The sequence below is a fragment of the Streptomyces sichuanensis genome (assembly GCF_020328095.1).
GTDB classification, from domain to species: Bacteria; Actinomycetota; Actinomycetes; order Streptomycetales; family Streptomycetaceae; genus Streptomyces; species Streptomyces cinnamoneus.
Genome location: NZ_JAIXMK010000009.1, coordinates 56,067 through 103,358, shown reverse-complemented (window position 1 = coordinate 103,358; position 47,292 = coordinate 56,067). Strand labels below are relative to the sequence as shown.

The window sequence follows — 47,292 nt, the reverse complement described above, 5'->3', positions numbered from 1 at the left end:
CGGCCATGCACTGATAGGGGAAGACGGACGGCGGCGGGAAAGGTACCTCGGTACCTTTCCCGCCGCCGTCCGTGGTTCACCTGGGGTTCAGATGTGGGCCGCCCCCGCTCCGGCCTGGGCGTTCGCCCCGCGTTTTGTGAAGACGGCCACACCCGCCGCCACCAGTGCGACGCAGCCGGCGACGGTGAATCCGGTGGTGACCGCGGACACGAACGTGTCGTGCGCCACGCCGGAGATCTTCGCCGCGAGCTCCGGCGGGGTGTTCGGCGCGACGGGCGCGACGCCGACCTCGACGGCGTCGGCGACCTGGTCCGCCTGGTCGGGTGCGAGGAGGGGCAGCCCCGCCGCCGCCCACTTGTCCGGCAGCAGGTCGCTCACGCGGGCGGCGACGACCGCGCCGAGCACGGCGGTGCCGAGCGAGCCGCCGACCTGCATGGCCGCCTGCTGGAGGCCGCCGGCGACGCCGGCGTGCTCCAGCGGGGCGTTGCCGACGATGACCTCGGTGGCGCCGACCATGACGGGCGCGAATCCCAGGCCGAGCAGCGCGAACCACAGCGACAGCGGGCCCGTGCCGGTGCCGGGTTCGAGGAAGGCGAGTCCGAAGCAGCCCGCCGCGGCGAAGAGCATCCCGGCGACGAGGGGGATGCGTGGCCCGATCCGGCTGATGAGGGCACCGGCCAGGGGCGAGGAGACGATCATCATGCCGGTGAGCGGCAGCAGGTGCAGGCCGCTGTTCACCGGGGACATCCCGTGCACGTTCTGCAGGTAGAAGGTGACGAAGAACAGGCCGCCCATGAAGGCGAAGGCCATCAGCACCATCAGCACCGTGCCCGCCGTCAGCGGCAGGGACCGGAAGAGGCGCAGGGGCAGCAGCGGCTCGCGGCAGCGGTTCTGCCAGAGGGCGAAGAGGACGAAGCAGAGCAGCGAGGCGCCGAGGAAGAGCAGGGTCCGGGTGTCGCCCCAGCTCCAGTCGGTGGCCTTGATCAGGGCCCAGATGAGGCAGAACATCGCGGCGGACAGCAGCGCGATGCCCAGGACGTCGAAGGACTTGGGGGCCTCGGCGGGACGGTGGTCCTTGAGGATGAGCACGCCGAGGACGACCGCCGCCGCGCCCACGGGCACGTTGATGAAGAAGACCGACTGCCAGTTGACGTGCTCGACGAGCAGACCGCCGACGATGGGGCCGCCGGCCGTGGACGCGCCGATGACCATGCCCCACATGCCGATCGCCATGTTGAGCTTCTCCGCCGGGAAGGTGGCGCGCAGCAGGCCGAGCGCGGCCGGCATGAGCAGGGCGCCGCACAGGCCCTGCAGCACCCGGAATCCGACGACCGTCGACACGCTGCCCGACAGCGCGATGAGTCCGGAGGAGAGGGCGAAGCCGGTGGTACCGATGAGGAAGATCAGGCGGTGGCCGAAGCGGTCGCCGAGCTTGCCCGCCGTGATCAGCGCGACGGCGAGGGCGAGGAGGTAGGCATTGGTGATCCATTGCACGTCGGCGAGCGAGGCGCCGAGGTCCTTCTGGATGGCGGGGTTGGCTATGGCGACGATCGTGCCGTCGAGCGCGACCATCATCACGCCTATGGCGACGGTGATCAGCGTCGGCCAGGGACGGCCCCGCAGTCCTTTCCCGGGTCCGAGGTCCGGCGTCGCGTCGGCGACGGTGGTCTGAGTCATGGGACCGAGATTATGGCAGCCTCTGCCAATTGACAATGCGATTCAACCGTCGTTGGCTGACACTTTGGCCATGACTATTCTGAGCAGCGCAAAACAGTGAAAGAGGCGGGGCGATGCAGGCGAGCGAAGGTGCCACGGGGCTGCGGGAGCGCAAGAAGCGCCGGACCCGGGACGCCCTGATCAGGTCCGCCCTGGAGCTGTTCGCCCATCAGGGGTACGAGGGCACGACGGTCGACGAGATCGCCGCCGCGGCGGACGTGTCGCAGCGCACGTTCTTCCGCTACTTCGCCAACAAGGAGGAGGTCGCACTCTCCGTCCAGGAGATGGTGGAGTCGCACTTCTTCGCCGCCGTGTGCGAGCGTCCGGCCGCCGAGTCGCCGCTCACCGCCCTGCGCGCCGCGGTGCTGTCCTCGTGGGACACCATCGAGGAGGCCATCGAGTCGGTGGTCCCGCTGGAGCTGCACGTGCGCACCTTCCAGATGATCCAGTCGACACCGCAGCTGCTGGCCGCCCACCTGCGCCGCGGCATGGAGCTGGAGGACCGGCTGACCCGGGAGATCACCCGCCGGGAGGGCCTGACCGAGCAGGATCCGCGGCCGCGGATCCTGGTGGCGGCGTTCAGCGGGGTGATGCGGGCGAACGGCAAGCTGTGGGCCGGCGTCGCGGACGGCGACATGAGCGAGCTCAAGCGGGCAACGGCCGGCTATCTGGACCAGATCGGACCGGCGCTGGCGGAAAACTGGCGATCTTGAACGGAAGTCACGCAAGTGCGCCCCATTACCGCTGATCCAAACGTGAGTTAGCTCACCGACTTCCCGGATGCAAGCGAGTTTCTCCTAGGGTGGTCGGCGGTGACTTCCTTCCCGGAGCTCGGCTCCCCCTCCATCCCCTGGACGAACGCGGCCACGGTCTGGCGCGCACTGCTCGCGCTGGCCGTGGTGTTCGTCATGCTGGCCACGACCGGATGGACGGCCGTGAGAGGCCAGCAGACGGCAGCCGACCCCCGGGCCGCCGCACTGAAGGCGTGGCTGCACGGGTCGATAGGCGGCGTGCCGCTGCCCTCCCCGCGCGAGGACGCCTCCACTGTCGCGCGCTTCTTCGCCTCGCTGCCCGGCGCCCAGCGCGACCGGCTGGCCGACCGCTACCCGCTCGTCGTCGGCAACCTCGGCGGCGCCCCCGCCGAGCTGCGCTACCGCGCCAACCGCGCCGCCCTCGCCCAGGCCCGTACGGCCGAGGAGCGCCGCACCCACGACGGCGGGCTCACCCCCGCGGGCCGCTACGAGGCGACCCGGCGCATGCACCGCTTCGAATCGCTGCTCGGCGAGGGCCGGCAGATCCTCGCCTTCGACCCCACCGGGCCCGGCCGGGTGGCCGAGGTCTTCGGCGACCTCGACCGGGCCGAGCGGGTCTCCGTCGTCGTTCCGGGCGTCGACACCAACGTGCTGACGTTCGAGAAGACCCAGCGCGCCTACAGCGCCCCCGTGGGCATGGCCCGTTCCCTCTACGCCGCCGAGCGGAAGGCGAGCCCCGCCACCGGGACGGCCGTCATCGCCTGGGCCGACTACACCTCGCCCGTCGGGGTCGGCATGGACGCCGCCACCGGCAAGCTCGCCGCCGAGGGGGCCCTGCGGCTGCGCAAGACGGTGCGGGAGCTGCCCGGTGTGTCCAAGGTCTCGCTGTTCTGCCACAGCTACGGCTCGGTGGTCTGCGGCGTCGCCGCCCGCGACCTCTCCCCGCGCGTGACGGACGTGGCCGTGGCCGGCAGCCCGGGCATGCGCGCCGATCACGCCTCCGACCTGCACACCAGCGCCCGGATATGGGCCATGCGCGATGCGGACGACTGGATCCAGGGCGTGCCGCACATGGAGGTCGGCGGCCTCGGGCACGGCGCCGACCCGGTCTCGCCGGGCTTCGGGGCGCGGCTGCTGTCCGCGGCCGACGCCCGCGGTCACGCCGGTTACTTCGCCCCCGGCACCACCAGCCTCGCCAACTTCGCGGGGATCGGAGTCGGCGCCCCCGCCTCCGTTCGTTGCGCCAGGGACGGCAGTGACTGCACGGAGGATCTGGGTCCGGCGGACGGGGCCGCCGCGGCTTGACGCGCGTAGCGTCACGAGGGGGGACGGGCGGACGGCCGCCGCATACGATGAGCGGCATGGGTGATGTGCTGGCCGGTTTCCACGCCGTCTGGGAGTTCGACACCGACTCCGTGCTCATCCGCTTCGAACGGGGGATCCGCACACCGAAGCTGCTCCAGGTGCTCGGCGAGCGGCGCATCCCCTACGAGGCGCTCGCGGCAGTCGAACAGGCTCCGGGGAAGCACGGGACGGTGGTGCTGCGCGCCGTGCCCAGACCCGGCGCCGATCCGCTGACCGATGCCGCCGACGGCCAGCTCAAGGAGGGCTGCGACCCGTACCGGCTGGTGCTGCCGGCCGAGCGCGAGCTGCTCGCCGAGTACTACGCCGAGCGGATACGCGCCGAGCTCGGCCCCGCCGCCGGCGAGCCGGCCGAGCGACACCTGGTGGCGGCGCCGACGCCGCCGCTGTCCTTCAAGGCGTACGACGGCAAGGCGTCCTTCGACGGCCGGGCCGTCTCCTTCCGCTGGTTCTGGACCGGCGCCTCCTCCGCCAAGTGGAAGGCCGGCGACCAGCGCTTCGGCATCGACGAGCTGACGGGCGTGGACTGGCGCTCCCCCGACGCCCTCGGCGGCCACCTGCGGCTCGTGCGCCGCGGCGCGCCGGCCCGGCCGGGCGCCGCCGACCAGGACCCGGCGGCCGTCGTCTTCGGCATGGGCTACGGCCTCGTCCACGAGTCGCTGCCCTTCGCCGCGGCGGTGCTGGCGGCCGTGCGGGCGAAGGCTCCCGCCCTGGCCTGCGACCCGGCCCGCGCCCACGCCGTGCCCGCCGCCCGTCCCGACCCCGGCGCCGTCGCCGACCGCATCCGCCACCTGGGGGAGCTGCACGATGCGGGGCTGCTGACGGACGAGGAGTTCACCGCGAAGAAGGCCCAGCTGCTGGCCGAGCTGTGAGAGACCGCCGGGGGTGATACCGGGGTATGACCTCCGGACCGGCACCCCGGGGTGACGTTTTCGCTGGTCGGTCCCCCTACGCTGACCACGTCATGCCTTCCTCACCGCTCCGCCGGGTCCGCGCGGCGCTCGCCCCCGCCGGGCGGCCCGAGCCGCTCCTCGGCCACTCCCGCCGCCGCTTCGTGCGCCGCCTGCCGTACGTCGTCGCGGCGCTGTTCATCGCCATCCTCCTCCCGTCCGGCACCATGGTGCTCGGCGACGAGTACGGGCTGAACTCCGATCTCGCGCTCCTGCTCTGCCTCGTGCAGACCGCGCCACTGCTGCTCGCCGTGCGCCGCCCCCTGGCCGCCTGGGCGGTGGCCTTCACCGGCCACGTCGCCGGCGCGGCGGCCCTGCTCACCGTGCCGGCGGCCAAGGGCTGGGCCTGGCCGTGGACGCCCGGGGGCATCATCGGCATGCTGCTGCTCCTGCTGGCCCTCGGCCTGCGCGAGCGGCCCCGGGTCCTGGCCGCGGCCTGGGCGCTGACCGGAGCGGCCGGCCTCCTCTTCGACAGCCTCGACCCCGGCCGCAGCAACGGCTCCTGGCCACTGCCCGTCATTCTCGGCGGCATCCTGCTCGTGGTGACCTACCTGCTGCGCGAACGCGGCCTGGCCCGGCGGGCGCTGGCCGAGCAGGAGACCATCAGCGAGGCCGAACGGGCCCACCGCACGCTGCTGGAGGAACGCGCCCGCATCGCCCGCGAGCTCCACGACGTCGTCGCCCACCACATGTCCGTCATCACCGTGCAGGCCGACAGCGCCCCCTACCGCATCGAGGGGCTGCCGGACGCGGCGCGCGAGGAGTTCGGTGCGATCGCCGCGACGGCCCGGGAGTCCCTCACCGAGATGCGGCGGCTGCTGGGGGTGCTGCGCAGCGCGGAGACCGGCGGCGAACGCGCCCCCCAGCCGGAGCTCGGGCGCCTGCCGCAGCTGGTGGAGGCGACCGTGCGGGCCGGGGTGCCGGTCGAGCTGACGATGCCCCCCACGGACGCGGCGCTGCCGCCGGCGGTGGACCTCTCGGCCTACCGCATCGTGCAGGAGGCGCTGGCCAACGTGGTGCGGCACGCGCCGGGCGCGGCCACCCGGGTCTCGGTGTCCGCCGGTCCGGACGGTACCGGCCTGATGGTGCTGGTCGTCAACGCCGCTCCCCCGCAGGCGGACGTCCCGCCGCTGGAGACCGGCGGCACGGGCCACGGCCTGGTCGGCATGCGGGAGCGGGTCCGCCTGCTGGGCGGCACACTCGACACCGGCCCGCTGCCCGACGGCGGCTTCCGCGTCGCGGCCCGGCTCCCGTTCACCACAGAAGAGGAATCCTCCAGCGCATGACCATCCGTGTGATCATCGTCGACGACCAGGCCATGGTGCGGGCCGGTTTCGCCGCGCTCCTGGCCGCCCAGCCCGACATCGACGTCGTCGGCGACGCCGCGGACGGGCGGCAGGGCGTGGAGCTGGCCCGCACCGTGCACCCCGACGTGGTGCTGATGGACGTCCGGATGCCGGAGATGGACGGACTGGAGGCCGCGCGGCGGCTCCTGGACCCTCCGCCGGGGGTGGTGCACCGCCCGAAGGTGCTGATGCTGACGACGTTCGACGTCGACGACTACGTCTACGAGGCGCTGCGCGCGGGCGCGTCCGGCTTCCTGCTGAAGGACGCCCCGCCCGCCGACCTGATCGCGGCCGTGCGGGTCGTGGCCGCCGGAGAGGCCCTGCTCGCCCCGTCGGTGACGCGTCGTCTGATCGCCGACTTCGCCGCCCGGCCGGCCCCGCGCCGACGGCGTTCGGTGCGGCTGAACGGGCTGACGCCGCGTGAGACGGAGGTGCTGGAGCTGATCGCGCGGGGCCTGTCCAACCAGGAGATCGCGGCGCGGCTCGTCCTGGCCGAGCAGACGGTGAAGACGCACATCGGCCGCGTCCTGGCCAAGCTGAGCCTGCGCGACCGCGCACAGGCGGTCATCTTCGCCTACGAGTCGGGGCTGGTGAGCCCGGGCGACTGACCACCGGTGCGTTCCCCGCGCCCCGTAGGGGACGCGGGGAACTGCGCGACCGGCCCCCGCCGGCCCGCGGACGCACTACCCCGCGGAGCGCTCGGCGGAGCGCTCAGTCGCGGTCCGCCGACGTGAAGGACATGTCGGGGTAGCGGGGCCCGGCCACCTTGGAGGCGACCGGCTCCAGGGCCGCCAGCTCGTCCGCCGTCAGCTCGATGCGGGTGGCGCCCACGTTCTCCTCCAGGCGGCTGCGCTTGCGGGTGCCCGGGATCGGAACGACCGTCAGGCCGTGCACCTGGGCGCGCTGCTGGACCCAGGCCAGCGCAATCTGGGCGAGCGTGGCGCCGCGGGCGGCGGCGATGGCCCGTACCGGCTCCAGCAGGGCCGCGTTGGCCTCGGCGTTCTCGCCGGTCATGCGGGGCAGGGTGCGGCGCCAGTCGTTGCCGGAGAGCTCCTTGCCGGCGTCGGTGAAGGCGCCCGTGAGGAAGCCGCGTCCGAGGGGCGAGTAGGGCACGAGGGCGACGCCGAGCTCCCGGACCGTGGGCACGACGTTGTCCTCGATGTCCCGGCTGAAGAGCGACCACTCCGACTGCACGGCGGCGATCGGGTGGACGGCGTGCGCCTGGCGCAGCTCGCTGCCGGTGACCTCGCTCAGCCCCAGGTGCTTGACCTTGCCCTGGGCCACCAGCTCGGCCATCGCACCGACGGACTCCTCCAGCGGGACGTCGGGGTTGCGGCGGTGCATGTAGTAGAGGTCGATCTCGTCGACGCCCAGCCGCCGCAGGCTGGCGTCGACGGCCTTGCGGATGTAGGGCGGGTCGTTGCGGATGACCCGGTCGGCGGGGTTCTCGGGGTTGGCGTCGATCGCGAACTTGGTGGCCAGGACGACCTCGTCGCGGTGGGCCCGGAGAAACGGCGCGAGGAACTTCTCGTTCTCGCCGTTGCCGTACATGTCTGCGGTGTCGAAGAGCGTGACGCCCAGCTCCAGCGCCCGCTCCAGCGTCGCCCGGGCCTCGGTCTCGTCCGTGGGCCCGTAGGCGAAGCTCATCCCCATGCAGCCGAGTCCCTGGACTCCGGCCTCGGGGCCGCCGTCGCCGAGGGTGACGCGTGCGATCGTCTCGTTGCTCATGTCCCCAATGCCCTTTCGGACGCCCGGCGGGCGTCGGAGTAGATGCCGATCTTGTAGTCCAGTACGTCCAGGGTGCTGCGCAGCTCGGTGATGCGCCTGTGGACGTCGTCGCGGTGTGCGCTCAGCAGCCGTTCGCGTTCGGCGACGGTCTCGTCGCCCCGGCGGACCAGCTCGGCGTAGCGCACCATGTCGGCCACCGGCATGCCGGTCAGCCGGAGCCGGCCCACGAAGTCCAGCCAGTCCAGGTCGCGGGAGGTGTAACGGCGCTGGCCGGTGTGCGAGCGGTCGACGTGCGGCATCAGGCCGATGCGCTCGTACCAGCGCAGGGTGTGCGCGGAGAGCCCGGTGTACGCCGCGACCTCGCTGATGGTGAAGCGGTCCCTGCCCTCGGGCCGCCGGCCGCGCTGCCGGTCGGGCTCCAGGCACACCCCCGGAAGCTCCGTCGGCCGGCTGTCGATCACTGTCATGTGCCGTTTCCCCCTCGCGAACTGCTGCGGTGACCCCCACGCTAGAGAGTTGGAGTGCACTCGAAGCAAGCGGAATCCGGCCCGGGCGGGAACCGCGTTAGGCTCCTGGCCATGGAGAGCCTGCGGATGATCGAGAACTGGCCCGTGGAGACCGCTGCGGCGGCCGTGGTGCGGGCGGACGGCACGCGTGCGGGATCGTACGGGCCGGCCGGGCACCGCTTCCCCCTCGCCTCCGTGACCAAGCCGCTGGCCGCCTACGCCGCGCTCATCGCCGTCGAGGAGGGCGCGATCGAGCTGGACGAGCCCGCCGGGCCCGCGGGCTCCACCGTCCGGCACCTGCTCGCCCACACCTCCGGCCTGGCCTTCGACGAGCACCGCACGATGGCCGGGCCCGGCACGCGGCGGCTCTACTCCAACGCCGGCTTCGAGGTCCTCGGGGACCACATCGCCAAGGCGACGGACATCCCCTTCGCCGAGTACCTGCGGCAGGCGGTGCTGGAGCCGCTGGGCATGGCCTCGACGGACCTTCCCGGCTCGCCGGCCAAGGACGGCGTCTCGACGGTGGACGACCTGGCCCGCTTCGCCGCGGAGCTGCAGGCGCCGCGCCTGCTGTCCGCGCAGACCCTGGCCGAGGCCACCACGGTGGCCTACCCCGGCGTGACCGGCGTGCTGCCCGGCTACGGGCACCAGCGCCCCAACGACTGGGGGCTCGGCTTCGAGATCCGCGACGCGAAGTCCCCGCACTGGACGGGCGCGTCGTCCTCGCCGCGGACGTACGGCCACTTCGGGCAGGCGGGAACGTTCCTGTGGGTGGACCCGGACGCGGGCGCGGCCTGCGTGGCCCTCGCGGACCGTCCGTTCGGGCCCTGGGCGGTGGAGGCGTGGCCGCCCCTGACCGACGCCGTCCTCGCCGAGCTGCGCGCCCAGGGCACGTCCTAGCTAGCCGAAGTGCGGCTCGGCGTGCATCTCCCACGCCAGCAGCTCGGCGGAGCCGATCGCCTCGGCCTCCAGCCCGGCCGCGTCCAGCACCCGCGCCGCGTCACCCTCGCGCAGCACCTCGCCGCCCAGGCGCACCGTCCCGCGCACGACGTGCACGTACAGCCACGGCGCGTCCGGCAGGGCCGTGCGCTCGGTGCCGCGCAGCCGGCGCACGTGGAGCACGGCCTCCGCCCGCCCCAGTGCGTAGGGGGTGCCGTCCGCGATGCCCCGCACCACCTCGTACGACGGCTCGCCGCCGAATTCCGACGGCGTCAGCCACATCTGCACGAAGCGCAAGGGCGCGGTCCCCGCGTTGCGCTCGGCGTGGCGGACGCCGGAGCCGGCGCTCAGGCGCTGGACGTCGCCGGGGCGGACGGTGGCGACGTGGCCGGTGGAGTCCTCGTGGGTGAGCTCGCCCTCCACCACCCAGGTAACGATTTCGACGTCCCGGTGCGGATGCTCGGCGAAGCCCCCGCCGCCCGCCAGCCGCTCTTCGTTGCAGGCCGCGAGCGGACCGAACCGCACGTTGTCGGGGTCGTAGAAGCCGGAGAAGGAGAAGGCGTGCCAGGTCTCGACCCCGGCCGTCGCGTCGCCGCCCCGGTAGCGTTCGGCGGCCCGTTGCACGTGCATCATCGGCCCACCGTAGCCCCGCGGAGCGCCCCACAGGGGCCCGGCGGCCCCGGAGCCCACCCGAATAAGGCAGGCTTGTCCCGTGCCTGAACCAGCCGCAACACCCTCCCACCCGCACAGCGCCACCCTGCGCAACCTGGAACAGTCCTCCGGGACGCTGGCCGCCGCGGCCATCGCCCGGATGGACGCCCAGCTGCCGTGGTACCGGGCGATGCCCCCGGAGAACCGGTCCTGGATCGGCCTGGTCGCCCAGGCCGGCATCGCCGCCTTCACCGAGTGGTTCCGGCATCCGGAGACCCCGCAGGCCATCAGCACGGACGTCTTCGGCACGGCTCCCCGGGAGCTGACGCGGGCGATCACGCTGCGCCAGACCGTGGAGATGGTGCGGACGACCATCGAGGTGATGGAGTCGGCCATCGACGAGGTGGCCGCGCCGGGCGACGCGTCGGCGCTGCGCGAGGCGCTGCTGGTGTACGCCCGGGAGATCGCCTTCGCCACGGCGCAGGTGTACGCGCAGGCCGCCGAGGCGCGCGGCGCGTGGGACGCCCGGCTGGAGTCGCTGGTGGTCAACGCGGTGCTGTCGGGCGAGGCCGACGAGGGCGCGCTGTCCCGGGCGGCGGCGCTGGGCTGGAACTCGCCGGCGCACGTCGCCGTGGTGCTGGGCACGGCGCCGAACGGGGACAGCGAGCTGACGGTGGAGGCGATCCGGCGGGCCGCCCGCCATGCGAAGCTGCAGGTCCTGACGGGGGTGCTGGGCGAGCGGCTGGTGGTGATCGCGGGCGGGTCGGACGATCCGCTGCAGGCGGCCAAGGCGCTGATCGGCCCGTTCGCGGCCGGCCCGGTGGTGGCCGGTCCGGTGGTGGGCGACCTGCTGGCGGCGACCCGCTCCGCGCAGGCCGCGGCGGCGGGCCTGAAGGCGTGTGCGGCCTGGCCCGACGCCCCCCGGCCCGTACTGGCCGACGACCTGCTGCCCGAGCGGGCCATGGCGGGCGACCCGGCGGCGCGGGAACAGCTGGTGGAGGAGATCTACAGACCGCTCGAAGAGGCGGGCTCGGCACTGCTGGAGACGCTGAGCGTCTACCTGGAACAGGCCAGCAGCCTGGAGGGGGCGGCGCGGATGCTGTTCGTCCACCCCAACACCGTGCGATACCGCCTCCGACGTGTGACGGACGTCACCGGCTGGTCACCTTCCGATGTCCGCTCCGCGTTCACCCTGCGCATTGCCCTGATTCTCGGGCGTCTCGCCGACAACGAGTGACACACTTAGTCTTTTGTCGAACGTCCACAATTCCCCTGACGGTTCTTCGTCCCTGTCCTCACGGGTGGGCGACGCCGTCCACGAGAGAGAGTGTGAGGGTGCTCGTACTCGTCGCTCCCGGCCAGGGCGCTCAGACGCCCGGCTTCCTGACCCCCTGGCTCGACCTCCCCGGTGTTTCCGGCCGTCTGGCCGAGTGGTCCGCCGCCATCGACCTGGACCTCGTTCACTACGGCACCGAAGCCGACGCCGACGAGATCCGTGACACCGCCGTGGCCCAGCCGCTGCTGGTGGCGTCCGCGCTGATCTCGGCGGGACAGCTGTTCCCCACCGGCGAGGACTTCGCACGGCAGGTCGGCGCCGCCGCCGGCCACAGCGTGGGCGAGCTCGCCGCCGCCGCGCTGACCGGTGTGGTCCCCGAGCGCACCGCGCTGGAGCTCGTCCGCAAGCGCGGCCTGGCCATGGCCGAGGCCGCGGCCGTCACCGAGACCGGCATGGCCGCGCTGCTCGGCGGCGAGCCGGACGTCGTCCTGCCGCACCTGGAGAAGCTCGGCCTGACCCCGGCGAACGTCAACGGCTCCGGCCAGATCGTGGCCGCCGGCACCGCCGAGCAGCTCGCGGCGCTGGAGGCGGACAAGCCCGAGGGAACCCGCCGCGTCGTCGCCCTGAAGGTGGCCGGCGCCTTCCACACCCACCACATGGCCCCGGCCGTCTCGGCCCTGGAGGCCGCGGTGGCTCAGGTGGAAGCCCGGACGCCGCACACGCGTTATGTCTCCAACAAGGACGGCCAGGTCGTCACGGACGGCCGCGAGGTCGTGCAGCGCCTGGTGGGCCAGGTCGCCAACCCGGTCCGCTGGGACCTGTGCATGGAGACCTTCAAGGAGCTGGGCGTCACGGCGCTGATCGAGGCGGCCCCCGGCGGCACCCTCGTGGGCCTGGCCAAGCGCGCCCTGCCGGGCGTGAAGACGCTCGCGCTCAAGACCCCGGACGACCTCGACGCCGCGCGCGAGCTGATCGCCGAGCACGCTGCCGACGCCGCCGGCCCGGCCGAATAAGGAGTCCGAGAGCATGACCTCGAAGATCAGGCCCGCGAAGGGCGCCCCGTACGCCCGCATCATGGGCGTGGGCGGCTACCGCCCCGTCCGGGTGGTGCCGAACGAGGAGATCCTCAAGCACATCGACTCCTCCGACGAGTGGATCCGCTCCCGGTCGGGCATCGCCACCCGGCACTGGGCCGGCCCGGAGGAGACCGTGGCCGCCATGTCCGTGGAGGCGGCCGGCAAGGCCATCGCCGACGCGGGCATCACGCCCGAGCAGATCGGCGCGGTGCTCGTCGCGACGGTCTCGCACTTCAAGCAGACCCCCGCCATCGCCACCGAGATCGCCCACAAGGTGGGGGCCGGCAAGCCCCCGGCCTTCGACATCTCGGCCGGTTGCGCGGGCTTCGGCTACGGCCTCACCCTCGCCAAGAGCATGGTCACCGACGGCTCGGCCGAGTACGTCCTGGTCGTCGGCGTCGAGCGGCTGTCCGACCTGACCGACCTGGAGGACCGCGCCACGGCCTTCCTCTTCGGCGACGGCGCGGGCGCCGTGGTCATCGGCCCCTCGACGGAGCCGGCCATGGGCCCGACCGTGTGGGGCTCGGAGGGCGACAAGGCCGAGACGATCAAGCAGACCGTCGCGTGGGACGTCTACCGCGAGGAGACGGACGTCCGCTTCCCGGCGATCACCCAGGAGGGTCAGGCGGTCTTCCGCTGGGCCGTCTTCGAAATGGCGAAGATCGCCCAGCAGGCGCTGGACGAGGCCGGGGTGAGCGCGGAGGACCTGGACGTCTTCATTCCGCACCAGGCCAACATGCGGATCATCGATTCGATGGTCAAGACCCTCAAACTGCCGGAGAGCGTCACGGTCGCCCGTGACGTGGAGACCACGGGCAACACCTCCGCGGCCTCCATCCCGCTGGCCATGGAGCGCCTCCTGGCGACCGGAGCGGCGAAGAGCGGCGACACCGCGCTCGTCATCGGTTTCGGGGCGGGTCTCGTGTACGCCGCCACGGTCGTTACCCTCCCCTAGGCGAGACGCGCGGGACCGGACCCCCGTCCGGTTGCGGCAGTCTCACCGCCCCAGCAGTTTCCTTACCGCAGTTCCACAGCACTATCGATAGAAGGAGCGCCACATGGCCGCCACCGAGCAGGAAATCATCGCGGGCCTCGCCGAGATCGTCAACGAGATCGCCGGCATCCCCGTCGAGGACGTCGCCCGCGAGAAGTCCTTCACCGACGACCTGGACGTCGACTCGCTGTCCATGGTCGAGGTCGTCGTCGCCGCCGAGGAGCGCTTCGACGTGAAGATCCCCGACGAGGACGTCAAGAACCTGAAGACCGTCGGTGACGCTGCCGACTACATCCTCAAGCACCAGAGCTGACCCGAAGCGTTCGTCGCCACCCCTGCGGTGGCGGTTCCAGCACCTCTACACGTGGAGACAGAATTCCTGTGAATCCGACCAATCGCACCGTGGTCGTCACCGGTATCGGCGCAACCACACCGCTGGGTGGCGACAGCGCATCGACCTGGGAAGGGGTGCTCGCCGGGCGTTCCGGCGTCAGGCCCCTGGAGGGTGAGCGCTTCGCCGACCTCCCGGTCCGCATCGCCGCCCCGGCCGCCGTGGACCCGGAGGACGTGCTGCCGCGTCCGGTCGCCCGCAAGCTGGACCGGTCGGCGCAGTTCGCGCTGATCGCCGCGCGCGAGGCGTGGGCCGACGCGGGCTTCACCGCCAAGGCCGGCGAGGACTCCTCCATCGTCCCCGAGCGCCTGGGTACGGTCATCGCCTCCGGCATCGGTGGCGTGACGACCCTGCTCGACCAGTACGACGTGCTCAAGGAGAAGGGCGTCCGCCGCGTCTCCCCGCACACCGTGCCCATGCTGATGCCCAACGGCCCGTCCGCCAACGTCGGCCTGGAGGTGAACGCCCAGGCGGGCGTCCACACCCCGGTCAGCGCCTGCGCGTCCGGCGCCGAGGCCATCGGCTACGCCGTCGAGATGATCCGCACCGGCCGCGCCGACGTCGTGGTCGCGGGCGGCACCGAGGCGGCCATCCACCCGCTTCCCATCGCGGCCTTCGCCAACATGATGGCGATGTCCAAGAACAACGACGAGCCGACCACGGCCTCGCGTCCGTACGACAAGGCCCGTGACGGCTTCGTCCTCGGCGAGGGCGCCGGCGTCGTCGTCCTGGAGTCGGCCGAGCACGCCGCCCGGCGCGGCGCCCGGGTCTACTGCGAGGTGCTGGGCCAGGGCCTGTCCGCGGACAGCCACCACATCGCCCAGCCCGAGCCCAGCGGTCGCGGCATCGCCGCGGCCCTGCAGAACCTGCTCGACACCACCGACCTGAAGCCCTCGGAGGTCGTGCACCTCAACGCGCACGCCACCTCCACGCCGCAGGGCGACGCGGCCGAGATCAAGGCGCTGCGCAAGGTCCTCGGCGACGAGCTCGACCACGTCGCGGTGTCCGCGACCAAGTCGATGACGGGTCACCTGCTCGGCGGCGCCGGCGGCATCGAGACGGTCATGACCGTCCTCGCGCTGCACCACCGCACCGCTCCTCCGACGATCAACATCACGGACCTGGACGAGGACATCGAGGCGGACATCGTCCGCGACGAGCCCCGTTCGCTCCCGGAGGGCACCATTGCGGCCATCAACAACTCGTTCGGCTTCGGCGGCCACAACGTGGTCCTCGCCCTGCGGACGGTCTGACGGTCGCACCCCCTGTACGGGTGAAGGGCCCGCTTCTGCCACCGGTGGCAGAAGCGGGCCCTTCGCGTTGCGCGCCGGGACAGGCGCGTGGGCGGACCTACTTGTCGAAGCTGGCGTAGTACGAGGCCGCCATGTCCTCGTCCCCGTGGCCCTGCTCGGCGGCCCGGCGGAAGCGCTCGGCGCCCGCGGCGGCCACGTCCAGGCGGACGCCGGCCGCCCGGCCGGCCTCGACGATCAGCCGGGCGTCCTTCGCGGCCGTGGTGGTCGCGAAGCTCGGCGGGGTGAGGCCGCCGTCCAGCAGGAGGCCGGCCTTGGCCCGCAGGTAGCCCATGTCCAGCGGTCCGCCGGCCACCGCGTCCAGGAAGAGCCGGGCGTCGACGCCGAGGCCCTGGGCCAGCGCCAGGGCCTCGGCGGTGCCGTGGGTGACGGTCAGCACCCAGCTGTTGATCACGAGCTTGAGCCGGGTGGCGGCGGCGTCCGCCGCGTCGTCGGCGACCCAGACCGTCCGGCTGCCGATGGCGTCGAGGACGGGGGCCAGGGCCGGGCGCGTCGCGTCGGGCCCGGCGGCGAGGACCGTGAGCCTGCCCTCCTCGGCGGGCTGCCTGGTGCCGAGGACGGGGCAGTCGACGAGGACGAGGCCCTGTGCGCGGGCGTGGGCGGCGAGGTCGGCGAATCCGTCGAGGCCGGCGGTGGTGCACTGGGCCCAGACGGTGCCGGGGCGCAGCCCGGGTGCGGCGGCCCGCATGGTGTCGAGGGCGGCCGGGCCGTCGTACAGCATGGTGAGGACGACGTCGGCGTCGCGCGCGGCCTCCGCGGGGGTGGCGCAGACGGTGATGCCGTGGGCGGCGAGGGGCTCGGCCTTGGCGCGGGTGCGGTTCCAGGCGCGTACGGACAGGCCGGCGCGGGCCAGGTTGCGGGCCATGGCGGCGCCCATGATGCCGGTGCCGAGGACGCTGACGGTGGGGGCGGAGGCGGTGTCGGTCATGGCCTGGACGCTAGGCGTTGGAGTGCACTCCCACGCAAGGGCGCGGCCGTGGGCGGGGGTTGCGTCACCCGCCCCGTCGCGCGCCGGGCCGGCCCGCGCGGGGGCGTCACACCACCTGGTGCAGCCACCGCACGGGGGCGCCCTCGCCGGCGTACCGGAAGGGCTCCAGTTCGTCGTCCCAGGGCTTGCCGAGCAGCTTGGCGACCTCGGCCTGCAGGTCGCTCTCGCCGCCGGCGGCGCGGGTCAGGGCGGCGCGCAGCCGGTCCTCGGGGACGAGGATGTCGCCGTGGATGCCGGTGACGGCGTGGAAGATGCCCAGGTCGGGGGTGGAGCTGTAGCGCTCGCCCTCGGTGGTGGCGTTGGGTTCGGCGGTCACCTCGAAGCGGAGCAGGTGCCAGCCGCGCAGCGCGGAGGCGAGCTTGGAGGCGGTGCCGGCCTGCCCCTGCCAGGAGAACTCGGAGCGCCAGGTGCCGGGGGAGGCGGGCTGCCGGATCCAGTCGAGGGTGACGCGCACGCCGAGGACGCCCGCCACGGCCCATTCGACGTGCGGGCACAGCGCGCGGGGCGCGGAGTGGACGTACAGAACTCCACGTGTCGTCACCGGGACCTCCAGTGCGGTTCGAGGTTCGCCTTCCCCAGCGGCCTCGCGTCCGTACCGGTCCCGCTGGGGGCGGCACCGGGCATTACGCCCCCATGGCCACACCCGCACCAGCTCGCGAGGTTACCAACAGTAAACACCATTGGGAGCGATTCTCCTGAAAAGGGACAGGAAGTGACGTGTTGTGATTTCGTGGCGCCGTGATTGCAAAGATCCCGGACCGACTTGATCATCAAGGAAAAAGTACCGTGCGGGAAGACCTCCGGCGTGACGTACCGTCGGTCCCGGACAGATATCACCCGGCCGGAGGGGGAACGAGATGGGCACGACCAGGAGGCCACGGCACTCCATAAGGCTGCGGGCGGCCGCGGTGGCGCTCGGCACGATCGTGCTGGCCACCGGCTGCGAGGGCGACGCGGAGAACAAGGCCGCGCCCGCCGCGCCGGCCCCCGCCCGCCCGGCGTGGAAGACCCGCCCCGAGTCGCTCGCCTCCCTCGGCGACTCCATCACCCGCGGCTTCGACGCCTGCTCCGTGCTGGAGGACTGCCCCGAGGTCTCCTGGGCCACCGGCACCGAGGTCGACAGCCTCGCCCGCCGGCTGCTGCTCTCGCCGCAGACCAGCAGCTGGAACTACGCCAGGACCGGCGCCCGGATGGCCGACCTGCCGGGCCAGATGCGCGCGGCCGTCGCCCACAGGCCGCAGCTGGTGACGGTCCTGCTGGGCGCCAACGACGCCTGCCGCGCCGATGTGGCGCAGATGACACCGGTGGACGGGTTCCGCGCGGACTTCGAGACCTCGCTGAAGACGCTGCGCAGCAGCCTGCCCACCTCCCAGGTGTACGTCGCCGGCATCCCGGACCTGAAGCGGCTGTGGTCCGAGGGGCGCAAGAGCGTGCTCGGGAAGCAGATCTGGAAGATGGCGTCGATCTGTCCGTCGATGCTGCGCGACGCCGACACGGTGGACGAGGCCGCGGAGGAGCGGCGCGCGCAGGTCGACAAGCGGGTCGGCGAGTACAACGCGGTGCTGAAGGACGTCTGCAGCAAGGACGCGCTGTGCCGCTACGACCACACCGTCAACGGCTACAACTTCACCGGCCAGGAACTGAGCAAGTGGGACTGGTTCCACCCCAGCAAGAAGGGCCAGGGCGAGCTGGCCGGCCTCGCCTACCGGACGATCACGGCCGAGAAGCCGGCCGCGTAGCGCGGCGGAGGGGCGGGGGCAGGGCCTGTCAGGTGGCCCCGCCCCCGCCCCTGGACGGCCGTCGGTGCGGCCCGTCGCACGGCCTGGTCCGCCGCCGGTGGCGCGGGCGCGGACCGTGACTCCGGCGCCCGTACCCTCGCCCCGGGCAGCCGGCGGCCGCGCACCCGCCACGGCGCAGGCCAGGCCGTGGCCGAGGGCCCGGCGCGGTGACCGCACCCGCCCTCGCCCCGCACGCTATCCGATGAATGCCCCTGCGTCACAAGCGAGTTCACCCGCCGTGGGGAACGGCGCCGGACGCCGGACGGTCACTCGGCGCTCTCGCGGTACGCGCGCAGCCCGACGCCGAGGATGCCGTCCCAGTCCGTCAGCTCCTCGACCAGCGGATGGGCGGAGCCCTTGCCCTCCAGGCCCAGCACGACCCCGGCCTCCTTGGCCTTGCCCTTGGTCCCGTCCCCGGCGCCGGCTTCGGCGTCGACCTGCACGTCCATCACCCGGAAGCCGCTCTTGGTGCACAGCTCCAGCACCCGGCCCAGCAGCCCCCGGCGCGTCCGGTAGGACAGGCTCAGCTCGACCCGCTCCGTGCTGCCCAGACGGCGGGTCAGCAGCGTGAAGCCGCGCACCACCAGGAAGTGCACCGCGGTCGCGGCGGCGGCGAGCAGCGGCAGCCCGCCGCCGCACGCCATGCCGACGGCGCAGGTCAGCCAGATGGTGGCGGCCGTCGTCAGGCCACGGACCGCGTCGCGGCGGACGAAGATGAGGCCGCCGCCGATGAAGCCGATCCCGGAGACGATCTGCGCCGCGACCCGGGACCCGTCCAGGCGGGTGTCGCCCTCCAGGTCGGCCAGCGCCCCGAAGCCGTGGATCGAGATTTCCATGAACAGCGCGCTGCCCACCCCGACCAGGGTGTGGGTGCGCAGGCCCGCGCTCTTCTGCTGCAGCTCGCGCTCCAGCCCGATGAGCGACGACAGCAGGAGGGCGAGGGCCAACTCGGTGAATTCCCGGGTGCCTTGACCGGCACCGAGGTCGAACAGCGGAGCGGCTACGAGATGTCCGGCGGATATGAGCGGATCCAGGAAGAGCTGCGCTGCGGTCATCCAGCAATTGTGGCCTGAAATCATTGGTGCAGGCAGAGAGTTGGCAGCCCTCTATCGCCGTAACCCGTCGCGGTGATTTCCTTCCGCATCATGAGAACCAATGATTCTTCGCCGATGTCCCGCAGGGCCCGCCTCGGCGCCCTCGGCGCCGTCCTGCTCGCCTGCACCCCGCTCGCCCTCTCCGTCCCCGCCGCGGCCGCCGGCCCCTCCCCCGCGCCGCTCACCGTCGAGGAGCAGCGGCTGACCGGCCCCGTACCGCAGGAGATCCTGCGCCGCAGCGGATTCGACGGGCTGGCCGCCGGCTTCGCCCGCGAGCTGGGCCGCACCCGTTCCCGCGCGGAGGCGGGGAAGCTGGTGAGGGACGGGGGGCGGAACCTGTGGCGACGGGCCGTGGACCGGGCCCAGGGACGCGGCCCGGCAGGGGGTGACCTGAGCCGCGACGACGACCGGCCGCTGTACTGGGCGCGGCTGGCCCTGACGCGGGCGCTGCACGAGTGGCGGCCGGCGTTCGCCCTGGACGAGCGGCGGCGTGCGGAGCTGGTGGCGACGGTGGAGCGCACCTCGCGCGGGCAGGACTCGATCGAGCTGCCGCCGGGCGACGGGGTGAAGCGCGTGGTGATCACCGGCTTCGACCCGTTCCAGCTCGACTCCGACGTCCGCCGCTCCAACCCCTCGGGGGCGGCGGCGCTCGCCCTCGACGGCACCACCGTCGAGACGCCCGCGGGCCCGGCGCGCATCGAGGCGGCCGTCTTCCCCGTGCGCTGGGCGGACTTCGCGGACGGCACCGTCGAGCGGACGCTGCTGCCGCACCTGCGGCCCGGGCCGGGCCGGGTGGACCTGTTCACCACCATCAGCCAGGGCCGCGTCGGCCGCTTCGACGTCGAGCGCACCAACGGGGCCTGGCGCGGCGGCTACCCGGACAACCTCAACGTCTCCCGCACCGGGACCGTGCCCGTACCGCCCGGCATCCCGACCGTCACCCCGCAGCCGCAGTGGACGACCACCACCCTGCCGTACGCCGCCATCACGGCGGCGCGGACGGGCCCGTTCCCGGTGTACGACAACACCGCCGTCACCGAGATACCGGCGGGCGGCACCGAGGAGGTGGACCGGGCGGACGGCCCGACGCCGGGCTCGACGGCCCGTGCGGGCGGCGGGGGCGACTACCTCTCCAACGAGATCGCCTACCGCGCCACGCTGCTGCGCGACGCCGTACGGGCACGGGTGCCCGGCGGGCACCTGCACACGCCGGTGCTGCAGTTCGGCCAGGGCAACACCGACCCCGCGCACGGGCAGGTCACCGACCCCGAGTTCGTGAACAACCGGCTCGCGATCACCGCTCAGATCCGGTCGGTGCTGGCGGTGGCCGTGGGGAGCGCCGGGCGGTCATGATGGGGTCATGATCATTGCAGCAGCGCAGTTCACCGCCCGGCCGCTCGACGTCGATGCGAACGTGGCCCGCATGGCGGGCTTCGTCGCCGAGGCCGGCGGCCGCGGCGCCGCGCTCGTCGTCTTCGGGGAACTGGCGGTCACCGGCTACGAGCTCGACGCCGTGGCCGCAGACCCCGGCCGGCTGACCATGGCCCCCGAGGACCCGCGGCTCGCCCCGGTCCGCGACGCCTGCCGGGCGGCGGGCGTCGCGGCGGTGGTCAACTGCGCGGGACGGACGGCACAGGGGCCGACGATCAGCTCGTTCGTGTACGGGCCGGACGGCGCGCTGCTGACCCGCTACGACAAGGTGCACGTGACGGACGGCGAGCGCGCCGCCGGGTTCGTGGCGGGCACGCGGGACGGCCGCTTCACGCTGGACGGCACGGCGTTCGGCCTCGCCATCTGCTTCGACGCCCACTTCCCCGACCTCGCGGCGCGCGCCGCGGCGGACGGCTGCCGGGTGCTGGTGGCGAGTTCGCTGTACGGCCGGGGGCCGGGGCAGGCCGAGCGGCGGGAGATCTTCCCCGCCCTGGCGAAGGACAACGGCCTGCACGTCCTGCTGGCCAACCACGTCGGGGCGGCGGGGCCGTACGACGCGTGCGGCCTGAGCGCGGTGTGGGGGCCGGAGGGCACGCCCGTCGCGGAGGGGGCGGAGCGGGAGGAGTGCCTGGTGCCGGCCGAGGTCACGGGGTGAGGCCGGGGGGCTGAGCCCCCGGCGGGAAGCCCCCGCTCACGGGAAGGGGCGGGGCTGCGGAGCAGCCTCCTCCACGGCCCCGGCTCCGGCCTCGGGCCCGGCCTCGCCGTCCTGCTCGGCCTGCTCCCCCGTCAGGTCCCTCACCAGCAACGTCGCGCCCGCCACGGCGCCCGGCATCACGAACACCGCGACGAGCGGGATCAGGAACAGCAGCGCCAGCGGCACCCCGAAGCCCAGGGTCAGCAGCTTGCGCGAGCGCAGCATCGCCAGCCGCTCCTTCAGCGGCACGCCCCGCCGCTGGAGGGCGACCGCCGTGAGCTCCTCGGCGAGGAAGAAGCCGGAGACGCAGAAGCCGATCGCGGGAATGACGGTCTGTCCGACGACGGGCACGAAGCCCAGCGCGAAGAGCAGCACCCCCCACACGGCCACCCGCACCAGCACGGCGAGGCTCTCGCGGGCCGAGATCCACAACTCCCGCCACAGCGGCAGCCCGGACTCGGGGACGGCACCGCCCTCGGCCCGGTCGACGCGCTCCGAGAGCGCTTCGTAGAAGGGCTGGCCGACGAGCAGCGTCACGGCGGTGAAGGAGATCAGCGCGAGCAGCAGACAGCCGCCGAAGAACAGCGCGGTCATGGCTCCGCGGAAGAGGCCGAGCCAGGGCGAGCCCCAGTCGTCGGCGAAGGGCGTGGCCCAGACGACCGCGTCGTCCGCACCGGCCACGAGCGCGACGATCGCCGCCGCGTAACCGACCAGCGTGATCAGGCCGGGCAGCAGCCCGAACCCCCACTGCCGGCGGTTGCGCCCCACCCAGCGCTGGCCCCTGGCCAGGTACGTCATGCCCGCTACAAGATCTCGCATGGCGGGAAAGCGTAGCCGCTCGGTGGGACGCGCCCGTCGCGCTCGCGTACCGGTACGGTCCCGGGAGAGTCCCGGAGGTGTCCGGTCAGGCGACGTCGAGGGTGACCTCGATGTTGCCGCGCGTGGCGTTGGAGTACGGGCACACCTGGTGCGCCTTCTCCACGAGCTCACGGGCGGTGGCCTCGTCGACGTTCGGGATGCGGGCGGAGAGGGCGACCTTGATGCCGAAGCCGCCGTCGGGGGTCTTGCCTATGCCGACCTCGGCGGTGACGGTCGAGCCGGAGATGTCGGCCTTCGCCTGGCGGGCGACGACGCCCAGCGCACCCTGGAAGCAGGCGCTGTAGCCGGCGGCGAAGAGCTGCTCGGGGTTGGTGCCGGCGCCGCTGCCGCCGAGCTCCTTCGGGGGGTTGACGACGACGTCGAGCTGGCCGTCGTCGCTGGCGACGCGGCCGTCACGGCCGTTCTCGGCGGTGGCGACGGCGGTGTAGAGGACGTCGACGGGCTGGATCGGCATAACGTTTCTCCTTGAGGAGGGGGGAAGGGAAAAGGGGGGTTCTGAGGTCGTCAGTCGTTGCCGAGGGTGACGATCATCTTGCCGGTGTTCTCACCGCGCAGCAGGCCGAGGAAGGCGTCCCCGACGTGCTCGATGCCGTGCACGACCGTCTCGCGGTAGGTGAGCTCGCCGGAGCGGATCCAGCCGCCGACCTCCTGGACGAACCGGGGGCGCAGCGCCTCGTGGTCGGAGACGATCATGCCCTGGACGCGCAGTCGCTTGGCCAGGATGTTGACCATGTTGCGCGGGCCGGGCGTCGGCTCGGTCGCGTTGTACTGGGCGATCATGCCGCAGATGGTGACGCGGCCCTTGAGGTTGAGGGAGCCGAGGGCCGCTTCGAGGTGCTCGCCGCCGACGTTGTCGAAGTAGACGTCGATGCCGTCGGGGGCGGCCTCCTTGAGCTGCTCGGCGACCGGGCCCTTCTTGTAGTTGAAGGCGGCGTCGAAGCCGTACTCGTCGAGGAGGACCTTGACCTTCTCGTCCGAGCCCGCGCTGCCGATGACGCGCGCGGCGCCCTTGAGCTTGGCGATCTGGCCGACGAGGCTGCCGACGGCACCGGCGGCGCCGGAGACGAAGACGACGTCGCCCTCCTTGAAGGAGGCGACCTCCAGCAGGCCCGCGTAGGCGGTCATGCCCGGCATGCCGAGGACGCCGAGGTAGGCGGAGAGCGGGGCGACGTCGGGGTCGACCTTGGCGGCGCGCGCGGCGTCGACCACCGCGTACTCCCGCCAGCCGAGGCCGTGCAGGACGTGGTCACCGGGGGCGAAGCCCTCGGCGCGGGAGGCGACGACCTCGCCGACCGCGCCGCCGTCCATCGGCTGGTCGAGCTGGAAGGGCGGGACGTAGGACTTCACGTCGTTCATCCGGCCCCGCATGTACGGGTCCACGGACAGGTGGATGTTGCGGACCAGGATCTGCCCCTCGGCGGGTTCGGCGACCGGGGCCTCGCGCAGGGCGAAGTCCTCGGGCTTGGGCCAGCCCTGGGGGCGGGCGACGAGGTGCCATTCGCGGCTGGTGGCAGGCGTGGCGGACATGGGGACCAACCCTTCTGAATACTTCAGGAGCTGAAACAATCATGTGCCTCGATATTTCATGTTGTCAAGTAACCGGGTAGCCTGTGTCCCATGACTTCTCCGACACCGCCGGCCGACGCCCTCACCCACGAGGTGTGCGAGCTCATCGGGACCGTCGTCGCGCGCTACCACGAGGAGTACGAGGAGGCGGCGGCCCAGTACTCCCTCACCGGCGCCCAGGCCCGCGTCCTGGCACTGCTCGCCCGCGAGCCCATGCCGATGCGGCGGATCGCCCTGAAGCTGAAGTGCGAGCCGTCGAACGTGACGGGGATCGTGGACCGCCTGGCGACCCGCGGCCTGGTCGAACGCCGCACGGACCCGGAGGACCGCCGCGTGAAGCTGGCCGCCGCGACGGAGGAGGGCACGGCAACGGCCGCCCGCCTGCGCGAGTCCCTGAACTTCGCCCGCGAGCCCCTGGCCGGCCTGTCGACGGAGGAACGCACGGCGCTGCGCGACCTGCTGAAGCGGATGCTGGGCGAAGCCCGCTGATCACCACCGGGGGCGGGCGCGGCGCGGGGCCCGGTGTGAGGCCCCGCCCCGCGTATCCGCTCCGCTAGCCCGCCAGCGTCAGGGCCGTGGACGTGACGACCGTGCCCAGGCGGGGCATGTTCAGTGTCACCGACGCCCGGTGTTCCTCGGCGGTCAGGGCGCTCATCGCGTCCTCGACGAAGACCAGCTCGTAGCCGTGGTCCGCAGCCGCGCGGGCGGTCGACTCCACGCCCAGATTGGTGGCGATGCCGGCGAGGACGAGCGTGCGCACGCCGCGCTCGCGCAGCCGGGCGTCGAGCTCGGTGCCGTGGAACGCCCCCACCGTCCGCTTGACGATCTCGATGTCGCCGGGCTCGGCGATCCCGGCCGGCAGCCCGCTGCCGGGCGGCTGTTCCCCGACGCCGGGCCGCTCCACCCGTACGACCACCACCGGCGCCCCCGCCTTGCGGAAGGCGCCGGCCAGCTCCGCAGCCGTCCCGGCCACTTCGTCACCGGGCCGCGGGGCGAGGGGCAGCGCAACGACGCGCTCCATGAGGTCGACGAGAACGAGTGCGCTGCGCTGGGGGTCGATTTCCGTCATGCCCCAAGACCGTACCGGCCGCGGCCACGGCGTGGGCGGCCTCCGGAACAGCTCCCGGCGGCCGGGGGGTGAAGCTTGCGCGAAAGTCGGGCCTTCCCGACCATGGCCCCCATGACACCGGCACCCGACCCCGGCCCCGATCCCGCACCCGCCACCGGCCCCGGCCTGGGGCCGCTGGACTTCCAGCTCGTCCTGCTGCGCCGGATGGCCGACCACCAGCCCGGCGCGGTCGAGGACGCGCTGCGCGAACTGGGCGTGAGCCGTGCCGACATGCGCGAGGCCAACCGCCGTTGGCAGGCCATGACGCACTCCCGGCGCCGCGGCGCCGGCCCCCGCTACCGGTCCGTGCTGGGCCCGCCCGCCACCACCGGCGAGCGCCGCGTCGGCGACCTGGTCTTCGAGGCCCGGTCCTGGACGGTGCCGCTCTGGCCGGACCTGCACTTCGAGGTGCTGTCCGCGCCCGGCGGGGCGGTCTGGAACGCATGGCTGGTCCGCGCCCCCGGCGCCCGGGGCCCCGCGCTGCGCACGATCGAGGACCTGCGCCCCTGGTCGTGCACGGTGGACGAGGTGGCGCGGGCCTTCGCCCCCGCCCGCCCCATGGAGGGGACGGCCCCCACCCGCTGGCAGCTGGCCTTCACCGCCCCGGACGCCGGGGGGACGCGCAGCGCCTACGTGGCGGAGTTCACCTGGGGCCTGTTCCAGCGGCTGATTCCCTGACGACCGCGCCCGCACCGGCCCCGTCGCCCCGCAGGACGAGGGCGAACTGGCCGATCGGCCGAGGCAGCGGCCCCGGTGCGCCTCATACGGTGTACGCCATGTCCCGTCGTCGAAGCCTCGTCGTCCTCGCCCTGCTGCTGGCCCTGCCCGTGCTGGCGGCGGCCGCCGCCTGCGCACCGGGCGGCGGGACCGACAAGGTCATCGGCGGGCCGGCCCACGCCGAGGAGCCGACGCGCGTCGTCATCCCCGCCATCGGCGTGTCCAGCCCGCTGTTCCGCCTGGGCCGGGACGGGAACGACCCCATTCCGGCCCCGCCGCCCGACAAGGGCATGACCGCCGGCTGGTACACGGACAGCGCCGCGCCCGGCTCGCGGGGCGCCGCCGTGATCATCGGCCACGACGACACCCGCGACGGCAAGGCCGTCTTCCGCGACCTGGACAAGGTCACCGAAGGCACGGCGATCGACGTCGAACGCGGCGACGGCACCGTGCTGCACTTCTCCGTGACCGGCACCGAGAAGACCGCCACCAGCGACTTCCCCGTCCACAGGGTCTTCGGGGAGACGCCGCAGAAGGCGCTGCGCCTGGTGACGTGCACGGGCGGCCACGGCACGCACGACGGCCGCCCGGCGGAGAACCTCATCGTCTACGCGACGCTGCGCGGCTGACCGGCCGGGCGGGGCCCGTCCAACGGTCAGGCGATCTCTGCGGAGAGCGTGATCGTCGTCCCCGCGAGCGCCTGGCTGACCGGGCAGTTCTTCTTGGCGTCCTCGGCCGCCGAGGCGAACGCCTCCTCGTCCAGGCCGGGCACCTCGCCGCGCACGCTCAGGTGGATGCCGGTGATGCCCTCACCCGGCTGGAAGGTCACCTCCGCCTTGGTCTCCAGGCGCGTGGGCGGCGTACCGGCACCGGTCAGGGCGTGCGAGAGGGCCATGGAGAAGCAGCTGGAGTGAGCGGCCGCGATGAGCTCCTCCGGGCTCGTCCTGCCGTCGGGCTGCTCCGCGCGGGAGGCCCAGGTGACGGGGTACGTCCCGATGCCGGACGACTGGAGGGCGACTTCGCCGCTGCCCTTGATCAGCTCGCCGTTCCAGACGGTGGTCGCGATGCGGTTGGTGGCCACGGTGGTGTTCCTCCCGGGAAGAAGCGCTACGGGCGCCGTACGTACGGTCCGATCATCATGCCCCCGCCGGTTCGGCCCCCGCTCCGACACGCCCGTTCCAGGCGACCAGCGCCGGGCGTCCGTGCTCGGTGCCGATCCGGCTGACGGTGCCGGTGTCCAGGCGGAACAGGGCGCCGGCGGACGGCGGCAGGCCGAGCCTACGAGCCGTCAGCACGCGCAGGAAGTGGGCGTGGGCGACGAGGACGACGTCGCCGTCGCCCGCGGCCTCCTCCAGCCGGGGTGCGATGCGGGCCAGGACGCGGTCGGCGCGCACGCCCACCTGTCCGGGAGTCTCCCCCGGATGCCCCTCGGGGCCGGGCACGACGCCGTCGTCGAAGAGGAACCAGCCGGGCCGGGTGCGCCGGATCTCTGCGGTGGTGACGCCCTCGTAGCCGCCGTAGTCCCACTCCCGCAGGTCGGGATCGGTGTGGGCGCCCTTGAGACCGGCCAGCTCGGCGGTGCGCGCGGCCCGCGCCATGGGGCTCACCAGCACCAGCCCGATGCTCCGCCCCTCCAGCAACGGCCGCAGCTGCCCGGCCTCGCGCTCACCGCGCTCGGTCAGCGGCTTGTCCGTCCAGCTCGTGTGCCGTCCGTCGCGGCTCCAGGCGGTCTCCCCGTGCCGGATCAGCAGCAGCTCACTCATCGCCGGCCTGCGGTCCTCCCTGGGCCTTCGCCTGCTGCTCGGCCACGGAGGCCCGCACCTCGTCCATGTCCAGCGACCGCGCCTGCCGGATCACGTCCTCCAGGGCGGGCTCCGGCAGGGCCCCGGGCTGCGCGAACACCGCGATGTTGTCGCGCACGACCATCAGCGTCGGGATCGAGCGGATCTCGAAGGCCGCCGCGAGCTCGGGCTGCGCCTCGGTGTCGACCTTGGCGAAGACCAGGTCGTCGTGGCGCTGGGCCGCCCGCTCGAACACCGGAGCGAAGCTCCGGCAGGGGCCGCACCACTCGGCCCAGAAGTCGATGAGGACGAACCCCGCACCGGACACGATCTCGTCGAAGTTGTCCTTGGTGAGCTCAACGGTGCTGCTGCTCATGCCCGCCTACCCGCTTCCGCTTCCGTGATGACGTCGGTGGGGCCGGTCGGTCCCACGGGCGCCAACCGGCCCGGCCGGCGAGGTATTCCACCACGCCACGGCCAGGGCCGGGACCCGGCCCGGCCTAGCCACGGATCTGCACACAGGCCCGCCCGCGGGGCTTGAGCTTGTCCGGCCCGCGCTCCTTCCCCAGGAGCTGGACCTTGTCGTCCACCACGTGCTCCCACCCCTCGGCACAGAACACGGTGCGGTCGGGCACGGTGCGGCCCAGCGCCACGGTGTAGGGCTGGCCGTAGCGCCAGTGCCGGAGCGCGCTCTCGCCCTTCAACCCCCCTCCGTACATCTTGAAGTGCCCGAAGAACTCGCCGCCGGGCGTCGCCGAGGCCGACACGCGGTACACCAGCCGCCCCTCGCCCGCCACGGAAATGCAGGTCTGCACGGCACACGAGGCCGCCCCGGCCCCCGGCGCCCCGGCAGCCGCCGAGGGAGCGGTGACCGCGACCAGGGCCACCATTCCGACCGCACTCGCACCGTTCCGCAGCCGCCGGTGCAGCTTCGCCACAACACGTCTCATGCCCCCACCCTGGCCCGGCCCCGGCACCACGCCCGGCAGCCGCGCACCGCACTCCCCCGAAGGAGGCACGTTCCGGGGAGGCCGGTCAACGGGGGTTCACGAGAAGAGCGCGGTGGCCGCCTGTCCGAGCCGTGCGACGACGTCGCCGACGACCGCGACGTGGCCCACTCGGGAGGCGATGGTCTGGAGCAGGCTGCCCGAGACCACCGGATCCGGCCGGGGTGCCGCCACCTCCTGCCGCAGCCGCCGGGCCACCTCCTGGACCTGCGCGGCGTCGGGGACCGCGGAGGCGTATGTCCCGAGGACACGGACGAGCTCGTCGATGCGGTCGATGACCTCCCGTGTGCGGGGGTCGTCGCCGGCGTCGTTGCCGTACCTGTGGCCGACGTGGAAACCGCTGCCTCCGCTGATGTCACCGACGTTGATGCTGCTGTCCGATCCCATGGCAGACCCCTCCGTGCGTCCTGTTCCGGTGTGCCGGCTTCGTCGACCGCTACCGCTGCGGCTGCCGGGCGCCCGGGGAGCCGCCGGCCCCTCCCCGCGCACCGTGCCCGACGGAGAATCCGGAGCCGCCGCTGATGTTCCCCACGCGGATCCGGTTGTCGTTGTTGTTGTTGACCGTGCTGTTGTTGATGGTCGTCTGGTGCGACGCGAACTCGGCAAGGTCGACGTCGTGCGCGGCGAGGAAGTCGCCGACGCTCTTGAGGACCCGCTCCTGCACCACCTTGACGACCATGATTTCGTCGAGCTCCAGGAAGTAACGGACCCGGTCCTCGCCGGCCGCCTCTTCGCGGATGCTGGGCAGGGCGCCGTAGTCGAAGAGGTAGTCGTGCCGGATGTAGCGCTCCTGACCGCGGCGGCGCCGGTACGCCCGGTACCTGCGGCGTACGTGCCGGGCCGTCGCCACCGGGGAGGACAGCAGGTCGGGCAGGGCTCTCGCGGACGCCGTGACGACGGCGTCCGCCAGGGCGCCCGCCCCCGACCGCAGCCGCAGGGTGTCCACCGCCTGGTACCGGCCGAGCAGGGGCGGGAGGGTGAAGGCGATCGACTCCAGGAAGAGCGATCCGCGCGTGCGGACGGCGCGCACGAACAGGGTGACGACCAGCTGGCCGCCCCAGGCCGGCACTTCGACGCACACGTAGGCCCGGCTCGGCGCCCCGGGCCCGGTCGGCCGGCTGCGGATCACCTCGGGTCCGATGCTGGTGACCGGCGGCGCGAGCCGGTCGGGCAGCAGTCGTGCGTCGCCCCGGACGTCGTAGCCGCTGACGAAGAGGCGCTCGTCGACGCGCAGATCCGGCATGCCGAGCTCCCGCAGCGCCTGGATGAGGGCGGTGTGGAGGTCGGCCGTCTCGAAGGGCTTCGGCTGCTTGCGGACGCCGTCGCCGCCCATCGCCCCCTGCTGGATGTCGATCGCGAAGGACCACTCGTCCACGAGCAGGCCGCTGCCCGCGAAGGGGTAGTAGGTGGCGAAGACCATGAGGTTGCCGTGCGGGCGGGCGGCCACGGCGGCCAGCCGCCGGCGGACGCGGCGGGTGTGGGGCTCGGGGGCGTCGGCGGCCTTGAAGCGGCCGCGGGTCATGCGGCGTTCCAGGACGAAGTAGTCGGTGATCCAGCGCTCCGTGGCGCAGGCGAGCAGGGCCGCGACGAGTGCCGTGCAGAGCACCGGCCACCGGCCGGCCACCTGCTCCAGGATCCCGCGGGCGTCCCTCGCCTCGGCCAACGACGTCAGGTCCTGCCGACGCAGTCCGATCAGCAGGGCCGCCGTGCTCCACAGCAGCACGACGAGCAGCACCGCATCGCGGGCGGCCCTGCGCCGGAGCATCGCGACGGCCCAGCGCGTGACGGCGGCGAGGTCCACCCCGTAGGCGGGGCTCAGGGCCCGGAAGGGCTGGTCGACGATCCGGTCGACGACCAGCGCGGCGAAGCGCGCATCGAGCTGGGTGGCCGCGGAGAGGTAGCGGGTCGTCTGGCTCCGGGAGTCGCTCTCGCGCACCGGTCCGCCGGTACCCGGGCCGGCCGCGGGGTCGAGGTACGTCAGGCGCACCGAGCCCAGGGCGAGGGTGTCGCCGTGGGCGAGCCGCGTCCGGGCCCCCGGCGTCAGCGACGCGCCGTTCAGCAGCACGCCGTTGGTGGAGTCGAGGTCGCTGATCCACACGCCGTCGGTGTACCGCTCCACCGCGGCGTGACGGCCGCTCACATCGCGGACGGGCAGGGCGATGTCGCCGGCCCGTCCGATGACGAGGGAGCGCCCGCCGAGCTCCCACCGCATCCCGGCGAGCGCGGCCGGCGCGGTGGCGACGAGGAGCGGCGGTGCGGGGGGAGGGGGCGCGCCCGCCGGCATGGGCGGCGCCCCGGGCGGGGGCACGAAGTGATCCACCATCGATGGCCGCCTCTCCCCCGTGCCACCCGCGCCGTCGGTACGGCCTCGGCCGCCTTCGCCGCGGCCCGGAAGGGGGTGTGCGCGGGCGGCCTCGCCATAGTGGGGACCGGCCGCGCCGATGGCAATACGCCACGGGTGGCCGAAAAGAATTTCGTACGCCCGCCTCCCGGCGCCGGCGCACCCCCGCGCCGGACCGGCTCCCGAGAGGTACGTCACAGCACGACGCCCCGCCCGGAAAGGACCGGTCGGGGCGTCGAAAGCCCAGGTGGCATCGTTTCTGCACCTGTGCCGCGCAGTGGGGCGGGTGGGACTCGAACCCACGGCCGACGGATTATGAGTCCGCTGCTCTAACCGGCTGAGCTACCGCCCCGTTCACGGCGCGTCGCGCACATCTGTGCGCGCCGTCTGCCGCAGCATAGCCGTTCATACGATCTGCTGCCCCGGAGGGGCCGTATCGTGTGATCGGTCTGACCATGAGGACTTCGATCACGGCCGGTACGGTTCCCACCGGAATGAAAAAAGGACCCCGGAGGGCCCTCTCTCACTGCTCCCCCGACTGGACTCGAACCAGTAACCTGCCGATTAACAGTCGGCTGCTCTGCCAATTGAGCTACAGGGGACCGCGCTCCCCCGACTGGACTCGAACCAGTAACCTGCCGATTAACAGTCGGCTGCTCTGCCAATTGAGCTACAGGGGATTGTCGCGTTTGCCTCGAATGCACCTCCGAACCGGTCTCCCGGGCGGCGGGCGCTCGCTGCGAGACATAGATTAGCGCAAGCAGGGGGGTGCTCCGCCAATCGGTATCCCCCAGGGCCCCGGGAGTGACCTTCGGTCCGGCCGGGTAGGCGGCTGCACAGCGGATCCAACGGAAGGATGGGGCGCGATGCGCTACCGGCTGACGTTCATCACCGGCGCGGCTGTCGGGTACGTGCTCGGGGCTCGCGCCGGGCGCGAGCGGTACGAGGAGCTGCGCAAAGGAGCACAGCGGGTTGCGCACAACCCGGCGGTGCGCAATACCGCCGAGACCGCCGCGGTGAACGGCCGGGCGATGGCCGGCAGGGCCCTCGGCAAGGTGGGCGAGCGGCTGCCGGGGTCCGTGACGAGCCGGATCCGTTCCCTGCGCGAACAGCGGGCGGGCGACGAGGACGACTGGGGCACCAGCAACACCTGACCGGATGCGGGGCGGACGCCCAGGGTTTGGCATCATCTCGGCATGGGCATAGTCGCCGGGTTGGACAGTTCCTCAGAGAGCACGCGCATCGTGGTGTGCGACGCGGACACGGGTGCCGTGCTCCGGCAGGGGTACGCACCCCATCCACCGTCATCGCCCGAGGGCGATCCGCAGGCATGGCTGATCTCGCTGGGCGAGGCGGCCACCGGGGGCCTGCTGGAGGGCGTCCAGGCCATCGGCGTCTCCGCGCAGCAGCACGGGCTCCTCACGCTCGACGCGGGCGGCGTACTCGTCCGTCCGGCCCTGCTGGGCAACGACAAACGGATGCAGGTCGCGGCGGCCGATCTCACCGACGCGCTGGGCGGCCGGGCCGCCTGGGCCGAGGCCGTCGGGGCGGTGCCACAGGCGGCGCAGCCGCTGGCGAAGCTGCGCTGGATGGCCCGTAACGAGCCCGAGTCCGCCGCCCGGGTGGCCGCGGTGCTGCAGCCGCACGACTGGCTGGTCTGGCAGCTGCTGGGCCGCCCGGCGCGCTGCACGACCGACCGTGGCGACGCCTCCGGCACGGGATTCTGGTCCGCGGCCACCGGCGGCTGGCGGCCGGACCTGATGGAGCTGGCGCTGGGCCGCCAGGCGGCGCTGCCCGAGGTGCTCGGCCCCGCCGACCCGGCCGGGCACACCCCGGAGGGCCTGCTGATCTCCGCCGGCACGGGCGAGACCATGGCCGCGGCCTTCGGGCTGGGCGTGGGCCCCGGTGACGCGGTGATCTCGCTGGGCGCCTCCGGCTCCGTCTTCGCCGTGCACCACTCGGCACTCGCCGACTCCACCGGCACCATCACCTCCTTCGCCGACGCGACGGGCATGCACCTGCCGGTCGTGCACACCCTCAACGCCGTGCGCGTCCTGCGCGGCACCGCCGAAATGCTCGGCACGGACCTAGCGGGTCTCTCCGAGCTGGCCCTGCAGTCCTCGCCGGGCTCCTACGGCCTGGTCCTGCTGCCGTACCTGGAGGGCGAGCGCACCCCGCACCTGCCCCACACGGCGGGCACGCTGGCCGGTCTGCGGCGCGAGAGCATGAAGCCGGAGCACCTGGCCCGGGCGGCCTTCGAGGGCATGCTGTGCGGCCTCACGGACGCCCTGGACGTGCTGCGCGGGCGTGGCGTCGAGGTGCACCGGGTTTTCCTGCTGGGCGCGGCGGCGGAGCTGCCGGCCGTGCAGGCCATCGCCCCGTCGCTGTTCGGCGCCCAGGTCGTCGTGCCGCAGCCCGCGGACTACGCGGCCATCGGAGCGGCCCGGCAGGCCGCGTGGGCGCTGGGCGTGCAGCAGGGCGTGCTGTCCCCGCAGCAGCCCCCGCTGTGGCCCGCAGCGGCCAGCCAGACGTTCGAGCCGGGCCCCGAGGACCTGGGGGTCGGGCAGGCGGTGCGCCAGCAGTACGCGACCGTGCGGGAGCAGACCCACCCCGGAGCGTTCGCCCCCACCAGCGCCTGAGCCGTCGGCCACCGCCCGGGCCGTACGCCCGGTCAGTCCAGGTAGCCGCGCAGCTGGTCGGCGAAGGCGTGGTCGCGCAGTTTGTTGAGGGTCTTGGACTCGATCTGGCGGATGCGCTCCCGCGTGACGCCGAAGATCCGGCCGATCTCCTCCAGCGTGCGCGGCCGGCCGTCGACCAGCCCGTACCGCAGTTGCACGACCTTGCGCTCGCGCTCGCCCAGCGTGGAGAGCACGGCCTCCAGGTGCTCGCGCAGCAGCAGGAACGCGGCCGACTCCACGGGGGAGGTGGCGTCGCCGTCCTCGATGAGGTCGCCGAGCGCGACGTCGTCCTCCTCGCCCACGGGCGCGTGCAGGGACACCGGCTCCTGGGCGAGGCGCAGCACCTCGCTGACGCGCTCCTCGGACAGTTCGAGGTGGGTGGCGACCTCCTCGGCCGTGGGTTCGTAGCCGCGCTCCTGCAGCATGCGGCGCTGCACCCGCACCACACGGTTGATCAACTCCACGACGTGGACCGGGACTCGTATCGTCCGGGCCTGGTCGGCGAGCGCCCGCGACATGGCCTGCCGGATCCACCAGGTCGCGTACGTCGAGAACTTGTAGCCGCGGGCGTAGTCGAACTTCTCGACCGCCCTGATCAGGCCGAGGTTCCCCTCCTGGACGAGGTCGAGCATCGTCAGGCCGCGGCCGATGTAGCGCTTGGCGACGGAGACGACCAGGCGCAGGTTGGCCTCGATGAGGCGGCGCTTGGCCATGCGGCCGAGGACGACCAGACGGTCGAGGTCGAGGGCGAGCTGGGTGTCGAGGTCGGGGGTGTTGCCCAGCTTCTCCTCGGCGAACAGGCCCGCTTCGACCCGGCGGGCCAGCTCCACCTCCTCCGCGGCCGACAGCAGCGGGATGCGGCCGATCTCCCGCAAGTACTGGCGGAAGAGGTCGGAGGAGGGGCCGCTGGTGTCGGCCCGTACGGCCGGTTCGGGAGCCGCCTCCTCGGGGAGGGTCAGGGTCTCGGACGCGGGCGGCTCGGCCTGCTGCGGCACGGTCGGTGCCGGATCGGTCAGGGCCTGAGGCAGGGTCGGGGTCCGGGTCTGCACGGGGGCGACCTCCAGGGTGATCGCTGCTGAGGCGGCAGAGCATGCGGCAGAGCATTCGTGGCGCGGCGGCGGCCGGGCCGCCGCCCGTGCCGGGGAGCTGGAGCGGCTTCGCGGGGGGATCCGGGTCCGGCAGGCCGGGCCTGCCGCGCTCCGAGGACCTCAGGCACCGCCCACCAGTGTGGGGCACGACGCGGGCCCGCCACGAGGGGCGTGCGCTCACTTTCTGAGCCCGGACCGTGACCGGGCGCTTACGGCGCTCTTCGCGCAGGGTACGGGCGGGAAGCGGCCTGCGGGCGGGCAGGCCGCCGTGGCGGGTTCCGGGTCCGGAGCGCTGCCGGGCCCCCGGGAGGGCCGTTACAGGGCGGCGGCGCCGCGGTCCTTCAGGGAGCGGCCGTACTGCTCCAGGACCCACAGTTCGTTCTGCACGGCGGTCAGGTGGGCCGGGTCGGCCTGGCTGCCCAGGCGGACCAGGCCGGCCTGGACGTCCTGGATGCGGCGCTCGACGGCCCGCAGGCGGACCTGGACGAGTTGCATGCCGGCGTAGGTCTCGTCGACGTTCTTGCTGCGGATGGCCTCGACGGCGAGCTCGGTGACCAGGGCGCGCACGGTGTCGTCCGGGGCGGCGTCCCGGACGGCGGCGAGGTAGTCGCCGGGGGCGTCGGTGACACCGCCGGCCTGCTCGATGGCGCGGCGGACGGCGACGTAGGGCTGTGCGGTGAACTCGTCCTCGCCGTAGGCGTCGAAGGCGGGGGCGACCAGCTCGGGCCGCTGGAGGGCGAGCTTGAGCAGCTCGCGCTCGGTGAGGGCCGCGGGACTGCGGAGGTTGAGCGCGGGACCGCGGGGGGCCGTCGCCTGCGGCTGCGGGGCGGCGGCCGGCGGGGCGGCGCGGTGCGGTGTGCGGGCGTCGGGGCGCTGGCCGCGCTCGCGGGCCCAGCGGGCCAGCTGGCCCACGCGGCGGACGACGAACTGGGTGTCCAGGATGCCGAGCATGCCGGCGAGCTGGACGGCGTACTCGTGCTGGATGGCGCCGTTCTTGATGTTCGCGACGATCGGGGCTGCGGCCTCCAGGGCGGCGGCGCGGCCCTCGGCGGTGTCCAGGTTGTGCCGGGCGACGACCTGGCGGATGGCGAAGGCGAACAGCGGGGTGCGGGAGTCCACGAGGGCCGCCACCGCCGCGTCGCCCTGGGCCAGGCGCAGCTCGCAGGGGTCCATGCCGCCGGGGGTGATGGCGATGGAGGTCTCGGCGGCGAACTTCTGGTCGTCCTCGAAGGCGCGCAGGGCGGCCTTCTGGCCGGCGGCGTCGCCGTCGAAGGTGAAGACGACCTCGGAGGCGGAGTTGTCCATCAGCAGCCGCCGCAGGATCTTGATGTGGTCGCCGGCGAAGGCGGTGCCGCAGGTGGCGATGGCGGTGGTGACGCCCGCGAGGTGGCAGGCCATGACGTCGGTGTAGCCCTCGACGACGACGGCGCGGTTGCTCTTGGCGATGTCCTTCTTGGCGAGGTCGATGCCGTAGAGGACGTGCGACTTCTTGTAGATCGCCGTCTCGGGGGTGTTGAGGTACTTGGGGCCGTTGTCGTCGTCGCGCAGCTTGCGGGCACCGAAGCCGATGACCTCGCCGGTGATGTCGCGGATGGGCCACATCAGGCGGCCGCGGAAGCGGTCGATGGGCTTGCCGCTGCGGCTGTCCTGGGCGAGGCCGGAGAGCAGCAGCTCCTTGTCGCTGAAGCCCTTGCCGCGCAGGAAGCGGGTGAGGTGGTCCCAGCCCGCCGGGCTGTAGCCGACGCCGAAGTGCTGCGCCGCGGCCTGGTCGAAGCCCCGGCCGGCCAGGAACTTCCGGCCGATCTCCGCCTCGGCGCTGCCGAGCTGCTCGGCGTAGAACTGGGCGGCGATCTTGTGGGCCTCGACGAGGCGGATGCGCTCGCCCTGCTGGCGGCCGGGGGTGTAGCCGCCCTCCTCGTAGCGCAGCGTGATGCCGGCCTGGGAGGCGAGGCGCTCGATGGTCTCGGAGAAGGAGAGGTGGTCGATCTTCATGATGAAGTCGACGGTGTCCCCGCCCTCCTGGCAGCCGAAGCAGTAGAAGAGCCCCTTGGCCGGGCTGACCTGGAAGGACGGGGACTTCTCGTCGTGGAAGGGGCACAGTCCCTTGAGGTTGCCGCCGCCCGCGTTGCGCAGCTGGAGGTACTCGGACACGACGGCGTCGATCGGGACCGCGTCCCGGACCGCCTTCACGTCGTCATCGTTGATCCTGCCTGCCACGCGTGAATTCTACGGTGACCCGCCGACACCGCCGTCCGCCCCGGTCTCCGCCTCGCTCCCGGGCAGCTTGATCGTGAAGACGAAGTGCGGTCCGACGCCCTCGACCGTGAACTCCTCGCCGCGCACCTCGAAGCCGTGGTGCTCGTAGAAGCCGCGGGCCGAGGTGCGGCCGTTGCACCACACCAGGGCGGCGCCACGGGCCGCGGCCTCGGCGAGGCCCGCCCGCAGGACGGCGACGCCGTGGCCGTGGCCGCGCACGGCCGGGTCGCTGGCCATGCCGCGGAAGCGGTACGCGCTCTCGCCCGTGCCGGGCAGCGGCTCGGGGAGGAACGTGACGCAGGCCCGTACCGTCCCCGCCCCGTCGTAGGCGGCGACGTGGAAGGTGCCGGGCGCGGCGTCCTCGGGGAAGACGGCCGCCGCGGCGGGCAGGCCGGGCCGCAGCACGGCGTGGCGCAGGGCGAAGATCTCCGCGACGGGGACGAGCGCGGTGCGCGCGGGGCCCGTGACCGGCGCTCTCATGACGCGTCCAGCGAGTCGAGGGCGACGCCCGGGTCGGCCAGGGCCTCGGCGTCGAGGCGGGCGCCGGAGCGGATGAGGCGCTGGACGGTCCCGGCGACGTCCCACACGTTGACGTTCATCCCGGCGAGCAGCCGGCCCTCGCGCAGCCAGAAGGCGATGAACTCGCGCTTTCCGACGTCGCCGCGGCAGACCACCTGGTCGTAGGAGCCGGGGGGCGCGTAGCCGGAGTACTCCATGCCCACGTCGTACTGGTCGGAGAAGAAGTAGGGCACCCGGTCGTAGGAGACCTCCTGGCCGAGCATGGCGCGGGCGGCGGCGGGGCCTTCGTGGAGGGCGTTGGCCCAGTGCTCGACGCGCAGCCGGGTGCCGAGCCAGGGGTGCTCGGCGGCGGCGACGTCCCCGGCGGCGTAGACGTCGGGGTCGGAGGTGCGCAGCGAGGCGTCGACGGCGACGCCTCCGCCGTCGGCCCGGTCGACGAGGGCGAGGCCGGCGGCCTCGGCGAGGGCGGTGCGCGGGGCGGCGCCGATGGCGGCCAGGACGTCGTGGGCGGGGTGCTCCTCGCCGTCGTCGGTGCGGGCGGCCAGGACCATGCCGTCGTGGCCGGCGATCTCGGTGAGGCGGGCGCCGAAGTGGAAGCGGACGCCGTGCTCGGTGTGCAGGTCGGTGAAGAGCTGGCCCAGCTCGGGGCCGAGGACGGTGTGCAGCGGCGTCGGCTCGGGCTCGACGACGGTCACCTCGGCACCGTAGCCCCGGGCGGCGGCGGCCACCTCCAGGCCGATCCAGCCGGCGCCGGCGATGACGAGGTGGCCGTTGTCGCGGCCGAGGGAGGACAGCACGCCGCGCAGCCGCTCGGCGTGGGCGAGGCGGCGCAGGTGGTGGACGCCGGCCAGGCCCGTGCCGGGGATGTCCAGGCGGCGGGGCTCGGCGCCGGTGGCCAGCAGCAGCTTGTCGTAGTGGACGAGGGTTCCGTCGCCCAGGCGCACGGACTTGGCCGCACGGTCGAGGTGGACGGCGGGCTGGCCGAGGTGGAGCTCGACGTCGGCCTTGGCGTACCAGTCGGGTTTGTGGACGAAGACGCTGTCGCGCGCGTCGCGGCCCGTGAGGTAGCCCTTGGAGAGCGGCGGGCGCTCGTAGGGGTGCTCGCGTTCGTCGCAGATGAGGATCACCCGGCCGGTGAAGCCCTCGCTGCGGAGGGTCTCGGCCGCCTTGGCGCCGGCCAGGCCCCCTCCGACGATGACGAACGTCTGGTGTGCGTCCACCACTTGCTGCCTCCTCGCTGCCACGCAGTACGTCACGGTCGAGACGTCTGCGGTTGTCGCCCCCGGACGAAAAGCGCCACTGCCGAGCGTCCCGCACCCGGACTGCCGCCGGTAGAGGGAGTACCCCGGACCGGCCGCCGGCCGCAAGGGCCTGCCGGGGTCATCCCCGGGGGCCGTCCGGCGGGGCGGGCTGCCGGGCGCGGCCGGGCCCGGTGAGCCGGGCGTGCAGGGAGCGCGCGGTGGCGTCGGTGAGGGCGGCGATCTGGTCGACGACCGCGCGCAGCCGCCCGGCGTCGTCGGCGGCCTCGGCGTACAGCGTGCGGAACTGCGGGTCGAGGCCGTCGGGGGCGCGGGCGACGAGCGCCTCGCCGAGCTCGGCGATGACCACGCGCTGCTCGGCGCGGAGCTTCTCCTGGTCCTCGCGCTGCATGACGTACCGGTCGGCGACGGCCTTGAGCACCGCGCACTCCAGCCGCGTCCCCCGCGGTACGACCAGCTCGGCGCGGTAGCGGGTGAGCCGGCCGGGCCCCCACGCGGCCCGGGTGGCCCCTTCGGCGGCGAGGCAGAAGCGGCCGATGAGCTGGCTGGTGGCGTCCTTCAGGCGGGCCTGGGAGACGGCGGAGCCGTCGTAGCCGTGCGGCCACCACTCCTGCTCCAGGAGGCGGTCGAGGGCTTCGGCGAGTTCCTCGTGGTCCGCGCCCGGCGCGTAGCGGCCGGCGGCGACGGCGAAGACGTCGCGGCGCTCGGCCTCGGCGAGCAGGACGTTCGGGTCGAGGTGGCCGGCGTGCAGGCCGTCCTCGACGTCGTGCACGGAGTAGGCGACGTCGTCGGCCCAGTCCATGACCTGGGCCTCGAAGCTCTGGCGGTGGGCGGGGGCGCCCTCGCGCAGCCAGGTGTAGACGGGGACGTCGTCGGCGTAGACGCCGAACTTGCGTGACGCCGGGTCGGTGGGGTGACCGCCGCGCGGCCAGGGGTACTTGGTGGCGGCATCGAGGGCGGCGCGGGTGAGGTTGAGGCCGACGCTGACGAGCTCGCCCGTGGCCGGGTCGGGCACGAAGCGCTTGGGCTCCAGCCGGGTCAGCAGGCGCAGCGACTGGGCGTTGCCCTCGAAGCCGCCGCAGGGGGCGGCAACTTCGTCGAGCGCCTGCTCGCCGTTGTGCCCGAAGGGCGGGTGGCCGAGGTCGTGCGCCAGGCAGGCGACCTCGACGAGGTCCGGGTCGCAGCCGAGGGCCGCGCCCAGCTCCCGGCCGACCTGGGCGCACTCCAGGGAGTGGGTCAGGCGGGTGCGGGGGCTGGCGTCCCAGCCCCGGTCGCTGGCGCCCGGCGTGACGACCTGCGTCTTGCCGGCGAGGCGGCGCAGCGCCGCGGAGTGCAGCACCCGGGCCCGGTCGCGCTGGAACGCCGTGCGGCCCGGGCGCTTGTCGGGCTCGGGGGCCCAGCGCTCCACGTCGGACGGCTCGTATCCGGCGATGCCGGGCTTTTCTGTCGCGGTCCCTGCTGTGCTGCCGTTCATACTCCCGACGGTAGCCGCAGGGTGTGACAGCAGCGATGCGCGTGCGGCGGGGGAAGGGCGCCGGGGCCCCCGGACACCTGCGGTGGGCATCCGTCCGGGAGTCCGGGAACCACGGGGAGCGCTGCGACGTTGATCTCTCCCGAACGGGGAGGTCTCATGAATGCGGCGGGTCCGGTGCGCATGGCGTGCCGTCGTCTACGGCTGCTGCTGCGGTTGCGGCTGCCGGCGACCAGGGGCGGCAGGCGGCGCGCGCTGTGGGTGCTGATGGCCTCCAGCGTGCTGGCGCTGCTGCCCGCCACCTGGGTGTACGCGGCCGGTACGCCCCGGATCCGGGCCATCGACGAGGTGCCGCAGGCACCAGTGGCGATGGTCTTCGGCGCGGGCCTGTGGCAGGGCGAGCCGTCGCCGTACCTCGCGCACCGGCTGGACGCCGCGGTGGAGCTCTACCGCAAGGGCACGATCCGCGTGGTGCTCGTGACGGGCGACAACAGCCGCGCGGACTACGACGAACCGGACGCGATGCGCGCGTATCTGACGAAGCGCGGGGTGCCCGACGACCGCATCGTCAGCGACTACGCGGGCTTCGACACCTGGGACTCGTGCGCCCGCGCCCAGCGCATCTTCGGCGTGAAGCGGGCGGTGCTGATCACCCAGGACTTCCACATACGCCGCGCGCTGGCGCTGTGCAAGGCGGCGGGCATCGACTCCTACGGCGTCGGGGTGACGGCGAAGCACGACATCACCTGGTACGCGGGCGGGGCGCGTGAGGTCTTCGCGGCGGGCAAGGCCGCGCTCGACGCGTTCGTACGGCCCCGGCCCGCGTTCCTCGGCCCGCACGAGCCCGGGGTGGAGCGGGCGCTGGCGGGCTGACAGGGCCGACGGGCCGGGGCCGGGGAGCTTCCGCCGGTCCCGGCGGGCTCGGCGGTCCCGTCGGGCTCGTCAGTCGAGCTGGACCAGCAGGGTCTGCCAGCGCGGACCGGATGTCTCACGGACCAGGACCAGCATCTGCTTGCGGTCGTTGAGGGCCTCGATACTCTCCAGCACGGTGCCCTGCGGCAGGCTCAGCATCTCGTCCAGCCGGTGCACCGTGCCGCGCGGGTCCCAGACCGCCGGGACGTTGTCGAGCACCTGGTCGGTGCCGGTCCGGACGGTGCCGGTGATCCAGCCGCGGTCGTTGATCAGCCGGGCCTCGCCGCCGAAGCCCAGGTCGGCCAGCTCCTGCGGGGTGTCGGGGGCGGTCCAGCGCGTCGCCGTGTACCTGCGGCCCGGCCGCTCCTGTGCGCCGACCGCCACCTCGCTGTTGTTGACCGCGTTGAGCCAGGTCCGCGAGACGTCGGCGGAGGACGCGGTGTACGTGTCGGTGCCGCCGTCGGGGTGCCAGGCGGTGCCGTGCGTGGGCCCCGTGCCGACGATCAGTCCCTCGTCGTTCAGGGCCCGCGGGTATCCGTCGCTGGGCCCGGCGACGAGCTGGAAGCCCGTCCGGGCCTGCCAGCGGTAGCGGGCGGTCAGGGGGCGCGGGTGGGCGATCGCCGGCGGCAGGACCATGTGGGACGCCGACAACAGGACCGTGCCGTCCTCCCCCAGCGACGCCAGGCCGACCCGCTCCTCGCCCGCGGGGATGCCGAGGGAGGTCATGGCCCCGTCGGGGTCCCACATCACCAGCTCCGTCCCCGACACCCCCACGACCCGGCCGTCGTCCGCGATGTCCATGGGCGTTCCCTGCCCCTGGAGGGCCCGGCGGCGTCCCGTCACCGGGTTCCACACTCCGGCCTCGCCCGACGCCTCGCGCACGACCACGTCGCCGTGCCGGTTGAGGGCACGGGCGACGTCGGTGCCCTCCAGCGTGGCGAGCACCCGGGCGCGCAGCCGGTGCCGGGCCGGGCCGTCGTCGCCGCGGGTGGCGCCCGGCTGCCCGGCGGCCGGCTGCCCGGCCGGTACCGGGCCGGTGCTCCCCGCGGCGGCCGTTCCGGCCGGAGCCAGCAGGGCCAGGGCCACCGCCGCGATGACGACGGCCCCCCTCCGCTTACCCGCTCTGCGCTGCTGTCCCACTCCCTGCACGGCCGGCCCCCTCCTGTGGGTGAGAAGGACACCGTGCCGGGCACCACCGCGCCGCGCCCCCGGAACGCCGCCACTGGCGGGTTCCCGTCACGGACGCGGCATCAGGCCCGCCGGGGCTCGCGGTCGTTGATGGCGTCCAGGTACAGCTTGAAGATCTCGTCGCCGTTCAGCGGGCTGTACGAGATCCGGTCGCTGTCCTCGCCGTCGGGGCCGCCGCCGTTGAGGCCGCCGAGGACGCCGATCAGATCGCCCGTTCTCGTCCGCTCGTCGAAGTGGGTCAGCCAGGGGCTGCCCGAGGTGCCGGAGAAGAAGCCCTCGCAGCGCATGACGAGCTGCTGGTGGCCCGGGAGCCGGCTCGTCATGGTCGTGCAGCGGACGGCCTGGTCGGCGGGGTCGCTGTCGGCGCTGGGATAGCCGATGACGGTGACGCGGTTGACGTCGCCGGGCGTGCGGACCAGACGGTTGGCGCCCGTGACGCGCTCGATCGGGCGGCCGCGGCCGTCGGGTCTGACGGTGGCGAAGGCGAAGTCCAGGTCGGAGCCGTCGCCGTAGTCGTCCCGGCGCGGGTCCGTGAAGGCGCGGTCGACGGCCCACACCCCGTACGGCTGCTTGCGCTCGCCCCGCCGGTAGTCCGGGACGAAGGCCGCGTCCTCGCCGAGGCCGCAGTGGCCGGCGGTGATGATGAGGTTGCCCTTGGGACTGTGGACCACGCTGGCCGTGCAGTGGTGGTCCCGCATGTCCTCGCCGACGTAGAACAGCACCCCGACACTGGGCACGCCGTCGAAGTGGCGGGCACTGCCGGTGATGCGCTGGGCCGGCTCGTCGGCGTCGCGGTCGTCGTCGCCGTCCGCGGCGGCGGACATCCTCGTCGGGCCCCAGAACCGCCGGGCCTCCGCGCTCGACCAGCTGCCGTCCCGTCCGTGTCCGCCGGCGCCCCGGGGGACGGCAGCCGCAAGAGCGACCACGTACAGCCCCGCGAGGACGGCCCGGACCCACCGGGCCCGGCTCCACCGGGAGAAAGGCACAGGCACCCCCAGCACGTCGGGAAGGTAGTCGACAGGCTAACCGCACGGCCCCGGATCGCCGTGCACCGGACTGCTTTCCGCACTGTCGGTCGTACGAATGCACGACAAATCCGTCAATCCTGCACCGGCTGCCCCTGCCCGTCCCGTCCGGCCCGCCGGCACCGTCCGGACCGTCCGGCCCGTCCCCCCTCGGCCGTCCTCAGCCGCCCCACTGGTCGTACGCCAGCTTGCACACCAGCGACACCACCACCACGACCAGCACGCCCCGGACGAAGCCGCTCCCGCGCTTCAGTGCCATGCGCGCGCCCACGGTGCCGCCCGCGAGGTTGAAGACGGCCATCGGCGCCGCCACCTGCCACAGGACGGCGCCCTGGGCCGAGAAGGTCACCAGCGCGCCCACGTTGGTGCAGACGTTGACGATCTTCGAGGTGCCGGAGGCGGTGACGAGGTCCATGTGCAGGATCCCGACCAGCGCGAGCACGAGGAAGGTGCCGGTTCCGGGGCCGATGAGCCCGTCGTAGAAGCCGATGCCGAGCCCGGCCACCAGGACGGCCGCCAGCACGCGGCGCCGCGTCACCGGGGCGGCCGGCGCCACGGCCGTGCCGAAGGCGGGCCGCAGGAGGACGAAGGCGAGGACCGCCAGCAGCACGGCCATGATCAGGGGGCGCAGGACGGCGCTGTTGATGCCGGAGGCGAAGAACGCCCCGGCCAGCGAGCCGCCGAGCGCGGCGAGGCCGATGCGCACGGCGGTGCGCAGGTCGAGGGGGGCCTTGCGGGCGTAGGCGACGGCGGCCGCGGTCGTGCCGCAGATGGCGACGGCCTTGTTGGTGCCGAGGATGTGCGCGGGTGCCGTGTGCGGCAGTCCCACGAGCAGCGCGGGGAGTTGGAGCAGGCCGCCTCCGCCCACCACGGCGTCGATCCACCCGGCCGCGGCCGCGGCCAGACAGAGCACGATCAGCGTTGTCAGGGATATGTCCGGGGTCACCGGCGGATCGTACGGGCACCCCGCGGGAGGCCGTACTTCCGGGCACCGGGACCGGACGCGCCGGGGCGCGGAGGCCCGCCCGCGTCGCTCCGGTGACCGAATGTCGAGTTGTCTTGCCAATCTCCCGGCGTTTTGGGGGAGTCGGACGGCTTTGGCGGGGCAGCATGGCCTGCATGACCTCACCCGCCGCCTCAGCACCGGGAGTCAGCATGCTGCAGAGCACCGTCACGTCCCACCGCACCGATGCCCAACGGCCCGTCCACGCCTGCGACCTCCTGGGCGTCGACCCGGGCTTACGGGAGAACCTGCACCGGATGACCGGCAGGCTGGCCGGTGCGGCGTCGGCGGCCGAAACGACGGCCATCGAGCGCGACATGGCCCACGTCCTCGGCCACGTCGTCGCCCGCCGCCGCGCCGAGCCCGGTGACGACCTCACCAGCGCGCTGCTGGCGGGACGCCAGGGGTACTGGGTGGGGGTCGACGACCGGGAACTGGTCGGCATGCTGGTGCGCCTGGCCATCGCCGGGCACCGGTCGTAGAACGGTCCCCGTGGTGCCGGGCCGGCGCCCATCGCAGAGGAGGAGCGCAGCGGACATGAACGGCTGGAGCACGAGCGACATCCCCGACCAGAGCGGCCGCACCGCCGTGGTGACCGGCGCCAACAGCGGCATCGGCTACGTCACCGCCCGGGAACTCGCCCGGCGCGGGGCGAGGGTGGTGCTGGCCTGCCGGGACGCCACGCGCGGCAAGGCGGCCGAGGAGCTGATGCGGGCCCAGGCGCCCGGCGCCGACCTGCGGCTCGCGCAGCTGGACCTCGCCGACCTGGATTCCGTACGGGCCTTCGCGGAGGACCTCGTGGAGGACCGGGTCGACCTGCTGGTCAACAACGCCGGGGTGATGGCGCTGCCGCACCGCCGGACGGTGGACGGCTTCGAGATGCAGTTCGGGACCAACCACCTCGGCCACTTCGCCCTGACCGGGCTGCTCCTCCCGCGGCTGCGCGCGGCCGCTCCGGGGGCGCGCGTGATCACCGTCTCCAGCGGGCTGCACTTCCTGGGGACGGTCGACCCGCGGGACCTGCAGATGGAGCACCGCTACCGGCGCTGGATCGCCTACGGGCGTTCCAAGAGCGCGAACCTGCTCTTCGTGCACGAGCTGGCGCGGCGGCTGACGGCGGAGGGCTCGGGCGTGGTGGCGGCCGCGGCGCACCCCGGCTACGCGGCGACCAACCTGCAGACGGCCGGGGCCCGGATGGAGGAGCGCGCCTGGCGGGAGAAGGGTGCGGAGCTGCTCAACCGCGCCGTTGCGCAGAGCCCCGAGGAGGGCGCGCTGCCGTCGTTGTACGCCGCCACCGCGCCGGACGTGCGGCAGGACGACTTCTTCGGGCCGCGCGTGCAGCTGTGGCGCGGCGCGCCCGTGCGCTCGGTGCGGGCGCGGTGGACGCTGGACGACCGGGCGAGCGCGGGCCTCTGGGCGGCGTCGGAGCGGCTGACGGGGGTCGTCTACGGGTGACGGGTGCCCCGGTGAGGCGGCCCTCGACGCCGTTCGACGCCGTACGGGCCGGGCCCTTCCTCTACTCCAGGCCCGCGGACTTCAGCAGTCTCCGCGCGCCCTCCCCGTCGATACGGGCCGCCAGCGCGGCCAGCGGCACGGCGCCCTCGCGCAGCAGGCCGCGCTCGCGGGAGCGGCGGGCGCCGGCGTCGAGGCGGTGCCACAGCAGCGGGTTGGCGGCGAGCACCGCAGGGTCCAGTTCGACGCGGTTGCCGCCGACGTCGCGCAGGACCAGCCGGGGCGCGACGCCGTCGGCGCGACGCACCTGGGTGAGCAGGTCGGTGCGCACGCGGTGCTCGCGCAGCAGTCCGCGCGCCGCCAGCCAGTCCTCGCCGGCGGTGATCCGCGGCGGCCGCAGCACGGCGACGAGCGCCGCGCCGATGGCCGTCCAGGAACAGCCGCGCTCCCAGTCGAGGCCGCCGCGGGCGAGGTCGGCGAGGAGCAGCACCCCGCCGAGCGACAGCCCGCACCACCAGGCGGTACGGGCCTCGCGCCGCCAGTTGCGGTCCCAGGCCCGGACGCCTCCGGGCGCGCCGCCCGCGGAGGGGCGTGCCTTGGGGTGGTGCCGGCCGTAAGCCTCGCGCACGCGTGCACGCGCCCCTACTGTCTGTCGCCGTCCCATGGTGGTGACGCTAGAGCCGTCGGGTCGGCACCCCGGCGCGTGTTGACGTCGCGCTGACGCGGTCTTGGCCAATCCTTGCGGCATGCTGACGCCCTGACCTCGCACGGCGTCAAGAACGCGTACGGATCCCGCCGAAATGCGCCAAGACGCCGCCAAGGCCGGGAGCGGCCCCGTGGGCCGCGGCGCAGTCTGAGCCTCCGACACCTCGGAGGTACGACAAAAGATGACCACAGTGGCCCACTCGGAGCACGCCTCGGGTACGGGTGAGGAACCGCCGGATACCGGCGCCGCGCGGACCGCCGAGGAGGACCGGCACCGGCTGACCGCCACCCAGGGCCTTGCGGCCCTGTCGCTGGACGCGATGGCGTCGGTGGCGTACGGGCCGGAGGCGGTCGTCCTCGTGCTGGCGGCGGCCGGGGCGCACGGCCTGGGGTTCACGCTGCCGGTCACGCTCGCCATCGCGGCCCTGCTGGCCGTGCTCGTCGCCTCCTACCGGCAGGTCATCGCGGCGTTCCCCGACGGCGGCGGGTCGTACGCCGTCGCCAAGCGGCACCTGGGCCGGCGGACGAGCCTGTTCACCGCGGCGTCCCTCGTCCTGGACTACGTGCTGAACGTGGCCGTGTCGGTGACCGCCGGTGTCGCCGCCCTCACCTCCGCCTTCCCCTCCCTGTACGGCGACCGGCTGTGGATCTGCCTGGGCGTCCTGGCCCTGGTGACGGGCGTGAACCTGCGCGGCATCGTAGACTCGGCGAAGGCGTTCATCGTGCCGACCGCCGTGTTCGTGGGCTCGATCCTGGTCCTGATCGTCGTGGGTCTCTTCCGTGACGCGCCCGTGAGCACCGAGGCCGCCGCCGGCCACGCCTCCGCCCTGGCCGGTGATGCCACGACCGTCGGCGCCCTGCTCCTGCTGAAGGCGTTCGCCGCCGGCTGCTCCGCGCTCACCGGCGTGGAGGCGGTCGCCAACGCCGTGCCGTCCTTCCGTGCCCCGGCCGCCCGTCGTGCCCAGCGCACGGAGGTCGCGCTGGGCGCGCTGCTGGGCGTCATGCTGATCGGGCTGTCCGTCCTCATCGGCCGCTTCCACCTGCAGCCGGTGGAGGGCGTCACCGTCCTCGCCCAGCTCGCGGACGCCTCACTGGGGCACAACGGGGCGTTCTACGTCGTGCAGTTCGCGACCGTGGTGCTGCTGGCGCTGGCCGCGAACACCTCCTTCGGCGGGCTTCCGGTGCTCATGGGCCTGCTGGCCCGCGACAATTACTTGCCGCACGTCTTCGGGCTGAAGGCGGACCGCCAGGTCCACCGGCACGGCGTACTGGCACTGGCGGCCGTCTCGGCGCTGCTGCTGGTCCTCTCCGGCGGTGACGTCAACACGCTGGTGCCGCTGTTCGCGATCGGGGTG

Annotated in this window: 49 protein-coding genes and 3 tRNA genes (1 of these 52 cut by a window edge); 23 read left to right on the top strand and 29 right to left on the bottom strand. The window is 73.6% G+C overall.

Annotation, left to right across the window (positions count from 1 at the left end):
• Positions 1 to 87: 87 nt before the first annotated feature.
• Positions 88 to 1,677, bottom strand: coding sequence for an MFS transporter (locus LE181_RS05390; protein ID WP_225659961.1), 1,590 nt, complete (start codon positions 1,675 to 1,677; stop codon positions 88 to 90).
• 113 nt (positions 1,678 to 1,790) lie between these two features.
• Between LE181_RS05390 and LE181_RS05385 the strand changes: the two genes are divergently transcribed.
• The 5 genes from LE181_RS05385 (at position 1,791) to LE181_RS05365 (ending at position 6,734) form a co-directional block, all read left to right on the top strand.
• A complete protein-coding gene (locus tag LE181_RS05385) occupies positions 1,791 to 2,429 on the top strand; it encodes a TetR/AcrR family transcriptional regulator (protein ID WP_225659959.1) in 639 nt (212 codons plus the stop codon).
• A 99-nt stretch (positions 2,430 to 2,528) separates the two neighbouring features.
• On the top strand, positions 2,529 to 3,773 hold the full coding sequence (locus LE181_RS05380) for an alpha/beta hydrolase (RefSeq protein ID WP_225659957.1): 1,245 nt from the start codon (positions 2,529 to 2,531) through the stop codon (positions 3,771 to 3,773).
• Positions 3,774 to 3,829: 56 nt separating this feature from the next.
• Entirely contained in the window at positions 3,830 to 4,702 is an 873-nt protein-coding gene (locus LE181_RS05375) for a DUF4429 domain-containing protein (protein ID WP_225659955.1), read from the top strand.
• 92 nt (positions 4,703 to 4,794) lie between these two features.
• Positions 4,795 to 6,066, top strand: coding sequence for a sensor histidine kinase (locus LE181_RS05370; RefSeq protein ID WP_225659953.1), 1,272 nt, complete (start codon positions 4,795 to 4,797; stop codon positions 6,064 to 6,066).
• Complete coding sequence (locus tag LE181_RS05365; protein ID WP_225659951.1) at positions 6,063 to 6,734, top strand: response regulator; 672 nt, start codon at positions 6,063 to 6,065, stop codon at positions 6,732 to 6,734. Before LE181_RS05370 ends, LE181_RS05365 begins: the two co-directional genes overlap by 4 nt.
• Before the next feature lie 103 nt (positions 6,735 to 6,837).
• Here LE181_RS05365 and LE181_RS05360 read toward each other — a convergent pair whose 3' ends face one another.
• On the bottom strand, positions 6,838 to 7,854 hold the full coding sequence (locus LE181_RS05360; protein ID WP_225659950.1) for an aldo/keto reductase: 1,017 nt from the start codon (positions 7,852 to 7,854) through the stop codon (positions 6,838 to 6,840).
• Positions 7,851 to 8,321: a MerR family transcriptional regulator gene (locus LE181_RS05355; protein WP_225659948.1), complete on the bottom strand. Its 471-nt coding sequence runs from the start codon at positions 8,319 to 8,321 to the stop codon at positions 7,851 to 7,853. Before LE181_RS05355 ends, LE181_RS05360 begins: the two co-directional genes overlap by 4 nt.
• A 111-nt stretch (positions 8,322 to 8,432) precedes the next feature.
• Here LE181_RS05355 and LE181_RS05350 point away from each other — a divergent pair, with 111 nt between their 5' ends.
• Positions 8,433 to 9,260, top strand: coding sequence for a serine hydrolase domain-containing protein (locus LE181_RS05350; RefSeq protein ID WP_225659946.1), 828 nt, complete (start codon positions 8,433 to 8,435; stop codon positions 9,258 to 9,260).
• On the opposite strand, the gene LE181_RS05345 is transcribed toward LE181_RS05350, so the two are convergent.
• A complete protein-coding gene (locus LE181_RS05345) occupies positions 9,261 to 9,932 on the bottom strand; it encodes a pirin family protein (RefSeq protein WP_225659945.1) in 672 nt (223 codons plus the stop codon).
• A gap of 79 nt (positions 9,933 to 10,011) precedes the next feature.
• Between LE181_RS05345 and LE181_RS05340 the strand changes: the two genes are divergently transcribed.
• The 5 genes from LE181_RS05340 (at position 10,012) to fabF (ending at position 14,940) form a co-directional block, all read left to right on the top strand.
• On the top strand, positions 10,012 to 11,187 hold the full coding sequence (locus LE181_RS05340; protein WP_225659944.1) for a PucR family transcriptional regulator: 1,176 nt from the start codon (positions 10,012 to 10,014) through the stop codon (positions 11,185 to 11,187).
• A 98-nt stretch (positions 11,188 to 11,285) separates the two neighbouring features.
• On the top strand, positions 11,286 to 12,239 hold the full coding sequence (locus tag LE181_RS05335) for an ACP S-malonyltransferase (protein WP_225659942.1): 954 nt from the start codon (positions 11,286 to 11,288) through the stop codon (positions 12,237 to 12,239).
• A 13-nt stretch (positions 12,240 to 12,252) separates the two neighbouring features.
• A complete protein-coding gene (locus tag LE181_RS05330) occupies positions 12,253 to 13,257 on the top strand; it encodes a ketoacyl-ACP synthase III (RefSeq protein WP_225659940.1) in 1,005 nt (334 codons plus the stop codon).
• Positions 13,258 to 13,360: 103 nt separating this feature from the next.
• Positions 13,361 to 13,609 (top strand): acyl carrier protein, encoded by a 249-nt coding sequence (locus LE181_RS05325; protein ID WP_225659938.1) that lies wholly within the window; start codon positions 13,361 to 13,363, stop codon positions 13,607 to 13,609.
• 68 nt (positions 13,610 to 13,677) lie between these two features.
• Positions 13,678 to 14,940 carry a beta-ketoacyl-ACP synthase II gene (fabF, locus tag LE181_RS05320; protein ID WP_225659936.1) on the top strand — a complete coding sequence of 421 codons (1,263 nt, stop codon included), beginning with the start codon at positions 13,678 to 13,680 and terminating at the stop codon, positions 14,938 to 14,940.
• A 97-nt stretch (positions 14,941 to 15,037) separates the two neighbouring features.
• Here the strand turns inward: fabF and LE181_RS05315 are convergent, their stop codons facing one another.
• Together LE181_RS05315 and LE181_RS05310 are read right to left on the bottom strand one after the other, a co-directional pair.
• Positions 15,038 to 15,925, bottom strand: coding sequence for an NAD(P)-dependent oxidoreductase (locus tag LE181_RS05315; RefSeq protein WP_225659934.1), 888 nt, complete (start codon positions 15,923 to 15,925; stop codon positions 15,038 to 15,040).
• A 106-nt stretch (positions 15,926 to 16,031) separates the two neighbouring features.
• The gene (locus LE181_RS05310) at positions 16,032 to 16,526 is read right to left on the bottom strand and encodes a DUF3145 domain-containing protein (protein WP_225659933.1); all 495 of its coding nucleotides are present in this window, start codon (positions 16,524 to 16,526) and stop codon (positions 16,032 to 16,034) included.
• Positions 16,527 to 16,842: 316 nt separating this feature from the next.
• Between LE181_RS05310 and LE181_RS05305 the strand changes: the two genes are divergently transcribed.
• Positions 16,843 to 17,724, top strand: a complete 882-nt coding sequence (locus tag LE181_RS05305) for an SGNH/GDSL hydrolase family protein (protein ID WP_225659932.1) — start codon at positions 16,843 to 16,845, stop codon at positions 17,722 to 17,724.
• Between the two features lie 305 nt (positions 17,725 to 18,029).
• Here the strand turns inward: LE181_RS05305 and LE181_RS05300 are convergent, their stop codons facing one another.
• Positions 18,030 to 18,818, bottom strand: coding sequence for an MgtC/SapB family protein (locus tag LE181_RS05300; protein ID WP_225659931.1), 789 nt, complete (start codon positions 18,816 to 18,818; stop codon positions 18,030 to 18,032).
• A 114-nt stretch (positions 18,819 to 18,932) separates the two neighbouring features.
• Between LE181_RS05300 and LE181_RS05295 the strand changes: the two genes are divergently transcribed.
• Complete coding sequence (locus LE181_RS05295; RefSeq protein WP_225659930.1) at positions 18,933 to 20,210, top strand: PA0049 family protein; 1,278 nt, start codon at positions 18,933 to 18,935, stop codon at positions 20,208 to 20,210.
• Positions 20,211 to 20,217: 7 nt separating this feature from the next.
• Positions 20,218 to 20,943, top strand: coding sequence for a carbon-nitrogen hydrolase family protein (locus LE181_RS05290; RefSeq protein WP_225659929.1), 726 nt, complete (start codon positions 20,218 to 20,220; stop codon positions 20,941 to 20,943).
• 36 nt (positions 20,944 to 20,979) lie between these two features.
• Here the strand turns inward: LE181_RS05290 and LE181_RS05285 are convergent, their stop codons facing one another.
• From LE181_RS05285 to LE181_RS05275, 3 genes are all read right to left on the bottom strand, one after another.
• A complete protein-coding gene (locus LE181_RS05285) occupies positions 20,980 to 21,801 on the bottom strand; it encodes an EI24 domain-containing protein (RefSeq protein ID WP_225659928.1) in 822 nt (273 codons plus the stop codon).
• Between the two features lie 85 nt (positions 21,802 to 21,886).
• Positions 21,887 to 22,315: an organic hydroperoxide resistance protein gene (locus LE181_RS05280; RefSeq protein ID WP_225659926.1), complete on the bottom strand. Its 429-nt coding sequence runs from the start codon at positions 22,313 to 22,315 to the stop codon at positions 21,887 to 21,889.
• A gap of 50 nt (positions 22,316 to 22,365) precedes the next feature.
• Positions 22,366 to 23,388: an NADP-dependent oxidoreductase gene (locus tag LE181_RS05275; protein ID WP_225659925.1), complete on the bottom strand. Its 1,023-nt coding sequence runs from the start codon at positions 23,386 to 23,388 to the stop codon at positions 22,366 to 22,368.
• 90 nt (positions 23,389 to 23,478) lie between these two features.
• On the opposite strand from LE181_RS05275, the gene LE181_RS05270 reads away from it, so the two are divergent.
• Positions 23,479 to 23,916, top strand: a complete 438-nt coding sequence (locus LE181_RS05270) for a MarR family winged helix-turn-helix transcriptional regulator (RefSeq protein WP_225659923.1) — start codon at positions 23,479 to 23,481, stop codon at positions 23,914 to 23,916.
• Between the two features lie 64 nt (positions 23,917 to 23,980).
• Here the strand turns inward: LE181_RS05270 and LE181_RS05265 are convergent, their stop codons facing one another.
• Positions 23,981 to 24,496 (bottom strand): isochorismatase family protein, encoded by a 516-nt coding sequence (locus tag LE181_RS05265; RefSeq protein ID WP_225659921.1) that lies wholly within the window; start codon positions 24,494 to 24,496, stop codon positions 23,981 to 23,983.
• A 111-nt stretch (positions 24,497 to 24,607) separates the two neighbouring features.
• Here LE181_RS05265 and LE181_RS05260 point away from each other — a divergent pair, with 111 nt between their 5' ends.
• Entirely contained in the window at positions 24,608 to 25,213 is a 606-nt protein-coding gene (locus tag LE181_RS05260) for a hypothetical protein (protein WP_225659919.1), read from the top strand.
• A gap of 98 nt (positions 25,214 to 25,311) precedes the next feature.
• Complete coding sequence (locus LE181_RS05255) at positions 25,312 to 25,881, top strand: sortase domain-containing protein (RefSeq protein WP_225659917.1); 570 nt, start codon at positions 25,312 to 25,314, stop codon at positions 25,879 to 25,881.
• Between the two features lie 26 nt (positions 25,882 to 25,907).
• Here the strand turns inward: LE181_RS05255 and LE181_RS05250 are convergent, their stop codons facing one another.
• The 9 genes from LE181_RS05250 to LE181_RS05210 form a co-directional block, all read right to left on the bottom strand.
• Positions 25,908 to 26,333, bottom strand: a complete 426-nt coding sequence (locus LE181_RS05250) for an OsmC family protein (protein ID WP_225659916.1) — start codon at positions 26,331 to 26,333, stop codon at positions 25,908 to 25,910.
• Positions 26,334 to 26,388: 55 nt separating this feature from the next.
• Complete coding sequence (locus LE181_RS05245; protein WP_225659915.1) at positions 26,389 to 27,015, bottom strand: histidine phosphatase family protein; 627 nt, start codon at positions 27,013 to 27,015, stop codon at positions 26,389 to 26,391.
• Positions 27,008 to 27,409, bottom strand: coding sequence for a thioredoxin (gene trxA, locus LE181_RS05240; RefSeq protein WP_225659914.1), 402 nt, complete (start codon positions 27,407 to 27,409; stop codon positions 27,008 to 27,010). The genes LE181_RS05245 and trxA overlap by 8 nt, the downstream gene beginning before the upstream one ends.
• Before the next feature lie 124 nt (positions 27,410 to 27,533).
• The gene (locus LE181_RS05235; RefSeq protein WP_225659913.1) at positions 27,534 to 27,983 is read right to left on the bottom strand and encodes a hypothetical protein; all 450 of its coding nucleotides are present in this window, start codon (positions 27,981 to 27,983) and stop codon (positions 27,534 to 27,536) included.
• A 96-nt stretch (positions 27,984 to 28,079) separates the two neighbouring features.
• Positions 28,080 to 28,427 carry a hypothetical protein gene (locus tag LE181_RS05230; RefSeq protein ID WP_225659912.1) on the bottom strand — a complete coding sequence of 116 codons (348 nt, stop codon included), beginning with the start codon at positions 28,425 to 28,427 and terminating at the stop codon, positions 28,080 to 28,082.
• Between the two features lie 49 nt (positions 28,428 to 28,476).
• Positions 28,477 to 30,363: an FHA domain-containing protein gene (locus LE181_RS05225; protein ID WP_225659911.1), complete on the bottom strand. Its 1,887-nt coding sequence runs from the start codon at positions 30,361 to 30,363 to the stop codon at positions 28,477 to 28,479.
• A gap of 296 nt (positions 30,364 to 30,659) precedes the next feature.
• A tRNA-Ile gene (locus LE181_RS05220) sits at positions 30,660 to 30,733 on the bottom strand.
• 177 nt (positions 30,734 to 30,910) lie between these two features.
• A tRNA-Asn gene (locus LE181_RS05215) sits at positions 30,911 to 30,983 on the bottom strand.
• A gap of 5 nt (positions 30,984 to 30,988) precedes the next feature.
• A tRNA-Asn gene (locus LE181_RS05210) sits at positions 30,989 to 31,061 on the bottom strand.
• Positions 31,062 to 31,247: 186 nt separating this feature from the next.
• Between LE181_RS05210 and LE181_RS05205 the strand changes: the two genes are divergently transcribed.
• Together LE181_RS05205 and LE181_RS05200 are read left to right on the top strand one after the other, a co-directional pair.
• A complete protein-coding gene (locus LE181_RS05205) occupies positions 31,248 to 31,535 on the top strand; it encodes a YtxH domain-containing protein (RefSeq protein ID WP_225659910.1) in 288 nt (95 codons plus the stop codon).
• Positions 31,536 to 31,577: 42 nt separating this feature from the next.
• Entirely contained in the window at positions 31,578 to 33,020 is a 1,443-nt protein-coding gene (locus LE181_RS05200; RefSeq protein WP_225659909.1) for an FGGY family carbohydrate kinase, read from the top strand.
• A gap of 32 nt (positions 33,021 to 33,052) precedes the next feature.
• Here LE181_RS05200 and LE181_RS05195 read toward each other — a convergent pair whose 3' ends face one another.
• The 5 genes from LE181_RS05195 to LE181_RS05175 all read right to left on the bottom strand — a co-directional run bounded on the left by LE181_RS05195 (position 33,053) and on the right by LE181_RS05175 (position 39,655).
• Entirely contained in the window at positions 33,053 to 34,228 is a 1,176-nt protein-coding gene (locus tag LE181_RS05195) for an RNA polymerase sigma factor (RefSeq protein WP_372458247.1), read from the bottom strand.
• 234 nt (positions 34,229 to 34,462) lie between these two features.
• Positions 34,463 to 36,364 carry a DNA primase gene (gene dnaG / locus LE181_RS05190; RefSeq protein WP_225659908.1) on the bottom strand — a complete coding sequence of 634 codons (1,902 nt, stop codon included), beginning with the start codon at positions 36,362 to 36,364 and terminating at the stop codon, positions 34,463 to 34,465.
• 9 nt (positions 36,365 to 36,373) lie between these two features.
• Positions 36,374 to 36,883, bottom strand: coding sequence for a GNAT family N-acetyltransferase (locus LE181_RS05185; protein ID WP_225659907.1), 510 nt, complete (start codon positions 36,881 to 36,883; stop codon positions 36,374 to 36,376).
• Entirely contained in the window at positions 36,880 to 38,145 is a 1,266-nt protein-coding gene (locus LE181_RS05180; RefSeq protein WP_225659906.1) for an NAD(P)/FAD-dependent oxidoreductase, read from the bottom strand. Before LE181_RS05180 ends, LE181_RS05185 begins: the two co-directional genes overlap by 4 nt.
• 157 nt (positions 38,146 to 38,302) lie before the next feature.
• Positions 38,303 to 39,655 (bottom strand): deoxyguanosinetriphosphate triphosphohydrolase, encoded by a 1,353-nt coding sequence (locus LE181_RS05175; RefSeq protein ID WP_225659905.1) that lies wholly within the window; start codon positions 39,653 to 39,655, stop codon positions 38,303 to 38,305.
• 156 nt (positions 39,656 to 39,811) lie between these two features.
• Between LE181_RS05175 and LE181_RS05170 the strand changes: the two genes are divergently transcribed.
• Positions 39,812 to 40,525 (top strand): SanA/YdcF family protein, encoded by a 714-nt coding sequence (locus tag LE181_RS05170; protein ID WP_225659904.1) that lies wholly within the window; start codon positions 39,812 to 39,814, stop codon positions 40,523 to 40,525.
• A 69-nt stretch (positions 40,526 to 40,594) separates the two neighbouring features.
• Here the strand turns inward: LE181_RS05170 and LE181_RS05165 are convergent, their stop codons facing one another.
• The 3 genes from LE181_RS05165 to LE181_RS05155 all read right to left on the bottom strand — a co-directional run bounded on the left by LE181_RS05165 (position 40,595) and on the right by LE181_RS05155 (position 43,723).
• On the bottom strand, positions 40,595 to 41,713 hold the full coding sequence (locus LE181_RS05165; protein WP_225659903.1) for a hypothetical protein: 1,119 nt from the start codon (positions 41,711 to 41,713) through the stop codon (positions 40,595 to 40,597).
• Positions 41,714 to 41,814: 101 nt separating this feature from the next.
• Positions 41,815 to 42,753: a trypsin-like serine peptidase gene (locus LE181_RS05160; RefSeq protein WP_225659902.1), complete on the bottom strand. Its 939-nt coding sequence runs from the start codon at positions 42,751 to 42,753 to the stop codon at positions 41,815 to 41,817.
• Between the two features lie 184 nt (positions 42,754 to 42,937).
• Positions 42,938 to 43,723, bottom strand: a complete 786-nt coding sequence (locus tag LE181_RS05155; protein WP_225659901.1) for a sulfite exporter TauE/SafE family protein — start codon at positions 43,721 to 43,723, stop codon at positions 42,938 to 42,940.
• Between the two features lie 209 nt (positions 43,724 to 43,932).
• On the opposite strand from LE181_RS05155, the gene LE181_RS05150 reads away from it, so the two are divergent.
• Positions 43,933 to 44,262, top strand: coding sequence for a cytochrome P450 family protein (locus tag LE181_RS05150; protein WP_225659899.1), 330 nt, complete (start codon positions 43,933 to 43,935; stop codon positions 44,260 to 44,262).
• A 55-nt stretch (positions 44,263 to 44,317) separates the two neighbouring features.
• Positions 44,318 to 45,235, top strand: a complete 918-nt coding sequence (locus tag LE181_RS05145) for an oxidoreductase (RefSeq protein WP_225659897.1) — start codon at positions 44,318 to 44,320, stop codon at positions 45,233 to 45,235.
• A 61-nt stretch (positions 45,236 to 45,296) separates the two neighbouring features.
• Here LE181_RS05145 and LE181_RS05140 read toward each other — a convergent pair whose 3' ends face one another.
• Complete coding sequence (locus LE181_RS05140; protein WP_225659895.1) at positions 45,297 to 45,896, bottom strand: hypothetical protein; 600 nt, start codon at positions 45,894 to 45,896, stop codon at positions 45,297 to 45,299.
• 223 nt (positions 45,897 to 46,119) lie between these two features.
• Between LE181_RS05140 and LE181_RS05135 the strand changes: the two genes are divergently transcribed.
• Positions 46,120 to 47,292, top strand: the 5' portion of a protein-coding gene (locus tag LE181_RS05135) for an APC family permease (RefSeq protein ID WP_225659893.1). Its footprint extends 744 nt past the window's final position; 1,173 of the gene's 1,917 nt are visible here — the first part of the coding sequence; the start codon lies at positions 46,120 to 46,122; the stop codon falls past the right edge of the window.

What these genes read in the sequence shown, in the direction of transcription:
- LE181_RS05200 (WP_225659909.1), top strand. Translation starts at nt 31,578, where the DNA reads ATGGGCATAGTCGCCGGGTTGGACAGTTCCTCAGAGAGCACGCGCATC.
- LE181_RS05245 (WP_225659915.1), bottom strand. Translation starts at nt 27,015, where the DNA reads ATGAGTGAGCTGCTGCTGATCCGGCACGGGGAGACCGCCTGGAGCCGC.
- LE181_RS05290 (WP_225659929.1), top strand. Translation starts at nt 20,218, where the DNA reads ATGATCATTGCAGCAGCGCAGTTCACCGCCCGGCCGCTCGACGTCGAT.
- LE181_RS05230 (WP_225659912.1), bottom strand. Translation starts at nt 28,427, where the DNA reads ATGGGATCGGACAGCAGCATCAACGTCGGTGACATCAGCGGAGGCAGC.
- LE181_RS05375 (WP_225659955.1), top strand. Translation starts at nt 3,830, where the DNA reads ATGGGTGATGTGCTGGCCGGTTTCCACGCCGTCTGGGAGTTCGACACC.
- LE181_RS05185 (WP_225659907.1), bottom strand. Translation starts at nt 36,883, where the DNA reads ATGAGAGCGCCGGTCACGGGCCCCGCGCGCACCGCGCTCGTCCCCGTC.
- LE181_RS05150 (WP_225659899.1), top strand. Translation starts at nt 43,933, where the DNA reads ATGCTGCAGAGCACCGTCACGTCCCACCGCACCGATGCCCAACGGCCC.
- LE181_RS05350 (WP_225659946.1), top strand. Translation starts at nt 8,433, where the DNA reads ATGGAGAGCCTGCGGATGATCGAGAACTGGCCCGTGGAGACCGCTGCG.
- LE181_RS05295 (WP_225659930.1), top strand. Translation starts at nt 18,933, where the DNA reads ATGTCCCGCAGGGCCCGCCTCGGCGCCCTCGGCGCCGTCCTGCTCGCC.
- LE181_RS05305 (WP_225659932.1), top strand. Translation starts at nt 16,843, where the DNA reads ATGGGCACGACCAGGAGGCCACGGCACTCCATAAGGCTGCGGGCGGCC.
- LE181_RS05270 (WP_225659923.1), top strand. Translation starts at nt 23,479, where the DNA reads ATGACTTCTCCGACACCGCCGGCCGACGCCCTCACCCACGAGGTGTGC.
- LE181_RS05365 (WP_225659951.1), top strand. Translation starts at nt 6,063, where the DNA reads ATGACCATCCGTGTGATCATCGTCGACGACCAGGCCATGGTGCGGGCC.
- LE181_RS05300 (WP_225659931.1), bottom strand. Translation starts at nt 18,818, where the DNA reads ATGACCGCAGCGCAGCTCTTCCTGGATCCGCTCATATCCGCCGGACAT.
- LE181_RS05385 (WP_225659959.1), top strand. Translation starts at nt 1,791, where the DNA reads ATGCAGGCGAGCGAAGGTGCCACGGGGCTGCGGGAGCGCAAGAAGCGC.
- LE181_RS05170 (WP_225659904.1), top strand. Translation starts at nt 39,812, where the DNA reads ATGAATGCGGCGGGTCCGGTGCGCATGGCGTGCCGTCGTCTACGGCTG.
- LE181_RS05345 (WP_225659945.1), bottom strand. Translation starts at nt 9,932, where the DNA reads ATGATGCACGTGCAACGGGCCGCCGAACGCTACCGGGGCGGCGACGCG.
- LE181_RS05275 (WP_225659925.1), bottom strand. Translation starts at nt 23,388, where the DNA reads ATGTCCGCCACGCCTGCCACCAGCCGCGAATGGCACCTCGTCGCCCGC.
- LE181_RS05175 (WP_225659905.1), bottom strand. Translation starts at nt 39,655, where the DNA reads ATGAACGGCAGCACAGCAGGGACCGCGACAGAAAAGCCCGGCATCGCC.
- LE181_RS05285 (WP_225659928.1), bottom strand. Translation starts at nt 21,801, where the DNA reads ATGCGAGATCTTGTAGCGGGCATGACGTACCTGGCCAGGGGCCAGCGC.
- LE181_RS05205 (WP_225659910.1), top strand. Translation starts at nt 31,248, where the DNA reads ATGCGCTACCGGCTGACGTTCATCACCGGCGCGGCTGTCGGGTACGTG.
- LE181_RS05360 (WP_225659950.1), bottom strand. Translation starts at nt 7,854, where the DNA reads ATGAGCAACGAGACGATCGCACGCGTCACCCTCGGCGACGGCGGCCCC.
- LE181_RS05280 (WP_225659926.1), bottom strand. Translation starts at nt 22,315, where the DNA reads ATGCCGATCCAGCCCGTCGACGTCCTCTACACCGCCGTCGCCACCGCC.
- LE181_RS05370 (WP_225659953.1), top strand. Translation starts at nt 4,795, where the DNA reads ATGCCTTCCTCACCGCTCCGCCGGGTCCGCGCGGCGCTCGCCCCCGCC.
- LE181_RS05355 (WP_225659948.1), bottom strand. Translation starts at nt 8,321, where the DNA reads ATGACAGTGATCGACAGCCGGCCGACGGAGCTTCCGGGGGTGTGCCTG.
- LE181_RS05265 (WP_225659921.1), bottom strand. Translation starts at nt 24,496, where the DNA reads ATGACGGAAATCGACCCCCAGCGCAGCGCACTCGTTCTCGTCGACCTC.
- LE181_RS05235 (WP_225659913.1), bottom strand. Translation starts at nt 27,983, where the DNA reads ATGAGACGTGTTGTGGCGAAGCTGCACCGGCGGCTGCGGAACGGTGCG.
- LE181_RS05390 (WP_225659961.1), bottom strand. Translation starts at nt 1,677, where the DNA reads ATGACTCAGACCACCGTCGCCGACGCGACGCCGGACCTCGGACCCGGG.
- LE181_RS05140 (WP_225659895.1), bottom strand. Translation starts at nt 45,896, where the DNA reads ATGGGACGGCGACAGACAGTAGGGGCGCGTGCACGCGTGCGCGAGGCT.
- LE181_RS05315 (WP_225659934.1), bottom strand. Translation starts at nt 15,925, where the DNA reads ATGACCGACACCGCCTCCGCCCCCACCGTCAGCGTCCTCGGCACCGGC.
- LE181_RS05260 (WP_225659919.1), top strand. Translation starts at nt 24,608, where the DNA reads ATGACACCGGCACCCGACCCCGGCCCCGATCCCGCACCCGCCACCGGC.
- LE181_RS05325 (WP_225659938.1), top strand. Translation starts at nt 13,361, where the DNA reads ATGGCCGCCACCGAGCAGGAAATCATCGCGGGCCTCGCCGAGATCGTC.
- LE181_RS05255 (WP_225659917.1), top strand. Translation starts at nt 25,312, where the DNA reads ATGTCCCGTCGTCGAAGCCTCGTCGTCCTCGCCCTGCTGCTGGCCCTG.
- LE181_RS05330 (WP_225659940.1), top strand. Translation starts at nt 12,253, where the DNA reads ATGACCTCGAAGATCAGGCCCGCGAAGGGCGCCCCGTACGCCCGCATC.
- LE181_RS05145 (WP_225659897.1), top strand. Translation starts at nt 44,318, where the DNA reads ATGAACGGCTGGAGCACGAGCGACATCCCCGACCAGAGCGGCCGCACC.
- trxA (WP_225659914.1), bottom strand. Translation starts at nt 27,409, where the DNA reads ATGAGCAGCAGCACCGTTGAGCTCACCAAGGACAACTTCGACGAGATC.
- LE181_RS05225 (WP_225659911.1), bottom strand. Translation starts at nt 30,363, where the DNA reads ATGGTGGATCACTTCGTGCCCCCGCCCGGGGCGCCGCCCATGCCGGCG.